Genomic DNA, 56,808 nt, shown 5'->3' on the forward strand with positions numbered 1-56,808 from the left:
ATCATGCCCCCAGCCCGGGCGTTGTACAGGGGGTAACCGCGACGCCCCCTCGACGGCGACGCCCCCGGGACCGGGTCGGAATGACCGCCCCCCACCCGGCGTTACACATCTCCCGGACATCGTGAACGGCCCCCCGGCCGGTGAGCAGCCCAGAGCCTCCCGCGATGTTCGCACCATCTCCCCCTTCACGCGGCAACACGCGCCCCGCGCTGACTGCCGCGTGCACCCCCGAAACGGAAGGCGGAACACCACCATGCGTACCACCATGCTGCGTAAGACCGCCCTGACCTTCGCCGCTGCCGCCGCCACCGCCGGTGGCATCGCCGGCCCCGCCATCGCCGCCAACGCCGCCCCCGCCGCGGTGCAGGCCGACCGCAAGCCCAGCGACGAGCGCCAGCTCGACGTCCGCTACGAGGCCCAGCCGAACTTCTACTTCTGCGGCCCGGCCGCCGCCCGTAACGCCCTGTCCGTGCAGGGCAAGAACATCGACGTGTACGACATGGCCGAGCGGATGGGCACCACCGAGGCCGGTACCGACTCCATCAACGACATCACGCCGGTGCTGAACAAGGAGACCGGCAAGGACGTCTACAAGTCGGTGGAGATCCGTGACGCCAAGGCCGCCGAGAAGCAGACCGACAAGCTGCGCGAGGACATCAAGCGCACCGTCGACGACGGCCGTGCCGTGGTCGCCAACATCGCCGGCACCGCCACCGACACCGACGGCGTCGCCCACAGCTTCGAAGGCGGCCACTACGTCAGCGTCACCGGCTACGACGACGAGGGCAAGACGGTGACCATCGCCGACTCCGCCAACCCCGCCCAGGCCTCGTACCAGATGGACATCAAGACCCTGGCCAACTGGATCGCCACCCGCGGTTACTCCGCAGCCTCCTGACGATCCGCCAGCTGAACACGCAAAGGGCCGACCCCCGGGCGGGGTCGGCCCTTTGGTCTGCCACAGACCGGTCGCCGCGGGTGTGCGATTCTCGCGGGATGAGCGACGTGATCTTCCGTGCGGCGATCCGGGCCGACCTGCCCGCCGTACTCGACCTGCTCGCCGACGACATGTTGGGGCGCACCAGGGACGTCGGCGAGGTCGACGCCACCTACGAGAAGGCGTTCGCGGACATCACCGCCGACCCGCGCAACCACCTCGTCGTCGCCGAGGCAGGCGGCGAGGTGGTCGGCTGCATGCAGCTCACCTACATCCCCGGGCTCGGTCGGCACGGTGCCGAACGGCAACTGATCGAGTCGGTACGGGTCCGCTCGGACCGGCGCGGTCAGGGCTTCGGCCGACTCATGATGACCTGGGCGATCGATCAGGCACGGCAGCGCGGCTGCGGCCTGGTGCAGCTCACCACCGACAAGAGCCGCCACGACGCCCACCGCTTCTATCTGGGCCTCGGCTTCGTCGCCAGCCACGAAGGCATGAAGCTCAGCCTCTGACGCCTGTCGGCTGGTCGGCCAGCCGAGGGCGCCCGACCTCGCAGTCGAGCCGCACCCCGCAAGGTCACGCTCGATCTGGGATCGAGTGGCCTCGCCGCGAACGGAAGCCACTCGATCGAGGATCGAGCGTGACCGTGCAGAGCATGCCCCGCCCGGCAGCAAGCACCGTGCAGGCGCGGACCAACGCGGCGGCGTGCGGGCCCGAAGCAACGCGGCGGGGTGGGTCAGCGGGGGCGGTCGCGGTCGCGGGAGGGCTGGACCCGCTTGGGTTCGCCGGGCATCTTCGGGTGGTCCGGTGGGTAGGGCAGGTCGCCCTCGCCGGCTGCGGCGTCCCGCTCGGCCCACTCCAGCAGCGGGGTGATGTCCCACCCGGCGTCGTCGATGCCGGCGTGCGGGTCACCCTGCTCGGCCAGCCGCTGCGGGACGGTACGCAGGTCGAAGTCGTCCGGGTCGACGTCGGGCAACTCGTCCCAGGTGACCGGGGTGGAGACGGTCGCCCGGGCGTTGGCCCGCAGCGAGTACGCGCAGGCGATGGTGCGGTCCCGGGCCATCTGGTTGTAGTCGACGAAGACCCTCTCGCCGCGTTCCTCCTTCCACCAGGCGGTGGTGACCAGGTCGGGGCGGCGGCGGGCCAACTCCCGGGCCAGCGCGATGGTGGCCCGGCGCACCTCGACGAAGCTCCAGCGTGGCTGGATGCGCAGGTAGACGTGCACGCCTCGGCCGCCGGAGGTCTTCGGCCAGCCGGGGACGCCCAGCTCGTCGAGGATGGCGCGCAGCTCGGCGGCGGCGGTGGCCGCGTGGGCGAAGTCGGTGCCGGGCTGCGGGTCGAGGTCGACGCGCAGCTCGTCGGGGCGGTCGGGCTCGTCAGCGCGCACCGGCCACGGGTGGAACACGACGGTGCCCATCTGCGCCGCCCAGGCCACGTGGGCCAGGTCCACCGGGCAGAGCTCCGCGGCGGTGCGTCCGCTGGGGAAGGTGATCTCGGTGGTGCGCACCCAGGGTGGTACGCCCCGGGTCGGCACCCGTTTCTGGAAGAACATCTCCCCCTCGATGCCGTCGGGGAAGCGTTGCAGGGTGGTCGGCCGTTCGCGCAGGGCGCGCATGATGCCGTCGCCGACGCCGAGGTAGTAGCCGAAGACGTCGGCCTTGGTGAAGCCGCGCTTCGGGAAGATCACCCGGTCCGGGCTGGACAGCCGTACGGTGTGCCCCGCGACCTCGATCTCCTCGGCCGCCGCCTTCGTGCCTGCCATTTCGCGACCATATGCGATGGGTCCGACGTTCGACGTACCGTTGACGGGTGAGTCTTCCCGACAGCGAACTGCCCCGCACCGAGGACGAGTGGCGGGTCCGGCTCAGCCCCGAGGAGTTCCGGGTGCTGCGCGAGCACGGCACGGAGCCGGCGTGGACCGGCGAGTACGTCGACACCAAGACCCCCGGCATGTACCGCTGCCGCGCCTGCGGCGCGGAGTTGTACCCGAGTGACACCAAGTTCGACTCGCACTGCGGGTGGCCGAGCTTCGACGACGCCATCCCGGGTGCGATCAAGGAGATCGAGGACAACTCCCTCGGCATGCGGCGCACCGAGATCCGCTGCGCCCGCTGCGACAGCCACCTGGGGCACGTCTTCCGCGGTGAGGGCTTCACCCCGAAGGACACCCGGCACTGCGTGAACTCGCTCTCCATCCGCCTGGACCCCAGCACCCCCTGACCCGCACCGGTCAGGCCAATGCCAGGCCAGCGGTCAGCAACAACGGAGAAAACGCCGGTCAGGCCACCGCCGGGTGCGCGGCCAGCATCGCGACCTGGGCGGTACGGGACTGCTCGATGCGTCGGGCGAGGTCGCGTACCCGCTCGTCGGTGCCGGCCGCCAGGTGCGCGCGGGCCAGGTCGGCGGCGCCCTTCTGGTGGGCACCGAGCACCTCGACCAGCACCCGGTCGACCTCGCCGGCCGGGGCGTCGCGCAGCCGGGCCAACTGGTCCGGGCCGGTGCCGTGGCCGGCGTGCTCGTCGGCGCGGGCGGTGCGCCCGGCCTGCGCCAGCCAGCCGCGCACGGTGGCCAGTTCGTCGGCCTCAGTCACCTCGATGGCGGCGATCAGGGTCCGCAGTTCGGGGTCGGCGAGCCGGTCGTGGACCAGCCGGGCGATCTGCAGGGTCTGCTCGGTGTGCCCGGCCATCATCGACAGGAACAGCAGGTCGATCCCGGTCATCCCGGTGGCTGCCGGCGTACCGGATCCGGCGGGTCGCGGTGCATCGAGGGCGGGTGACGCCGCCAGGCCGCCGGTCGCCGTTGCGGAGGCGGTCGCGGCCGGCGCGCCGCCAGCGCCGTGCTGCCCGCCGCCGCACCCGGCGGCGAGCAGCACGGCGGTGAGGGCCAGCACCGCCCGGAGGCGGGCCGGCGGGAGGTGCGGCCGGGACCAACCGCACCTCCCGCTGCTCAGACCAGGCTCCACAGCGCTGGTACGTTCGGCGGCTCCCAACCGGCGATCGCGGTGTGCGCCTGCCGGCAGCGGTACGTCCGACCGCCGTAGGTGACCTGGTCGCCGACGGCGTACGCGCGGCCCGCGGTCCAGGTGCCGCCGGCCGGCGGGTTGCTGGTCGGGGCGATGGTCGGGGTGGGCGACGGTGCCGGCGGGGTGGTCGGGCTCGGGCTCGGCGGCGGGTTGCCGCCACCGCCGATCTGCAGGTCGACGCAGGAGTAGAAGGCGTTGCCGGTGTCGGCGATGTTCCAGACGGCCAGCAGCTTCTGGCGGCCGGAGTAGCCGGACAGGTTGACGCTGTGCGAGACGGTGGGGCCGGGCTGGCGTCCGCCGCCGCTGAACACGGCGACCCGGGTGTTGCCGATGAAGTACTCCCAGTCGCGGGTGGCGTGCATCGCGGTGTTGACCCAGGTGAAGGTGACCGTGGTGCCGACCGAGGTGGCGGGCCAGCCCCGGTTGTCGTCGTTGAGGACGGCGAAGTGGGAGATGTTGGCGTGGCAGTTGCGCAGCCCCTTGGGGCCTTCCACGCTCTGCGGTTCCCAGCGGATCTGCCCGCAGTCGGGCACCCGGTTCTGGGCGCAGAGCGCCTGCCGGCTGGGCGGTGACGAGACGTAGCCGTGGGCCTGGGCGGGGGCGGCGACGGCCAGGGTGGCGACCATGGCACCCGTCGCGACCAGCGGGAGAGTGATTCTTCGACGCATGGCGGCGGCTCCTTCGCGGCATGTTGCCTGGTGAGGTGCCACCAACATAATTTAAACAATGTTAACAGTAAAGACCACTATCAATAAAAGTAGCGGCGATCAGAGCAGCAGCAGGCCGCCCTGGTCGTCCACCCGGTCGGCGGACTCGTCGTCGAACCACACACCACCGGTGGCCAGGTAACGGAAACGGTGCTGCCCCGGCCCCAGCCGTACGGTCACCGTCCGGGTGCCGTCGCGGCGGGCCACCAGCACGTGTTCACCGGGCCGCCATCCGTTGAAGGACCCGACCACGCTGACCGTCCCCGGTGGGGTGTCTCGGGGAAGGCAGAAGGTGACCCGAGTCTGGCTGCCGAAGAGCCGGTTCCGCTTGATCATCATTCCTCCCGGTTCGCGTACCCCACCGAAAGGCGGCGGCCGGGCCGCCGCCGGCCAGGTCACCCGGTACAACGGCCGACCCGCGGCGAGCGACACGCCGCCCCGTCCGGGCGATGGACGCCGATTTCGACCGATCCGGCCGGCCGCGTGCCCCACGCTGGGGGACAACAACCGGCTATCGAGGGAGATGCGTCGTGGCGACGTGCGAGGTCTGCGGAAACGACTACTGGCTGACCTTCGAGGTACGCACCGTCAGCGGCGACGTGCACACCTTCGACAGCTTCGAGTGCGCCGCACACAAGTTGGCCCCGATCTGCGAACACTGCCAGGTGAAGATCATCGGCCACGGCGTGGAGGTCTCCGGCCGCTTCTTCTGCTGCGGCCACTGCGCCCGCGCAGTGGAGGCCGAACACGGCGCCCAGATCCGCGACACCGTAGGCGCCCGCCCCGCCTGACCCACCCCACCCACCCCACCCCACCCCAACTTCTTCAAGTTGATCAAGAGGTTTGCGTCGGCCTGCACCCGAATCCAGACCAAAAGCTCTTGATCAACCCGTTCCGCTCCCGGCCCGGGGTGCGATGGGTGGGTGGGTGGCGACGATCTAGCCTGGGGTGATGTCGGGTACGCAGTTGCGGGTTGCCGGGTTCGGCGAGCTGGACGTCCGCACGTTTCATGACCTGGTGCGGCTGCGCGTCGACGTGTTCGTGGTCGAGCAGGAGTGCGCGTACCCGGAACTCGACGGTCGCGACGTCGAACCCGGCACCCGACACCTCTGGTTGGCACGCGACGGCGCCGTGGTGGCGTACCTGCGAATCCTTGCCGACCCCGACGGCGTGGCCAGGATCGGTCGGGTGGTGGTGGCGCCGTCGGCGCGCGGCGCCGGGCATGCCGGACGGCTGGTGGTCGCGGCGCTGGCCGAGATCGGCGACCGACCGTGCGTGCTGGAGGCGCAGTCGCATCTGGTCGACTTCTACTCCCGGCACGGGTTCACGGTCAGCGGCCCGGAGTACGTCGAGGACGGCATCCCGCACACCCCCATGCGCCGCGATCCCTGATCCGGCCGCAGCGATTGACGGATGGCGATGTTTTGTGCCATTCTTCCGCACGGAGCCAATAACCGCAGTGCCACGCGGACCGGCGCGGGAGAGGCAACTCCCGGGCGTTCGGGCGAAGTCGCGATCCGACGATCCCCCTGGGGGCTCCATCCATGTCCAAAATGCTCAGACCCTCTAGGCTGGCCGGCCTGCTCGCCACCGCGGCGGCCGCCACGCTGCTCGTCTCCACTGCCCTGGTCAACTCCGCCTCGGCGCACGGCTCGGTGGTCAACCCCGGAGCCCGCGCCTACAGCTGCTGGGAGCGCTGGGGTGGCGACTTCCAGAACCCTCGGATGGCCACCGAGGACCCGATGTGCTGGCAGGCCTGGCAGGCCAACCCGAACGCCATGTGGAACTGGAACGGCCAGTTCCGTGAGGGCGTTGGCGGCAACCACCAGGCGGCCATCCCGGACGGCCAGCTCTGCTCGGGCGGCCGCGCCGAGGGTGGGCGGTACAACGCCCTGGACACCATCGGCGCCTGGCGGACCACCCAGGTCTCCAACAGCTTCCGGCTGAAGTTCTTCGACCAGGCCAGTCACGGGGCCGACTACATCCGGGTGTACGCGACCCGGCAGGGATTCGACGCGCTGACCAAGCCGCTGGCCTGGTCGGACCTGGAGCTCGTCGGGCAGATCGGCAACACGCCGGCCTCCCAGTGGCAGCGTGAGGTCGACGGCGTCTCCATCGAGATCCCGGTGAACGCGCCGGGTCGCAGCGGCCGGCACATCATCTACACCATCTGGCAGGCCAGCCACTTCGACCAGTCGTACTACCACTGCAGCGACGTGCAGTTCGGTGGCAGCACCAACCCGCCGCCCACCACGCCGCCGCCGACCACTCCCCCGCCCACGACCCCGCCGCCCACCACTCCCCCGCCGTCCACTCCGCCGCCCAGCAACCCGCCGCCGGCGGGTGCCTGCTCGGCGACGTACCAGGTGACCAACAGCTGGTCCGGTGGCTTCCAGGGTGAGGTGAAGGTGACCGCAGGCAACGCGGCCATCCGCGGCTGGCGAGTGACCTGGACGTACGCCAACGGTCAGCAGGTCAGCCAGGCGTGGAACGCCACGCTCAGCTCCAGCGGATCCACGGTGACCGCCACCAACGTCAGCTACAACGGCAGCCTCGGCTCCGGAGCCAGCACCACGTTCGGCTTCCTGGCGTCCGGCTCCGGTGCCAGCGCACCCACGCTGACCTGTACGGCCACCACCTGATCCCGAGCGGGGTCGCGCCCTTCTCCCTCGGGCGCGACCCCGCCCGGCTGGCCGACGGGCCGTCGGCACCGGTGAGTTAACAGGGGGCCCTTGCTATGCACGAGGCGTTAACAAGGTGCCCTTCCTTTCAGGCCAGGGCGGTGACGATGTCGGCGATCGAGCGGCGGCGGCCGGTGTAGAACGGCACCTCCTCGCGGACGTGCAGCCGGGCCCGCGAGGCGCGCAGGTCCCGCATCAGATCCACGATCCGGTGCAGCTCGTCGGCCTCGAAGGCGAGCATCCACTCGTAGTCGCCGAGCGCGAACGAGGCCACCGTGTTGGCGCGTACGTCCGGGTAACCCCGGGCCATCTGGCCGTGCTCGGCGAGCAGTTCCCGCCGCTCCGCGTCGGGCAGCAGGTACCAGTCGTACGAGCGGACGAACGGGTAGACGCACAGGTAGGCGCGGGCCTCCTCGCCGGCGAGGAAGGCCGGGATGTGGCTCTTGTTGAACTCGGCCGGCCGGTGCAGCGCCATCTGCGACCAGACCGGGGTCATCGCCCGCCCCAGCGTGGTGCGCCGGAACCGCAGGTAGGCGTCCTGGAGGGCGTCGCTGGACGAGGAGTGCCACCAGATCATCAGGTCGGCGTCGGCGCGCAGCCCGGCCACGTCGTACGTGCCCCGGACCACCACGTCCTTGCCGGCCAACTCCTCGATCAGCGACTCGACCTCGCCGGTGACGTTGTCGCGCAGCGACGGCAGCGGGGCGCTGACCCGGAACACCGACCACATGGTGTAGCGGATGGTGGAGTTGAGTTCCTTCAGCCGGGCCGCGTTGCTCTGCTCGGTCATCTCGCCGATCCTCCCAATGCTGTGATGATCTCCTCGGCCGCCGTCTCGCCGGAGCGGACGCAGACCGGGATGCCCACGCCGTCGTAGCCGGCACCGGCCAACGTCAGCGTCGGATGCGCCGCCCGCAGGACGGTCCGCGCGGCGGTGATCCGATCGAGGTGGCCGGGGGTGTACTGCGGCAACGCCCCACCCCAGCGCTGCACGTGCCCGGCGACCGGGGCGGGCAGCGGCGTGCCGAGCACCGCCGACAACTCCCGGTGCACGGTGGCGGCCAGGTCCTCGTCGGGGCGCTGGAGCTGGGCCTCGTCGCCGTAGCGGCCCACCGAGGCGCGCACCAGGGCCACCCCGTCCGACCGACGCAGGTGCCCCCACTTGGTGGTGAAGAACGTGGACGCCTTGATCAGCAACCCTTCGGTGCTGGGCACCAGGAATCCGGACAGCTGCGGCAGCGCCGGCTCGGGCAGGGCCAGGGTGACGAGCGCGACGCTGGCGTAGTCCAGCCCGCCGATCTCCGCCGCCACCGCGTCGGCCACGTCGGTGAGCAGCCGGGCCGCCGGCCGGGCCGGCACCGCCAGCACCACCGCGTCGACGTCGACGTGCTCCGGGTCGCGGGTCGGGCCGACGGTGAGCCGCCAGCCGGTGCCGGTCGGGGTGAGCTCGCGGACCGCGGCGTTGGTGCGGATGGTCGCCCCGCTGGCCGTGGCGGCGGCCTCGACCAGGGTGCTCAGCCCGCCGTCGAGGGTGCCGAAGATCGGTTGGCCGGTGAAGCGGGGGGCGGCGGCCTGCGCGGCCCGGACCGCGTCGAGCAGCGTGTGCCGGGTTCGGGCGGCGCGGGCCAGGGCGGGCATGGTGGTGGCCAGGGACAGGTCGTCGGCCCGGCCCGCGTACACGCCGCCGAGCATCGGGTCGACCAGTCGGTCGACCACCTCGTCGCCGAACCGGGCGCGGACCAGCGCGCCGACGGAGACGTCGTCGCCGGCACCGAGCATCGGCGCGCCGCCGTCGTGGTCGGCCTCCGGGGTCGGCCGCGCCACCGTCGCCACCTTCTCCAGATCCCCGGGTACGCCCATCAGCGTGCCGCCGGGAATCGGCCGCAACTGGCCGTCGACGGCCAGTGCCGCCTGCCCGACGGTGGGGTGCACGATCCGTTCGGTCAGCCCGAGGCGGCGGATCAGGGTCACCGCCGCCGAGTCGCCGCCGGCCGGATCCCGCATCAGGAACGACTCGGCACCGAACTCCACCGGCCCGCCGAGCAGCTCACCGGTACGCAGCTTGCCGCCGAGCGCGCCGGACTGCTCGTACACGATGATCTCGGTGTCTTCGGGGGCGCGGTCGCGCAACCGGACCGCGGCGGCCAGGCCGGCGATGCCGCCGCCGACGACCGCCACCCGCCACCGCGACGCCATGGCGGTCAGGCCCCCTCGGTGGGGCGGGCGGACAGTTCGTGCACCAGGGCGACCACCCGGGTGAGCACCTCCGGGTCGGTCTCCGGCAGCACCCCGTGGCCCAGGTTGAACACGTGTCCGGGGGCGGCGCGGCCCTGGTCGAGGATGCGACGCACCTCGGCCTCGATGACCGGCCACGGGGCGAACAGCAGGCACGGGTCCAGGTTGCCCTGCACCGCCTTGTCGGGCCCGATCCGGTGGGTCGCGACGTCCAGCGGGGTACGCCAGTCCACGCCGACCACGTCGGCGCCGGCCTCGCCCATCGCGCCGAGCAGCTCGGCGGTGCCCACCCCGAAGTGGATCCGGGGGATCCCCGCGTCGGCCAGCCCGGACAGCACCGCCGTGGAGTGCGGCAGCACGAACCGGCGGTAGTCGGCCTCGGAGAGCGCGCCCGCCCAGGAGTCGAAGAGCTGCACCGCGCTGACGCCGGCGGCGATCTGCACCCGCAGGAACGCCAGGGTCACCTCAGCGAGCCGGCCGGCCAGGGCGTGCCACAGGTCGGGGTCGCCGTACATCAGGGCCTTGGTCTTGACGTGGTTGCGCGACGGCCCACCCTCGACCAGGTAGCTGGCCAGGGTGAACGGCGCACCGGCGAAGCCGATCAGCGGGGTGTCGCCCAGCTCCTTGACCAGCATCCGGACCGCCTCGTCGACGTACGGGACGTCGTCGCGGTCGATCAGCCGGATCCGCTGCACGTCGGCGGCGGTACGCACCGGCTCGGCCACCACCGGCCCGGTGCCGGGCACGATGTCCAGGTCGACCCCGGCGGCGGCGACCGGCACCACGATGTCGCTGAACAGGATGGCCGCGTCCACCTTGTGCCGGCGTACCGGCTGAAGGGTGATCTCGGTGACCAGGTCGGGGCGGCGGCAGGACTCCAGCATCGCCACGTTGGCCCGGATCTCGCGGTACTCCGGCAGCGACCGGCCGGCCTGGCGCATGAACCAGACCGGGGTGTGCGGGACGGGCCGGCGACGACACGCCCGCACGAAGGGCGAGTCGGCGGGCCCGCCGGGGCGGGAGGCGTCGTCTCGGGCAGCGGTGCCCGTGGTGTCGGTGGTCATCGCGGCAATCGTGCCACGCGCCCCACCCCGCTCCCGCCCCCACCGCCCACTTTGTGACGTGGTAGCCCTTCGACGAAGGAAAGGGCTTCGGACTCTTGTCAACACCGCCGTCGTGCGGTTCAGCGGCAGCAGGCAGATGATCACCAGCTGGTGATCCTCGGCGTGCCGTCACGGCGAGGCGGCGGGTGGCGGCTTAGGCTGCGGACATGGCCCCCCCGATCGCGCTTCCGGACACCTTCGCCCGCGCGGTCGCCGGGCTCCGGTCGGCGACGCCCCGGCCGGAGATCTGCCTGGAGGAGATCGGCGCCCCGCAACGACTCGCGCCGTACGCCTTCGCGCTCTCCGCGTCGGTGCTGCGCGACGGCGACGAGGTGACCACCGGGCGGTTGATCCTGTTGCACGACCCGGTCGGGCACGAGGCCTGGCAGGGCACCCTGCGGCTGGTCACCTACGTCACCGCCGAGCTGGAGAGCGACCTGGCCGCCGACCCGCTGCTGCCGGGGGTCGCCTGGACCTGGCTCACCGATGCCCTCGACGCCCAGGAGGCGGATTACCGGGCCATCGGCGGGACGGTCACCCAGACGATGTCGAACCGGTTCGGGGATCTGGCCGGCCCGCCGGCGACCGCCGACATCGAGATCCGCGCCTCGTGGACGCCGACCGACGGCGACCTCACCTCGCACCTGTACGCCTGGTGCACCCTGCTCGCCTCCACCGCCGGCCTGCCGCCGCCCGGCGTCACCGCCCTGCCCGACCGTCGAGCCGCCGCCACCGGCTGAGCCTGCTGGGCCGATTGGATCGGCTGGGTCGGCTGGGTCGACACGCGGCGGGGGCGGGTGCGCGCGGTGTGTTCCGCTTCCGCACTAGGGTTGTCAGGTGACCGACGAACCACCCCTGCGCCGTCGGACCGCCGCAAGCCGTACGGGAAACGACATCGAGACCCCGCCGTCGGCGCGGCCGGAGCCGTCGGACGCGGGGACCGAATCCACCGGCGGCGAGTCCGTGCCGCTGACCGCCCCCCGCGAGGGCACCCCTGAGCCGGTGACCGTGCCGGAACAACTTGCCGAGGTGGTGGCCCGCTTCGCGGCCGGCAGCGGCCCGGTGGCCCTGGACGCCGAGCGCGCCTCGGGCTACCGCTACAGCCAGCGGGCGTACCTCGTGCAGTTGCGGCGCAGCGGCGCCGGTACCGCGCTGATCGACCCCCTGCCCCTGCCCGACCTCAGTGCGCTCGACGCCGTGATCGCGGACACCGAGTGGGTGTTGCACGCGGCCAACCAGGATCTGCCCTGCCTCGCCGAGTTGGGACTGCGTCCGCGACGGCTGTTCGACACCGAGTTGGCCGCCCGGCTCGCCGGATTCGAGCGGGTGGGGCTGGCCGCGCTCACCGAGCAGCTGCTCGGCTACAGCCTGGAGAAGCACCACTCGGCGGCGGACTGGTCCAGTCGGCCGCTGCCGGAGTCCTGGCTGACGTACGCGGCGTTGGACGTGGAGCTGCTGACCGACCTGCGCGACGCCCTCGACGCGGAGCTGAGCCGGCAGGGCAAGTCGCAGTGGGCGGCGGAGGAGTTCGCCGCCCTGGTGCAGGCCGGCACCCGCCCACCTCGGGTACGCGCCGAGCCGTGGCGCCGTACCTCCGGCATCCACCGGGTCCGTGGTGCGCGGGCGCAGGCCCGGGTGCGGTCCCTGTGGTACGCCCGCGACCAGATCGCCGCCCGCCGGGACTCCGCGCCGGGCCGGGTGCTGCCCGACTCGGCCATCGTGGCGGCGGCGGAACTGGACCCGAAGGACGAGAAGACGCTGCTCACCCTGCCCGGTTTCGGCGGCCGGTCGGTACGCCGGCTGGCCCGGACCTGGCTGGCGGCGCTGGACGACGCCCGGCAGCTGCCGGACGAGGAGCTGCCGGTGACGCCGACGGTGGAGGGCCCACCCCCGCCGCACCGCTGGGCCGAACGGGATCCGGCCGCGGCCGCCCGACTGGCCCGCTCCCGCGAGGTGGTGCTGCGGCTGGCCGGCGAGTACAACCTGCCACCGGAGAACCTGATCTCCCCCGACACGGTCCGCCGGCTCGCCTGGCAACCCCCCGAAGAGATCACCGAACCCACCGTCGCCGACGCCCTACGCGCCCTCCACGCCCGCGAATGGCAGATCACCCTCCTCCTCCCCGCCCTGACCCAAGCCCTCCTTCCCACCTGACAGCCCCTATCGCCCCCGTTGATCAAGAAGTTTGCGTCAGCGACACGCCGTACGGCAGACGCAAACTTCTTGATCAACAGGGCGAAGGGGTGGCGTGGGGGAAGGCTGGGGTGTGGGCTGGGCCACAGGGTGGGGTGGGGCGGGGATTGTTACTGGCGGGTAGCATTCGGGGAAATGCCAGTGCCGGCTAGGAGGCTCCAGTGCCCCGTGAAGTTCGGGATGTCGTCTTCGTCGACGGCGTCCGTACCCCGTTCGGCAAGGCGGGTGGCATGTACGCCAACACCCGCGCCGACGACCTGGTGATCCGATGCATTCGCGAACTGCTACGCCGTAACCCGCAGCTGCCGCCGGAGCGGGTCGAGGAGGTGGCCATCGCCGCCACCACCCAGATCGGTGACCAGGGACTGACCATCGGCCGTACCGCCGCCCTGCTGTCGGGCCTGCCCAAGAGCGTCCCCGGCTTCGCCATCGACCGGATGTGCGCCGGGGCGATGACCGCCGTGACCACCGTCGCCAGCGCCATCGCCGTCGGCGCGTACGACGTGGCGATCGCCGGTGGTGTCGAGCACATGGGTCGCCACCCGATGGGCGAGGGCGTCGACCCCAACCCGCGCATCGTCGCCGAGAAGCTGGTCGACCCGTCCGCGCTGGTCATGGGCGCCACCGCCGAGAATCTGCACGACCGGCTGCCGCACATCACCAAGCAGCGCACCGACGCGTTCGCGCTCGCCTCCCAGCAGAAGACCGCCAAGGCGTACGCCAACGGCAAGCTCCAGGACGACCTGGTGCCGGTGGCCATCCGCGACGAGGAGGGCGGCTGGGGCCTGGCCACGGCCGACGAGGCCCCCCGCGACACCTCGCTGGAGAAGCTGGGCAGCCTCAAGACCCCGTTCCGCCCGCACGGCAAGGTGACCGCGGGCAACGCCGCCGGTCTGAACGACGGCGCCACCGCCAGCCTGCTGGTCGCCGAGGACGTCGCCCGCGAGCTGGGCCTGCCGGTCGCCATGCGCCTGGTGTCGTACGGCTTCGTCGGCGTCGAGCCCGAGGTGATGGGCGTCGGCCCGATCCCGTCGACGGAGAAGGCCCTGCGCATCGCCGGGCTGACCATCGACGACATCGGCCTGTTCGAGCTGAACGAGGCCTTCGCCGTACAGGTGCTCGCCTTCCTCGACCACTTCGGCATCGCCGACGACGACCCGCGGGTCAACCAGTGGGGCGGCGCGATCGCCATCGGTCACCCCCTCGCTTCCTCGGGCGTACGGCTGATGACCCAGCTCGCCCGGCAGTTCGCCGAGCACCCCGAGGTCCGCTACGGCCTCACCGCCATGTGCATCGGCATCGGCATGGGCGGCACCGTGATCTGGGAGAACCCGCACTGGGAGGGTGAAGACAAGTGAGCGCGAGGAGTGAGCTTGCGAGCCCCGCAGTCGCGAACGAAGGAGGCACTGTGAGCCTCACCGCACCGAACGAGGTGGTCACCCGGGCCCTGCTGCGCCAGGTGAACGTACCGGGGCTGGACCGCCCGGCCGCCCTGATCACCCTCGACAACGGATTCGACCACACCAAGCCGAACACCTTCGGCCCCGGCGGACTGGCCAGCCTGGACGAGGCGATCAGCGCCGCCCTGGCCGCCGAGCCGGCGTTCATCGCGGTCACCGGCAAGCCGTACATCTTCTGCGTCGGCGCGGACATCACCAGCCTGCCGCTGCTGGCCGACCGGGAGCAGGCGCTGGCCATCGGCCAGCTGGGCCACCGGGTCTTCGCCCGGCTCAAGGACAGCCAGATCCCGACCTTCGCCTTCGTCAACGGCGCGGCGATGGGTGGCGGCCTGGAGCTGGCCCTGCACTGCCACTACCGGACCCTGTCCGCCGGTGCCGCCGCCCTGGCGCTGCCGGAGGTCTCCCTGGGTCTGATCCCGGGCTGGGGCGGCACCCAGCTGCTGCCGAACCTGATCGGCATCCCGGCGGCCACCCAGGTGATCATCCAGAACCCGCTGATGCAGAACAAGATGCTCAAGCCCAAGCAGGCCGCTGAGCTGGGCATCGCCGACGTGCTGCTGGAGCCGGCCGACTTCCTGGAGCGGTCCCTGGAGTGGGCCGCCGGCGTGGTCCGGGGCGAGGTCACGGTGACCCGGCCCGAGGTCGACAAGGACATGTGGGCCGGGGTGCTCTACTTCGCCCGGCAGACCCTCGACCAGCGGCTGCACGGCGCGGTCCCGTCCGCGTACAAGGCGCTGGATCTGCTGGAGACGGCGAAGGACGCCGACTTCGCCACCGGCACCGCCGCCGAGGACGAGGCCCTGGCCGACCTGATCTTCTCCGAGGAGTTGCGCAGCGGTCTGTACGCCTTCGACCTGGTGCAGCGGCGGGCCAAGCGGCCGGCCGGGGCACCGGACAAGGGCCTGGCCCGCCCGGTGACCAAGGTTGGCATCGTCGGCGCCGGCCTGATGGCCAGCCAGCTGGCCTTGCTGTTCGCCCGTCGCCTCCAGGTGCCGGTCGTCATGACCGACCTGGACCAGGCGCGGGTCGACAAGGGTGTGGGCTACGTGCACACCCAGATCGAGAAGCAGGTCAGCAAGGGCCGGATGGACAAGGGTACGGCCGCCAAGCTGTACGGCCTGGTCAGCGGCTCGGTGGACAAGTCGGCTTTTGCTGACTGTGACTTCGTCATCGAGGCGGTCTTCGAGGACCTGAACGTCAAGAAGCAGGTCTGGGCCGAGCTGGAGAAGATCGTCAAGCCGGAGGCGGTGCTGGCGACGAACACCTCGTCGCTGTCCATTACGGCGATGGCGGCGGAGCTGGAGCACCCGGAGCGGGTGGTCGGCTTCCACTTCTTCAACCCGGTGGCCGTACTGCCGCTGCTGGAGATCGTCCGCGGCGAGCGCACCGACGACGCCACGCTGGCCACCGCCTTCGCGGTCGGCAAGCAGCTGAAGAAGTCGTCGGTGCTGGTCGCCGACGCCCCGGCGTTCGTGGTGAACCGGCTGCTCACCCGCTTCCTCGGGGCGATCTTCGCCGCCGTGGACGCGGGCACCCCGCTGGAGGTGGCGAACCGCGCGGTGGACCCGCTGGGCCTGCCGATGCGTCCGCTGGCCCTGCTCCAGCTGGTCGGCCCGGCCGTGGCGTACCACGTGGGCGGCACCCTGCACGCCGCCTTCCCGGACCGCTTCGGCATCAGCGAGAACCTCAAGCGGATCGCCGACTCCGGCCAGCCGATCGTCGTCGACGACGAGATCAACGCCGAGGTGGCGAAGCTGCTGGTGGTCGGCGACCAGCCGCTCACCGAGGAGCAGGTGCGACAGAACGCGCTGGACGCGCTGGCACAGGAGATCCGACTGATGCTCGACGAGGGTGTCGTGGCGCAGGCGCAGGACATCGACCTGTGCATGATCCTCGGCGCCGGTTGGCCGTTCCACCTGGGCGGCGTCACGCCGTACCTGGACCGGACCGGCACCAGCGAGCGGGTGACCGGTCAGCGGTTCCTGCCGCGCGGAGTGGCCAGCCTGGCCGGCTGAGCCCACACCTGACAGCACCGATCGCGGTGGCCGCCCGGCCGGGCGGCCACCGCGACGTCGTCTGCGGCTGGAGTGTCCGGCGACCTCGCCGCCGCACGAGGGCTTGATGCCTCGCCGTTTCGCCGTAATGGCGGTGACCGACCCGGCTGGATACCGCCATTACGCCGTAACGGAGTCGATCATCGGCGCCGATCAGCGGGGCAGGTAGCCGGGCTTGAGGCCGGCTCGGGCCTGCTGGATGCGGGTGTGGGCGAGGTCCTCGGCTGCCGCGCCGGGCAGGATGCCCTGCCTGCGGGCCAGGTCGAGGACCTCGGTGGTGGTGTCGAAGATCCTCTCGACCTGGCCGGGCACCTCCTCCAGGGGAATCCGCCGGTACTCGGCACATCCGGTGGTGACGCCACCGGCGCTGGCGACGAAGTCGGGCACCCAGAGGATCCCGCGCTCGGCGAGCTGCTCCTCCACGTCGGGGGTGGCGAGTTGGTTGTTGGCGGCGCCGCAGATCACGGCGGCGCGGATCGTCGGGATCGAGTCGCTGGTAAGGGTGGCGCCGAGCGCGCACGGGGCGTAGATGTCGACAGGCGCGTCGATGACCCGCTCGGCGAGGAGCACCGCGGGCAGTTCCCGTCGGACGCGTTCGCGGGCGGGCGCGGAGATGTCGGCGGCGGTGACCGTGGCCCCGGCCTCGACCAGCAGCCGGACGAGTTCGTAGCCGACCTTGCCGAGCCCTTCGACCCCGACGGTACGGCCGGCCAGGTCGGCGGTCCCCCACCGGGCGGCAGCGGCGGCACGCAGGGCGTGGAAGGCACCGTACGCGGTCATCGGGCCGCTGTCGCCGTACCCGCCGGCGCTTGTGGTGCGGCCGAGGACGTGGTCGGTGCCCCGGCCGATCACATCGAGGTCGGCGGCGCTGATCCCCACGTCGCCGGCGGTAACGTAACGTCCACCGAGGCTCTGCACGAAACGTCCGTAGGTCTCCAGCAACGCCTCGGACTTGATCGTGTCGGGGTCGCCGATGATGACCGCCTTCGCACCGCCGCAGGGCAGGCCGGCGACCGCGTTCTTGTACGTCATCCCCCGCGACAGCCGCAGCACGTCGGTCAACGCCTCGGCCTCCGTGGCGTACGGATGGAACCGGGTGCCCCCGACGGCCGGGCCGAGGGTGCTGTCGTGGATGGCGATGATGGCCCGCAGGCCGGTCTCCGGGTCCTGGCAGAAGGTCACCTGCTCGTGCGGGAAGTCGGGGAAACGGCCGAGCACCGGGGCGGACGGCTGGGGTGCGGACATGGGCTTGCCTTTCAGCGGTTCAGGGGGTGGTGAGGTCGGTGTCGACCTGGATGAGCCGGGGTTCGCCGGCAGCGAGGGCGTCGGTGACCGCCTCGACGAGTGCCGTACGGCTGGAGACCGTCACGCCGGTGACGCCGTACCCGGCGGCCAGCGCGGTGAAGTCGATGTCGGGGATGTCCAGACCCGGTGTTTCCCCGGCCCCCAGCACCTGGGCGAACCAGCGCAGCGCACCGTAGGTGCCGTTGCGCAGGATGACGAAGATGACCGGGATGCGGTAGCGGGCGGCGGTCCACAGTGCGGTGATGCCGTAGTTGGCCGACCCGTCACCGACCAGGGCGACGACCTGCCGGTCGGGGTCGGCCAGCTGCACCCCGACGGCCGCGGGCAGCCCGAAGCCGAGACCGCCGGAGGCGGGGAAGTAGTAGCTGCCGGGTTCGCGCAGGTCCGCCTGCGCCCAGAAGGCACCGGTGGTCGAGGTGGACTCGGTGACCCAGACGGTGTCGGCCCCAGCGGTGTCCCGCAGCACGGCGAACACCTCCTCCGGATGCAACCGGCCCGCCGATGCGGGTCGCGGCGTCGGAATGGGCGGCAACGGTACGAGGGCAGCCCGCCGCCCGGGGGTGACGGCGGCGGCCAGCCGGGCGAGGGTGTCGGCGAGATCGCAGACGATCGCGTCACCCATCGGCGCGCGGGCTGCTTCGCCCGGGTCCACGGTCAGGTGCACCAGTCGGGTGCCCTCGGGCAGATACCGGCCGGGGTCGTACTGGTGGTAGCGGAACACCGGCGCGCCGACGACCAGGACGAGGTCGTGTCCGGCCAGCAGGTCGCTGATCGCCTTGACCCCGGCCGGCAGCACGCCACGGAAGGCGGGGTGGCGGGTGGGGAACGGGCAACGCGATGCCGAGGGGGCGATCCAGGCCGGGGCGGCCAGGGCGTCGGCGAGCGCCACGGCATGATCGTTCGCGGCGGTCGCGTCGACGTCGGGGCCGAGGATCAGCACCGGCCGTTCGGCCCGGTCCAGCATCGCGGCGAGGTCGGCGAGCTGCGGGGTGGTCAGCGCCGCGGCGGTCACGGTGGTACGGGACAGCAGGTGCCGTGCCTCGACGGAGGACTGCGCCTGCCAGTCGTCGTACGGCACCGACACGTACACCGGTCCCTGGGGTGCCAGGGTGGCGGTGTGGATCGCCTGGCTGATGGTCCGGGGCACGTCCTCGGCGGAGGCCGGCTCGCTGCTCCACTTGACCAGCGGCCGGGGCAGCGCGGCGGCGTCCACGTTGGCGAGCATCACCTCCTGGCCGACGGTCGAGCGGACCTGCTGCCCGGCGGTGACCACCAGTGGGCTGTGCGAGTAGACCGAGTTGGTCAGCTGGCCCATCGCGTTGCCGGTGCCGGCGGCCGCGTGCAGGTTGACCAGCGCCGGGCCTCGGCGGGCCTGGGCGTACCCGTCGGCCATGGCCAGCACCACGCCCTCGTGCAGGCCGAGGAGGTACCGGAAGTCGTCCGGCAGGCCGGCCAGGAACGGCAGCTCGTTGGAGCCGGGGTTGCCGAAGATGGTGGTCAGGCCGTGCGCCCGCAGCAGCTCGAAGGTCACGTCCCGCACGCTCGCCACCGCACAACTCCTCTCCCTCGACCGCGACCAGTAGACCTGGATCTTCCGTCATGCAGAAGGGTCTGGGAGAAGGGTTCCTCTGTGCGGAATACTGCGCTGGTCGGTGGCGAGTAGTGGGAGGCAGGCCATGGAGTCGGTGGGCAACGCGCTACGAGCCCTGCGGTATCTCGGCGCCCAGGAGTCGGTGAGCGTGGCGGACCTCGGCCGGCACCTGCAGGTCGCCCCGTCCACCGCGCACCGGCTGCTGTCCACTCTCAAGGAGTTCGACTTCGCCCGTCAGGACGACTCCCGTCGCTACCGGCTAGGCCCGGCGGCACACGAGGTCGCCACCCGACAGGCCCCCTGGGACGTCGTCGCCGCCGTCCGCCCACACATGGAAGACCTGGCCGCGACCACCCGCGAGACGGTCAACCTGATCGGCCTGCAGGGCGCCAGCATCGTCTTCCTCGACGGCGTGGAGAGCACCCAGACCGTCCGGGTCGGGGTCCGCACCGGCGACCGGCTACCCGCGTACACCACCGCCGGCGGCAAGGCGCTGCTCGCCCAGATGCGCCCGAAGGACATCCGGGCGCTGCATCCGCGCATCTTGGCCGCGCTGACCTCCGCCACGATCACCACAACCGACCACCTGATCAAAGAACTCGACGCCGTACGCGCCCGCGGCTACGCCTCCAACCTCGAAGAATGCGTCGATGGGGTGTACGCCGTCGGCGTGGCCGTCGTCCACCCCACCCGGGGCGCCGTGGCCGCACTCACCATCTCCGCCCCCGCACACCGGGTCGACGAGCGGCGCGCCGACCTCCTCGCCCAGCAACTTCTCCAGGCCAACACCCGCCTCACCCAGGGCTGGCGGTGAGCCGGGCCCGTTATGCCGAGTGCTCGGCCACGCTGCGCTCCACGCAGAACTCGTTGCCCTCCGGGTCGGCGAGGACCGCCCAGCCGGTGCCGTCGGGTCGGCGCTGGTCGTCGATCAGTACGGCGCCCAGGCCGAGCAGCCGATCGATCTCCTCGTCGCGGGTCCGGTCGGTCGGCTGGAGATCCAGGTGTACCCGGTTCTTCGCCGTCTTGCCCTCCGGTACCCGCTGGAACAGCATCCCGCCCTCGGCGATCTCCGCCCCGGACAGCAGGGCGCATTCCGGCTCGCCCGGCTTGTTGTCCGGGTCGTGCCGCATGCCGGTCGCCTCGGCCCAGAAGGTCGCCATGGCGAACGGATCGGCACAGTCAAAGTCGATCCAACGCACCCTCGAAGTCATGGGCCCAATCTCTCACCGTGATCAAGCGAATTTCGCCGCCGGATCACCGGGCCGCATCGGGTCACCCGGCCCGCGCCGGGTCACCGGGCGAGGTTCTCCCCGGTCGACGCGGCGTCGGCGGCGGGCAGGTGGACCGTCACCTCCAGGCCACCGCCGGACTGCGCCACCGCGGTCACAGTGCCGCCGTGCGCGTCGCAGACCGCCCGGACGATGGACAGGCCGAGCCCTGACCCGCGCGCCCCGGTCCGCTCCCGACCGCCCCGCCGGAACGGCTCGAACAGTCCCGGTACGTCCGCCTGGTCCACCTCGAACCCGGTGTTGCCGACCACCAGCCAGGATCGCTGCCCGTCGGAGCCGGTGCGTACCCAGAGTCGGCCGTGCAGGTGGTTGTAGCGGACCGCGTTCTCGATCAGGTTGCCGGCCAGCCGGTCCAGCAGACCGGGGTCGCCGACCACAGGCGCCGGTTCCAGCGAGGTCTGCACGTCGAGCTTTATCCGCTCCACCTCACGGCGGACCGCCGACAACGCGTTGAGGGTGCCGGCGGCCAGGTCGCACTCGGTACGCCGACCCAGTCGACGGCCCGTCTGGGCCTCGCTGCGCGCCAGCACCAGCAGCGCGTCGACCAGGCTGTTGGCCCGCTCCGAGGCGTCCCGCACCACGGTGGCCATCCGGCGGTACTCGGCCGTGTCCGCCTCGTCGTCGCTGAGCGTCACATCGATTTCGGTACGCATCACGGCCAGCGGCGTACGCAATTCGTGCGAGGCGTTGGCGACGAACCGTTTCTGCGCCTCGAAGGCAGCGGCGATGCGGTCCAGCATCTCGTCGAAGGTGTCGGCCAACTCGGCCACCTCGTCGTTGGCCCCGGAGTAGCTGATCCGCTGATCCAGCGTGGTTTCACCGAGCCGCCGCGCGGTCGCGGTGACCTGGTGCAGCGGTCGCAGCGCCCGACCCGCCACCGCGTACGCCCCGACCACCCCGACCGTCCCGATGGCCAGCAACGCGGCCAGGCCCTTGGCCAGCAGTTCCCCGGAGGCCGAGTCGACCAGTTGCCGCTGCCAGGCGGCGGCGTCCATGGAACGCCCGTCGGCCAGCAGCACCGTCGTGCCGGGCAGCAGTTCGTCGGTGGGCCGCAGCGCGTCGCGGACCAGCAGCCAGGACAGCAGCACCAGGATCGCGCCCGCGCCCACCAGCAGCACGCCGTTGAGCAGGGTCAGCCGCAGCCGCAGGGTGGGTCGCAGGCGCGGGTGCCGCCGCCCCCGCGGGGTGCCCGTCACGCCGGCACCTCGGCGGTACGGTAGCCGGCCCCCACCACGGTCTCGATCAGCGGCGGATCGCCGAGCTTGCGACGCAGGGTCATCACGGTGACCCGGACAATGGTGGTGAACGGGTCGGTGTTGGCGTCCCAGACCCGCTCCAGCAGTTCCTCGCTGGAGACCACCGCGCCGCGGGCCTTGAGCAGCTCGCAGAGGACGCCGAACTCCTTGTTGGTCAGCTCCACCGGCGCCCCGCCACGGGTGGTGGTCCGGCGGGCCGGGTCGACGACCAGGTCGGCCAGTTCCAGCACCGGCGGTGCCGCCGGGGTGGCCCGCCGGCCCAGCGCCTGCACCCGGGCGACCAGTTCGTCGAAGGCGAACGGCTTGGGCAGGTAGTCGTCCGCGCCGAGCTGCAACCCTTCGACCCGGTCGGCGACGGTGCCGCTGGCGGTGAGCATCAGCACCCGGGTCAGCGCGCCCGAGCTGGCCAGCTCCGCGCAGATCTGGTCACCGTGCATCCCGGGCAGGTCACGGTCGAGCACCACCACGTCGTAGCGGGTGACGAAGGCCATCTCGTGACCGCTGTCGCCGTCGTACGCGACGTCCACCGCCATTCCGCGTTTGCGCAGGCCACGCGCGATCGCGTCGGCGAGGTGGCGTTCGTCCTCGACCACCAGTACCCGCATGTCCAGCCCCTTCCCGGCGACGACAACTCGACAACCTAGCGCCGACGGCCAAGCCCGCCCCAGCGCCCCGCGTCGGTGGTGTCGACATCCTGCCTCTCGACGCGGCTCAGTCGGGCAGCTGCCACAACCCGAAGGAGCCGTTCTGCTGCCGGCAGGCGATCAGGTCGTACCGGCTCTGGCAGCCGCCGGTGACATCGGGGAGCACGTCGATGCGCCGTGGCTGGGACCTGGCCGGGTCGAGCCGGGCCAGCACCGCGCCCGTCTCGGGCACCAGACGGATCCCGAGGAGTCGGGGCACGCGCTCGTAGCTGGCGACCGTGTCCCAGGGGCCGTACTCGGTCACCACCTCTCCGGTCGCCGCGTCGAGCGTGACCAGCCCGTGGCCGTCGAGCTGTGCGATGGCCCGCTCCTGCGTCACCCACAGCAGGTCGACGACCTCGCTGGTGCTCCACCGCACGTTCCCGGTCGCCGGGTCGAGGACGTGGGTGCCGCCCCGGTTGGCCCGGGCGCAGAGCAGCGCGCCGCAGCGGGTCACGAAGTCCGCCAGCGGCACCGTGGCCTGCCAACGCGGCACCAGACCGGCCAGGTCGTAGGCGGTGACGGTACGCGAGTTGCGGACCATCACCAGCAGGTCATCGACCACCGACACCTGCTGGTAGCCGGTGGTGTCGACGGCGGGCAGCCGGTGGCGAAGCCGGCCGGTCGCGGCGTCGAGCACCTCGACGTCACCGGCGTTCGTGGACAGCACCAGGGCGTCGATCACACCATCGCGTTGGTGGAGTTCGATGAGCGACGGCGGCATCGTCCTGGACCACAGCTCGCGACCGGTGGCCAACTCGACCGACCGCAGCGTGGTCGACTCGTCAAGGGCCATCGTCTGCAGCAGCACCCGACCCGAGGCGTCGGGGGTGCCGAACCCGACGGCGCGCCAGCGCTGCTGCCCGGTGGCCGCGTCCAGCAGCATGGTCTCGCCGGGGTGGCCGGTGCTCTGGGACGGGACCAGGGCGAACAGCACACCGTCGGCGACGGACTCCACCCGGAAGAACCGGTGTCCGGGCGGCACCGGCACCCGCCACAGCGCGGCGAGTGGCTGTGGGGTGACGGTGGCCCGGCGAGGTCGCGCGTACGCGGTGAGTTCCTGCGAGCCGTCGGTCACCCTGGGTGCCGGGTTGACGGTGAAGATGTGCTCCTCGGTGAGGAACAGATCGGCCGGCAGGCCGGCCGGCACCGTCGCGTGCACCCGCGCGGCCGGGGGTGCGGCAGCGGTCAGCACCACCAGCACGACCAGCGCCATCAGCGCCACCGGCCAGCGCGAGGTGCCGCGACGGGGCCGTCGGCGCGGCGGCTGCGGGTCGCTCGGCGCGGACAGCTCGCCGAGGTCGATCAACGTCACACTCGTCCCTCTCCGCCACGCACCTCGCTGGTCGCCGGAGCTTAACGCCGCAGGCAAGCGAGCCGCTCCAGCCGAGTTGCGGTCAGTCACGCAGCTGCCACAGCCCGAAATTGCCGTCCCGGCGGCGGCACACGATCAGGCCGTCCCGGTGACGGCAGTTGCCGACCGCACCGGGTAGCAGGTCGATGCGGCGTGGCTGTCCCACTGCCGGATCGAGCCGGGCCAGCACCGCGCCCACGTCGGGGATGGACCGTGTCCCGAGCGGATGCGAGGCGGCACCGAAGTCTTGCACCAGGTCCCAGCTGTCGTCGGCGGTCGGAGGCCGTCCTGTTCCCGCCTCGACGGTCGCGACCGAGAGGGGGCGCTGCCGGTGGTCGACCACCAGGGCACGCCGGTCCCCGGCATGCAGAACGTCGAAGCCCTCGCCGACGGTCCACCGGAGGGCTCCGGTCGCCGGGTCGAGCAGATGCACACCGGATCCGGCACTCGGCGCACAGATCATGGCTCCACACCTGTAGATCCGCTCGACCGACTGCACGTCGGTCCGCCATCGCCGGGCCAGACCGTCGAGCTGGTACGCGGCCACTGCGCTGGGGCTGCGAACCACCACGAGGTCACCGATGACCGAGGCGTACCGCTGGTCGCCCGGATCGTCCGGGTCGGCGGGGAGACGGCCTCGCCGCGTGCCGGTCCGCGCGTCCAGCACCTCAACATCGCCGCCCACCGTGGTGAGCACCACGACATCGATCTCCGCTGGGTCCCGGTGATAGGAGGGCCAGAACGCCTTCGACGACACCGACCACAGCTCACGGCCACTTGCCACGTCGACCGCGGTGACCCGGTCCAGCTCCTGCCTCTCGTAGGTCTGCAGCAGAATCAGGTGCGGGGTGATGAACACCGCGATCCCGTTCTGCCGCCAGCGGAGCTGTCCGGTACGGCTGTCCAGCAGCCTGGTCTCCGCGCCGGCATCCGTGCTGTTGAAGGAGAACACCAGCGCGGAGTCGTCCACCCGTTCGACCACCATCGGCTGAGCGGACCCGACGGGTGTCCGCCACACTGCGGTGAGCTGCTGCGGTGCACCGGTGGCCCGCTCCGGCTGCCGATAGGCGAGCAGTTCCTGGCTTCCGTCGGCGACACCGGTCACCGGTTTCACGGCGACGATCTGGCCGCCGCCGGTGAGGAACACCTGGGCGGACAGCGACGACGGCAGGATCGCCTGCATCCGGGGAGCCGGTGGTGCCGCACCGGTCAGCACCACCAGCACGACCAGCGCCACCGGCACCAGGAACGAGCGGGAAGGAGGGGGCCGACGACGACGGGGTAGCGGTTGGTCGCTCGGCTCGGTCCGCTCACCGAGGTCGATCACCGTCACGCTCGCCTCCCCCGCGACACATCCGGTACGCACCCTATGGGTGCCAAAAGCCCCAAGAGCCCGCCTGTACGATGGCCCGTCGTGGCCGTGCCGGTGGTAAATCCCTCGCTGAATCCCGTCTCCCCGACCGTCGAGACGCAATCAACAGGGCGACCTCGGCGCCGGCCGGCCCGTGCCGATGTGCTGGCCATCGGAGCCTACGTGCTGCTCGGTGTCGTCGTCTGCCTCAACTACTGGGTGGACGTCAACAACCGGGTCTCCTCGCACCTGCCCACCGACCACAGTTGGTTCGAGTGGCTGTTCTCGCACGGCGCGTACTCGGTGCGCAACCTGGAGAACCCGCTGTTCAGCACGCAGCAGAACGCCCCCGACGGGGTGAACATGATGGCCAACACCTCGCTGCTCGGGGTGACCCTGCCGTTGGCCCCGTTGACCTGGCTGCTCGGCCCCCAGGTGGTGTACGCGCTCTACCTGGGCGGTGCGCTGGCCGCCACGGCCGGCACCGCGTACTGGATGCTGTCGCGACACCTGGTGCGCTCGCGGGCGGCGGCCTTCATCGGCGGCGGGTTCCTCGGCTTCGCCCCCGGCATCGTGCACCACGCCAACGGCCAGCCCAACTTCGTCTCCAACTTCCTGCTCCCGCTGATCGTGGTGCGGGTGTTCCGGCTGACCGAGCCGGGTCGGTGGCGGCGCAACGGGCTGGTGCTGGGACTGCTGGTGGCGTACCAGATCTTCATCAACGAGGAGATGCTGCTGCTCACCGCGCTGGCCTGCCTGGTCGTCGTGATCGCGTACGCGATCATGCGGCCTCGGGCGGCGCGGCAGCGGGCCGGCACCTTCGCCGCCGGGCTGGGTGTCGGTGGCGGGCTGGCCCTGCTGCTGACCGCGTATCCGATCTGGTTCCAGTTCAACGGCCCGCAGTCCTACCGGGGCTTGCAGGGCGGGGTGTTCCACAGCTGGGGCGAGGACATCGTCGCCTTCGTCACCTTCCCCCGCGACACCATCGCCGGCACCGAGGCGGTGGAGAAGACCATCGGGATGACCGAGCAGAACACCTGGTTCGGTTGGCCGCTGGTGCTGCTGTCCGTGGTGGCGCTGGCGTTGCTGGTCCGCCGCTGCATGGTGGCCCGCATCCTGGCGGTGCTTGTGGTGTTCTTCTCCGTGGCGGCGCTCGGCCCGGAGATCCGGTTCAACGGGGAACTGACCGGCATCGGCGGACCGTGGTCGTACATCCCGGAGGACCTGCCGCTGGTCGAGATGATGATGCCGACCCGGCTGACCCTGGTGACCACGGCCGCGCTCGGTGTCCTGCTCGCACTGGCCTGGGACGCGGTGGCCGGACGCGGCCGACCGCCGGTACCGGCCCCACGCGCCCCGCAGCCCACGGAGGGCTCGGCGGGCGTCTCGGAGCCGGCGAGCGGTTCGGAGCCGGCGGGCCGGGGGCGGCGACCGCGCTGGCAGCAGGCCGTCGGGTACGCGGCGATCACGCTGGCCGTACTGCCGCTGATCCCCACCCCGCTGCCGGCCGAGCAAGTCGATCCGCCACCGACCTTCATCACCTCCGGCGCCTGGCGGCCGTACGTGCCGGACGGCCGGACCCTGGTGCCGGTGCCCATCCCCAGCAATGTGCACGGGCTGTCCACACTGCGCTGGAGCGCGCTGACCCAGCACCAGTTCCCGATCCCGGCCGGCTACTTCATCGGCCCCAACCTCGACGGCGAGGGTGTCTTCGGCGCACCGAACCGGCACACCAGCACGCTGATCTACCGCAGCATGGACACCGGGGAACTGCCCGAGCTGACCGACGAGGACCGCCGACGGGCGGTCGAGGATCTGCGCTTCTGGCGGGCCTCGGTGGTGGTCCTCGGCGCCCACCCCAGGGAGGCCGTGCTGCGGGACCTGATGACCGCCCTGCTCGGCGAGCCGCAGCGCGTCGACGACGTCTGGCTCTGGGACGTCCGCGACCGGGTGTAGGGGTCAGCCGACCAGCGGGCGGACGTCCCAGACGAGCGCGCCGTCGATCGGGCGGGGCGGCCCGAGCAACGCCTCGACGGTACGACGTACCGGGTCGCCGTGGCGCAGTTCGCCCTGCACCACCACCGCCGCCCGCCAGTGCCGCAGGTCCGCCACCGCCTGCCGGCGGTCCGCATCGGTGATCGACGGCAGCTCACCGGTGTCGGCCACCCGGCGCAGCAGCGCCGAGGTGGGCCGGTCGGGGGCACCCCAACGGGCCGTCGGATCGTCCGCGGCCTTCGGGCCGATGAAGAAGCCACCCGGGGCGGTGAACGCCAGCCCGGTCCGCGCCGACCAGAGCATCGCCGGGCTGCGGCCGTGGTTGGTGACCGGCGGCACCGCCACCAGGGTCCGCCCGGCCGGCACGTACGCCCGCCAGGTGCCGTCGGCGACGAACCCCGGCACCGGCCAGATTGGCACGGTCCGGATCGGAGTGGGCGTCAACGGCAGCACGGCGGCGGCGAGCGCACCGACCCAGAGCAGCCGCACCGCCGACCGGGTGGACGCCCACTGCCGGGCGACCCGGTCCGCGGCCAGCGCCACCAGCATCCCGAGCACCGGTACGCAGACCAGCGCGAACCGGGCCGGCACCACGTGGTCGAGCAACGGCAACCCGGAGATCAGCCGGTACGGCCCGGCCAGCTCGGTGACTTCCGCGTCGAGGCGTACCGGGGTGCCGAGGGAGAGCAGGGCGAAGACCACCCCGCATCCGGCCAGCGCCCGCACCAGTGGCCGACGCCAGAGCCAGGCGGTGGCGAGCACGGCCAGCACCAGCAGTACCGGCCCGAAGAAGGAGTTCTCCTCGGTCGGGTTGGGCGCCAGCAGGGCACTCGACCGGCCGTCCCCGAGGAAGGTCTGCCGGGCCAGGGCCGGAAAGGACGCCGCGTCGAGCTGGTAGGCGTGCGCGTGGAACGGCATCCCCCGGTAGTGGCCGGGACCGAAGAACTGGAACCACAGCGGGTACGCCAGCAGCGCTGCCGCCACCACCGCGCCGATCCCGATGCGGGCGGCGAGCCCGGGGGCGAGTCGGCGGGCCGCCGCCCGGTCGGCGAGCGCGTACCCGAGCGCGAACACCCCGGCGGCCAGCGCCACGAAGAGCAGCAGTTCCTCACCGAGGAAGACCTGGTAGGTGACGGCCAGCCCGAGCAGTAGCCCGTACCGCCACACCCGACCGGCCGGTTCGCCACGGAACACCAGCGCCAGGATCACCGGCACCAGGAACTGGGCGGCCATGTGCAGGTGCGCCCCGGCCTGGGCGACCATTCCGGGGGCGAATCCGCAGATCAGCCCACCGATCGCGGCGGCCGCCCGGGAGCGGACCAGCCGCCGGCGCAGCAGCACGTACCAGGCGGTGGCGGTGCCGGCGAGGCATCCGACCACCGCCACCACGAACGCCGTCTGCGAGCCGAACAGCAGGGTGACCGGGGTCAGCGGCACACCCAGCCCGAGCACGGAGGTGTTGGCCATCAGGTTCACCCCGCCGGGAGCGTTGAGCGCGTCGCTCCACAGCGGACTCTCGATCCCCGTCACGGCCCGGGCGGCGCGGGCCAGCATCCACTCGAAGAGGATCTGGTCTCCGGCCTGGTGGAACAGCCGGTCCGGGCGGCCCCACTGGCGGCTGGTCAGCCACGCCGCCAACGCCAGGTATCCGACCACCACCGCAACATCCGGGGTACGGGGAACCCGCAACCGGCGGCGGGTGGTGGCCTGGACGGGGCGTTCGGCTGTGCCGACCGGCATCAGGCCGTCCGGTCGGTCAACGCCCGTACGTCCCACACCCAGACGTCCAGTTCCTGGCGAGCCGGACCGACGAGTTGCTCGACAGTCTGCCGCAGCGGCTCCGAGTGCGGCTGGCTCACCGGCAACACCAGGACCGCGGCCCGCCAGTGCCGCAACTCGTCGAGGGAGCGGCGCCGCTGGCGGTCGTTCAGTTCAGGCGTACGCCCGGTCGTCGCGACCTCCTCCAGCAGCCGGCCGATGCCGCTGGGCCGGCCGCCGAACCGGCCCGGGTCGCCGGTGTTGCCGTTGCGCGGGGCGAGGAAGTACCCGCCCGGCATCTTGAAGTCGAGGTTGGTGGCGGCGGCCCAGCGCATGCCGTGGGTGTTGCCCATGTTCGGCACCGGGATCGGCACCAGCGTCTGATCCGGTCCGACGTAGGCGCGCCACCGGTCGGAGGTGATGAATTCCGGCACGGGTGGCCGGGTGGTCATCGGCAGCGGCATGGGCGCGATCGGCAGCAGGGCGAGGACCAGCCCACCGGCAGTGAGCGTACGCAGGGTGCGCGGGTCCAACGGCAGGGACCGACTGCGTTCGATGGCCAGGGCCAGCAGGATCGCCACCACCACGCTGGTGATCATGCCGAACCGGGTGGGTACGACGGCGTCCAGCAGCGGCAGTCGGACCAGCCACTCCCACGGTCCGACCATCAGTTCCCGGTCCCACCAGGTGATGCGCTCGCCGAGAGAGAGTACGGCGTAGAACCCGGCGGTGGCCGCCAACGCCCGGACCAGCACCTCCCGCCGCAGCCACAGCACGATGCCGACGGCGATCAGCGCCAGGCTCCAGCCGAAGAAGGCGTTCTCCTCGGAGTAGTTCGGCGCGAGGTTGACGTTGGCCCGCTGGTTGCCGCCGATGGTCGGCGATCCGGGGGCGAGGTAGGCGGCGATGTCGTTGCCGTAGTCCCGCACCGCGTCGCTGAGCCCGTGGTACGCCATCGGCCCGGCGAACTGGATGTACAGCGGGTACGCCAGCAGCGCACCGGCGATCACCGTGCAGGTGGCCACCGCCTTGCCCAGCGGCCGCCAGGCCGCCGACCAGAGCGCGGGACGCTGGACGACCACCGCGATCAGGAAGATCCCGCAGCCCATCGCGGTGAACAGCAGGATCTCCTCGTTGATGAACGCCTGCGCGGTGACCAGCAGCGCCAGCAGCGCCCCGTCCCGGTACGGCCGGGTCGACCGGGTGATCACCATGACCCGCCAGACGATGAACGGCAGCAGGAACTGGCTGATGATGTTCGGATGCCAGCTGGCGTGGGAGAGCATCGCCGGTGAGAAGCCGCAGAACCAGCCGCCCACCACGGCCGCCAGCCGGTTGCTCACCACGTGCCGGGAGAGCACGTGGTACCAGGCCGAGGCGGTGCCGGCGAGGGCGAGGGTGACCAGCACCACGAACGTGACCGCCGGCCCGAACAGCAGCGTCACCGGCACCATCGGGATGCCCAGCGCGAGGATGGCCGTGTTGGCCATCAGGTTGACCCCGTCCGGATAGTTGAACTGCTCCGTGAAGAACGGGAACTCCCCGTGCAGCACCACCCGCACCGAGTGGGCGAGGAAGAACTGCACCTGCGCCGGATCACTGCTGTAGAGCGACGCGACCCGGCCGGCCGGGTCAGCCCAGATCTGACTGGTCACCCAGACCGCGACGAGCAGGAACCCGCCGAAGACGGCGAGATCCACCCGACGGGGGGTCCAACGGAACCGCCGCTTCAGGGTGGCGTCCGCCTGATCCGACCCGCCGCCGACCGCCTCACTGTCCACAGTAGAGTCAGACACAACGGAGCCTTGCCCATCTTCACGCTCAGTGATGGGTTCGGCTGGCAGGTCTGGGGTGACGTCGGTTTTCGGCGGAATTGCGGCGCGGGTCTCGGCAGGCGTCACAGTCGGCGGAGTCTACCCGAGTAGGGAAATAGCGCCCAAGTTGACGGGCCGTCCCCTGTGGTCGGTGTGTGCCGATGCGACGCAGCGTGAGGCGGCGAAGAGCGAGGGCGTGACATCTCGTACTATTGCCCTCCGAAACGACGACCGACGCGATCGGGGGCGTAACAGGTGGGTCCAGTCCGCTGGCGCGGCTTGACGGCCACCAGCCTGTCGGCACTGCTGGTCGCCGTCGCCGCCTGCGGCCCGGTGGCCGAGCGCCGCCCGCAGGACCTGCGGGTCGGCTACGACAGCCTGGACGGTTCGCTGACCGTCTGGCCCCCACGCGGCTCCCTGGCCGAGGATCCGGCCGCGACGGCCGCAGCAACCCGGGCGGTACGAGACTGGCGCTCCCCGATCGACGATCGGGTACACGTACCCTCGTCCGGCATCCTCTACTCCGGCCAGGTCGGCGGCACGCCGCTGGCCCTGGTCGCCGCCTCAGTGCCCGGCCAGGCCGCCTCCTGGCTGCTGCAACTGACAGGTGACGGCGACGGATACCGGGTCACCCACGCTACCGAGTACACCGACCCCGGCTACCTGGTCTACTCCGACGTGCTGCCGGTGCAGGCGGCCGACGGCCGGCGCTACTTCACCTCCGAACGGGTCCGCCGTGTGGTTGGGCCGAACGGCCGGATCCTGTCCGCCACCGACGGTCTCACCGACCCGGTCGACGTGCCGGAATGCCACGCCGTGACGGTGACCGCCACCCTGCGCTCCACCACGTCACTGCCCCGGGGCCGCACCGCCGACCGGCTGCTCGACCTCGGCACCGGCATCGCGGCACCGCGGTACCCCCTGGTCCGCGACGAGAGCGGCTCGGGCCGGCGGGCGCTGACCGGCCTCGACACCTGCCAATTGGCCGACAAGGACGGCCCGTTCGGAAGTGTCACCCGGCGCGTGGGAGACCGGGACACCCCCGACTCGGTACCGGCCTCCTGGCCCATGGCCAAGGTGGCCGTCCGTACCCTCGGCGAGCTGACCCTCGACGGAGGCGAACCGGCCGAGTTGGAGCAACTGACCTGGGAGACCGCCGACGGCACGATGAGCGCCGTGGTCTACCGACCGGCCGACGACACCCCGCTGGTCTACTCACCCGCCGACCGCACCAGCCCGTTGCAGGTCTACGAACTGCCGGTGCCCGGGCAGCCACTGGTCGTGCTCAGCTGGCGGTCCACCAAGGACACCACCCTGTCGGTCCCACCCGGCACGACCCGCCTGGTCGACCGCCCCGGCCTGGTCGTGGCACCGCTGCCCGAGCGCCGCCAGACCTTCAGCCTCGCCGCCGACGACAAGACCCACTACCGCACCGCCGGCCCCGCCCGCCGCTGACCCGCCGCTGACCCGCCGCTCCGGCTGGCCGAGCGACCGGCGCCGGTCAATCCCCGCAGGAAGTCACTGCCAGTGACTGACCTTGGCCACCATTCCGTTACTGAACGTCACGGCGGATAGCCGGCCTCCCGGCATCCCTTCCCCCGCCTTTGCTCTGCTTCAACCCACGCAATAGGCGCTGAGCTGTGTGAACAAAGATCGGGATGAACATCCGTCGCCGCGCGTCAGACACGCAGCGTAAACCGTTGCGTGGGTTGAAGCAGAGCAAAGGGGCCGAGCAGGGGTATGGGCGACCGGCCAGGCGACACGCGCTGTTATCGGTCCGGCTTCGCCTGCACCGTGCGCTGGTGACCAGGCAGGCGCGGAGAACGGGGTGCCGAGATCCGACCCTGGGCCTTGGTCCTGGAGAACAAGCGTGGAGAACGAGCGTGAAGATCCCGCGTGGAGATTTACGGGTGGGACCGACCCCAGGGAGATCATCGGGGCCGGTCCCACCCGAGCGACGAGTCGATCGGGTGGGTAGCGCGGTCGATCGGCGGGTGGGTCAGTTGTGGGTGGCGGTGTTGTCGGTGGGCACCGGGAGGGGCTCCACGGTCTGGGTGTCCAGGCGGGAGATCCAACCGGTGACGTCGCGGGCGACGTCCTGGGCGGTCAGGCCGAGGTCGGCGAGGATCTGGGTACGCGAGCCGTGCGGGTGCCAGTCGGCCGGCACGCCCAGGTCGCGCAGCGGTACCTGCACGTCGGCGTCGCGCATGGCCTGGGCGAGGGCGTCACCGACGCCGCCGATGCGTACGCCGTCCTCGACGGTGACGACCAGCCGGTGCCCGGCGGCCAGGTCGACAAGCTCGGCCGGGACGGGGCGGACCCAGCGCGGGTCGACCACGGTGACGCCGTAGCCCTGCTCGGCGACCCGGGCGGCGACCTCCATGCCCAGCTGCCCGAAGGAGCCGACGGCGACCAGCAGCACGTCCGCCCGCTCCGACTCGGTCAACACGTCGACGGTGCCGACCCGCCGCACGGCGGGCAGGTCGGCGGCGACCGCGCCGGTGGGGTAACGCACCACGGTCGGCCCGTCGTCGACGGCGACCGCCTCGCGCAACTCCTCGCGCAGGGTGGCGGCGTCGCGGGGGGCGGCGATGCGCAGGCCGGGCACCACGCCGAAGACCGACATGTCCCAGATGCCGTAGTGGCTCGGCCCGTCAGGACCGGTGATGCCGGCCCGGTCCAGCACGAAGGTGACCGGCAGCTTGTGCATCGCCACGTCCAGCAGGACCTGGTCGAATGCCCGGTTGAGGAAGGTCGCGTAGACCGCCACCACCGGGTGCAGCCCACCGAGCGCCAGGCCGGCCGCGGAGGTGGCCGCGTGCTGCTCGGCGATGCCCACGTCGTAGGTGCGCTCCGGGTACTTGCGGGCCAGCTTCGCGATGCCGGTGGGCTCGGCCATCGCGGCGGTGATGCCCACCACGTCGGGCCGCTCGTCGGCGATCTTGACCAGCTCGTCGGCGAAGACGTTCGTCCACTTCACCGTCGGCGCGGCGGTGGCCTTGCCGGTGGCGATGTCGAAGGCGCCGGGGCCGTGGAAGCAGTCCGCCTCGTCCTCCTCGGCGGGGCGGTAGCCGTAGCCCTTGCGGGTCACCGCGTGCACGATCACCGGGCCGCCGAAGTTCTTCGCGGCGCGCAGCGCCGTCTCGACCGCGGCCACGTCGTGCCCGTCGACCGGGCCGACGTACTTGATGCCGAGGTCCTCGAACATCGCCTGCGGGGCGACCGCATCCTTGATGCCCCGCTTGACCGCGTGCAGCACCTCGTACATCGGCTTGCCGACCAGCGGGGTCGAGCCGAGCGCGTCCTTGACCGCGTCGAGGACCTTCTCGTAGCCGGGGTTCAGCCGCAGGGTCGACAGGTGGTCGGCGAGGCCGCCGATGGTCGGCGCGTACGAGCGGCCGTTGTCGTTGACCACGATGACCAGGGGGTTGCCGGCGGCGGCGATGTTGTTCAGCGCCTCCCAGCACATGCCGCCGGTCAGCGCCCCGTCGCCGACCACGGCCACCACGCTGCGGGCCTCACCGCGCAGCGCGTACGCCTTGGCCAGCCCGTCGGCGTACGACAGGGCGGTGGAGGCGTGCGAGTTCTCGATGATGTCGTGCTCGCTCTCGGCCCGGCTGGGGTAGCCGGAGAGCCCGCCGCGCTGGCGCAGCTGGTCGAAGCCGTCCTGCCGACCAGTAATGATCTTGTGGACGTACGCCTGGTGGCCGGTGTCGAACAGCAGCCGGTCACGGGGAGAGTCGAAGACCCGGTGCAGGGCCAGGGTGAGTTCCACCACGCCCAGGTTGGGGCCGATGTGCCCGCCGGTGCGCGACACCTTGGCGACCAGGAAGTCACGGATCTCGGCGGCGAGGTTGTCCAGCTCGGTGCCCGACATCCGCCGGACGTCCTGCGGACCGTGCACCCTGGCCAGCAGCCGGCCCTGGTTGGCCGTGTCCTCTTCAGCACTCATGACCGCAGAGTCTATCGGCCTTCGCCCACCTCGCAGCCCGGTCACCGGTGCGGGGAGGCTGAGCACGAGGTCAGCGCCACACCCGGGAACAGGCGGTGTTCACGCCGGCAGCAGCAGCCCGACCAGCTCCACGTGCTGGGTCAGCGGAAACAGGTCGTACCCACGCAAGGCGGCCAGCCGCCACCCGAGATCGGTGAAGACCCGCAGGTCGCGGGCGAAGGCGGCCGGGTCGCAGGCCACGTACGCCACCGCCCGGGGCCTGGCGGCGACCACGTCGCGCACCACCCGCGCTCCGGCACCCGAACGCGGCGGGTCGAGCACCACCACGTCCACCGACCCGGTGATCCGTCGGCGGGCCAACGCCGTCTCCACCCGGGCCGCCACCACCTCCACCTGGGCCAGGTCGCGCAGGTTCTCCCGGGCGGCGGCCACACCGTCGCCGGCCGCCTCGACCAGGGTGACCCGGCCGCTCTCGCCGACCCGCTCGGCCAGCGCCGCGGCGAACAGCCCGGCCCCGCCGTAGAGGTCCCAGGCCCGCTCCCCCGGCTCCGGCCCGGTCAGTTCCAGCACCGCGGCGACCAGGGTGTCCGCAGCCGCGGGATGGACCTGCCAGAACGACGAAGCGGGCAGGTGCCACTCCCGGCCCGCGGCCAACTCCCGGACCCGCTCCGGGCCGCTGACCCGCCGGGTACGCCCCGTCGTCCGCCCCGTCGTCGAGGCCGTCACCGTCACGTCGCCGCCGGTGGAGGCGACCACCTCCACCGCGTCGTCGTCGGGCCACCGGGTGCCGCTGGAGGTGAGCACCGGCTGGTCCTGGATGGCCGGGTGGGCGATCAGGCACCGGTCGACCGGCACCACCTCGTGCGAGCGGTGCTTGAGCAGACCCGCCCGGCCCGCCGCGTCGACGGCGTAGCGGACCCGGGACCGCCAGCCGAGCGGACCGCCGGGCAGCGCCTCGACCCGCACGTCCAACGCGTCGCACCCGGCCTCGTCGAGGCCGCCGAGGCGGATCAGTTGCTCCCGCACCACGTCGGTCTTCCAGCGCAGCTGGGCGGGCACCGAGACGTGTTGCAGGTCGCAGCCACCACAGCGCCCCGGCCGGGCGTACGGGCAGGGTGGCTCGACCCGGTCCGCCGAGGGCTCCAGCACCCGTACCGCGTCGGCCCGGACGAAGCCGCGATGCACCTCGGTGACCTCGGCCACCACCCGCTCGCCGGGCAGCGCATGCCGGACGAAGACCACCTGCCCGTCCACCCGGGCCACGCAGTGCCCGCCGGGGGCGACAGCCGCCACGGTCAACTCGACCTGCTCGGCCTCGGTCAGTCCACCGCGACCATCGGCCGCCTCGGACTGCTGCACCGGGAGGGTCACCTCGTTCACCGCGTCTCTCCGTTCGACGACTGCTGGCCCGGCCCGGACGGCGCGGGGTCCACCGGTACGGGGTCCATCGGCGTGGGGTCCACCGGCGCGACGCTCGGCGGGAGGGTGCTGCGGGGCACCGCCCGGGGACCCCGCACCGGCCCCCGCCCCAGGGTGGCGTCCATCCGGTCGAGGTCCTTGCCGGCGGTCGAGGCGAGCTGCCACGGCACGCTGGTGACCATCACCCCCGGCTCGAACAGCAGCCGGCCCTTGAGCCGCAGTGCGCTCTGGTTGTGCAGCAGGTTCTCCCACCAGCGCCCGACGACGTACTCGGGGATGAAGACCGTGACCACGTCGCGCGGCGAGTCCCGGCGGACCCCGGCCACGTAGTTCAGGATCGGTCGGGTGATCTCCCGGTACGGCGAGTCGATCACCGTCAACGGGATCGGCACGTCCCGACGTTCCCACTCGGTCTGCAACTGCCGGGTGTCGACGTCGTCCACGTTGACGGTCACCGCGGTCAGCGTGTCCGGCCGGGTGGCCTGGGCGTACGCCACGGCCCGCAGGGTCGGCTGGTGCAGCTTGCTGACCAGCACGATGGCGTGGTTGCGGGCCGGCAGCACCGGTCGTCCGTCGTCCGGTGCCAGCTCGACGGCGACCCGGTCGTAGTGCCGGCGGATGGCCAGCATCAGCAGGTAGATCACGCCCATCGCGACGATGGCGATCCAGGCGCCCAGCAGGAACTTGGTGATCAGCACGATGACCAGCACCGCACCGGTCATCGCCATGCCGAAGGTGTTGATCGCCCGGGATCGGAGCATCCGCCGACGCACCTGCGGATCCCGCTCGGTACGCAGGCGCCGGTTCCAGTGCCGGATCATGCCGGCCTGGGAGAGGGTGAACGAGACGAAGACCCCCACGATGTAGAGCTGGATCAGCTTGGTCACCTCGGCCTGGAACCCGACGATCAGCACGATCGCGAAGGCGGCCAGGAAGAGGATGCCGTTGGAGAAGGCCAGTCGGTCGCCTCGGGTGTGCAGTTGGCGGGGCAGGTAGCGGTCCTGGGCGAGGATCGAGCCGAGGACCGGGAAGCCGGTGAAGGCCGTGTTGGCGGCCACGAACAGGATCGTGGCGGTCACCCCGACGACCAGGAACAGCAGCACCGAGCCGGAGCCGAAGATCGTCTCGCCGAGCTGGGCGGTGACCGTCTTCTGCACGTACCCCTCGGGGCCGGCGACGATCTGCTGGCCCGGGTCCTCGACGAACTGCAGCCCGGTGAGCCGGGCCAGCCAGATGATGCCGACCAGCATGGTCACCGAGACCAGGCCGAGCATCAGCAGCGTGGTGGCGGCGTTGCGGCTCTTGGGCGCCTTGAACGCCGGTACGCCGTTGGAGATCGCCTCCACTCCGGTGAGCGCGGCGCAGCCGGAGGAGAAGCTGCGCAGCAGCAGGAACGCCATGGCCCAGCCGGTGGTGTCGTGCCATTCGGCGGCGATGACCAGGTCGGCGCTGGGCGCCCGCAGGTCCTCACCGAGCACCACGATGCGGACCAGCCCGGTCAGGATCATGCCGACGATCACGATCATGAACCCGTAGGTGGGGATGGCGAAGGCGCTGCCCGCCTCCTTGAGCCCGCGCAGGTTGACCGCGGTCAGCAGGATCACGGCGCTGACCGCGATGAGCACCTTGTGGGTGGCGACGAACGGGATGACCGAGCCGAGGTTGGCCACCCCGGAGGAGACCGACACGGCGACGGTCAGCACGTAGTCGACAAGCAGCGCGCTGGCCACCCCGACCCCGGCGCGGGGGCCCAGGTTGACGGTGGCCACCTCGTAGTCGCCACCGCCGGAGGGGTAGGCGTGCACGTTCTGCCGGTAGCTGGCCACCACGGTCAGCATCACCACGACCACCCCGAGGGCCACCCACGGCGAGAAGACGAAGGCCGAGGCCCCCGCGATGGAGAGCATCAGCAGGATCTCGTCCGGCGCGTACGCGACGCTGGACAGCGCGTCCGAGGCGAATACGGGCAGGGCGATGCGCTTCGGCAGGAGGGTGTGCTTGAGCCGGTCGGACCGGAACGGTCGACCGACGAGCAGCCGCTTCAGCAGGGTTCGGGCCACGGTCGCCAAGCGTACGGCTGACGCCGCCACTCCCGTCGTCCTGGACCGGGCTGAGGTCGGTGCGGGTGTCGAACGTGAGCGGAGTACCGTCGGTCCCCGCCTGGCGTCAGGACGTGACAGGCTCGCGGTGACGGGCGCACCTTGGGAGGGCGGCGTGCATATCGTGATCATGGGCTGTGGCCGGGTCGGCTCGACCCTGGCGCACAACCTGGAGTCCCGAGGTCACTCGGTGGCGGTGATCGACCAGGACGCCGACGCGTTCCGCCGGCTGGGCCCCGAGTTCGCCGGCACCACCGTCACCGGGGCGGGATTCGACGGCGACGTGCTCCGTCAGGCCGGCATCGAGCGGGCCGACGCCTTCGCCGCCGTCTCCAGCGGCGACAACTCCAACATCATCTCGGCGCGGTTGGCGCGGGAGACGTTCGGGGTGTCCCGGGTGGCGGCGCGCATCTACGACCAGCGGCGGGCGCAGGTCTACGAGCGCCTCGGCATCCCCACCGTGGCGACGGTGCGCTGGACCGCCGACCGGATGCTGCGACACCTGCTGCCGGAGGGCAACGTGGAGATCTTCCGCGACCCGACCAGCACCGTGTCGATCATCGAGGTGCCCGTGCACCGGGAGTGGATCGGGCATCGGGTGCAGCGGCTGGAACAGGCCACCGGGGCCCGGGTGGCCTACCTGCTGCGCTTCGGCATCGGCACCCTGCCCACCGCCTCCAGCGTGGTGCAGGAGGGTGACCAGATCTTCATGCTGGTGACCGACGACATGGTGGCGACGGTCACCGAGATCGCGGCGGCACCGGACGGGGGGCAGTGATCATGCGGATCGCCATCGCCGGCGCGGGCAACGTGGGCCGTTCCATCGCCCAGGAACTGATCGAGAACGGCCACCAGGTGATGCTGATCGAGCGGCAGCCCCGGATGCTGCGGCCCGAACGGGTGCCGGACGCCCGCTGGGTGCTCGCCGACGCCTGCGAGCTGACCAGCCTGGAGGAGGCCGACCTGGCCAGCTGCGACGTGGTGGTCGCGGCCACCGGGGACGACAAGGCCAACCTGGTGGTCTCGCTGCTGGCCAAGACGGAGTTCGCGGTGCCCCGGGTGGTCGCCCGGATCAACCGGGCCGAGAACGAGTGGCTGTTCACCGAGCAGTGGGGCGTGGACGTCGCGGTCAGCAAGCCGCGCGTGATGGCCGCCCTGGTCGAGGAGGCGGTGACCGTCGGCGACCTGGTACGGCTGATGACGTTCCGACAGGGCGAGGCGAACCTGGTCGAGATCACGTTGCCGCCCACCGCGCCGTACGTCGGTCAGCCGTTGCGGGCGGTGCCGCTGCCCCGCGACGCCGCGCTGGTGGCGATCCTGCGTGGCAAGCGGGTGCTGGTGCCCAGCCCGGACGATCCGATCGAGGCCGGCGACGAGCTGATCTTCGTCTGCACCACCGAGGTGGAGGACGCGGTCCGCGCGGTGGTGCTCGGCCCGGACAGCGTCGAGCGGACCCGCGAGTCACGCTAAGCGGCGCGGCTGCGCCGGTCAGCTGCCGGGCAGCGGCGTCGGCTCGTTGTTGCGGGTGACCCGACGCACCGTCCAGACCGTGATCAACAGCAGCATGACGTACGGCGGGTAACCCAACGCCAGGCGGGCCACGCCGAGCGCGGTGTCCTGCTCGGCGAGGTAGAGGGCGGCCTGCACACCTACCTTGGCCAGCCAGACCACTCCCCAGAGCACGGTCAGCCCGGTGAAGGTCCGCACCAGCTTCGGGTCGTCCCGCCAGGCGGAGCTGCCCTTGGCCACCAGCACCGACCAGAGCCAGCCGACCAGCGGCTGACGGATCGCCGCGGAGGCCAGCAGGGCCAGCCCGTACCCGATGCCGTAGAGGATGCCGGGGAGGTAGAAGTCGCGGGCCTCGCCGGTGCGCCAGGCGATGGCGGCACCGATGCCGATGCCGAACAGCCCGTTGACGGCGTGCCGCACCGGCTTGCGCTGGGCCAGCCGCAGCCCACCGATGAGCACCGCCACGCCGACCGAGGCGATCACCGCGGGGCGCAGCGCGCCGACGATGTTGACGACCACGAAGACCACGACCGGGATGCTGGACTCGACCAGCCCCCGCCAACCGCCGAGCTGGTCGGCCATCTGCTCGGCGACGGTGGGCAGCCGCTCCTCGTCGCCGGGGCCGGTGTCCGGTTGGGTGGCCGGTTGCTGTCCGGTGGTCATCGCCCGCCTTTCCGAGGCAGTCGGTGCTGTCGTGCCGGGATGTCCGGCCAGTCTCTCATCCGCCGGGCCGCAGGCGTCACGTCGACGGTTCCAACTCGTAGTACGGGTTGTAGATCACCTTACGGTCGTCCCGCAGCGCGACCCGCCCCCGCGCGGTCAGGTGTCGTCCCGGCTCGATCCCGGTGATGTGTCGCCGGCCGAGCCAAACCAGGGTGACGACGTCACTGCCGTCGTAGAGATCCGCCTCCAGCGCCGGCTGGTTGGTCCGGGGCGTGTAGACGACGGTACGCAACCGTCCGGCGACGGAGACCACCTGACCGCGCATGCACTGGGTCACCGGCACCCCGCCGCAGCGGGCGCTCTCCTGCTGCAACTGCTGGGCCTCGATCTCGGCCTCGCTGGCGGTGAACCGGCGCAGCATCCGCCGCAGCGAACCCTGACCCTCGTCGGTGGTCATGACCTCCGCGTCACCCTCTCCACACCGGCCGACCCGTGCCGGCACCCGGCCGCCCCGGCGGGACCGGGACGACTCACGCCAGCGTACGCCGACGCGAGGCCGTCCCGATGCCGACGAGGTACGCCCGGACGGTGCGCAACGGCAGACGCCCCTCAGCTCGCGCCGGGTGCCGCGTCCGCGGCGGCGGCCTGCTCGCCCGCCTCACGCGGCAGCCGCAGCGGCAGCGGCTCGCGTACCGGCTTGGCCTCCATCCCGCGATCCACGACCAGCCCTTCCATGCACCGGGCCAACGCTCCGGCCGCCGCCGGATTGGTCGCCGCCTCGCCCTGGTAGACCGCGCGGACCATCCAGCGCGGCCCGTCGATGCCGACGAACCGCAGGTCGGTCAGACCGTCCTCGGTACGGACCCGGGCCCGCAGCTCGGTGCCGTACTCGCCGGTCACCTCCTGCGCGGCGGCGCCGTCGTTGAACAGCGACTGGCGGATCTCCTCGCGCACCTCGTCCCAGATCCCCTCGCTGCGCGGGGCGGCGAAGACACCGAGCTGCAGGGCGCTCTGCCCGTGCACCAGGACGACCTGCTGGATCACGCCCTGCGGGTCGGCCTGCACCCGCACCTCGACGTCGGGCACCGCCGGAATCTGGATACTGCCCAGGTCGAGCCGCTGCACCCCGGCGGGTGCCTCGCTGACGTCGTACGGGCCGCGCGCGGGCTCGGCCGGAGCCGCCTCGACGGTGTCCGGGGCCTCGACAGCCCGCTCGTCACTGGCGTGCCGTCCCGTGGCTCGCTTCCGGGAGAAGATCACTGGGTCCATCCTCCGCTGTTCACACTCACCGTGCCATCGTTTCCGTCCGCGCCGTCGGTCGCCCGCGGCGGCACCAGACCGGCGTGTCCGCCGGTGGAGCCGTGCCCACCGCTACCGCGTCCGGACGCGGGCAGCTCGGCCACCGGCTGGAAGGCCGCCCGTTCCACCCGTTGCACAACGAGTTGTGCGATCCGGTCGCCTCGGGAGATCTTCACTGGCACAGCCCGATCATGGTTGATCAGGTTGACCAGGATCTCACCCCGGTAGCCGGCGTCGACCGTACCGGGCGCGTTGAGCACCGTCACGCCGAGTCTGGCCGCGAGCCCCGATCGGGGGTGGACCAGGCCCACGTACCCCTCGGGCAGCGCGATCGCCACGCCGGTCGGCACCAGCGCCCAGCCGCCGGGTGGCAGCTCGACGTCGGCGGCCGCCACCAGGTCGGCACCGGCGTCACCGGGATGGGCGTACGCGGGCAGCGGCAGCTCGGGGTCGAGCTGCCGGACCAGCACGGGTACCACGTCGGTCACGGTTCCCTCTTTCGTCATCTGCGCCGGGGTGACCCTGCCATCCTGCCCGGTACCCCGGCGGTCGCGCGCCGTACCCTGGTATGAGTGAGCGTGTCACCCTCCCACACCGCACCATCCGTCCCGGCGTACGCCGAGCGGCTCCGGCTGCCCTGGTGGCTGTGGCTGGCCGGACTGGCCACCGCCGCCCTGCTCGCGGTGGAGTTGTGGATGGGCGCGACCGGCGTACGGGCCTGGTTGCCGTTCGTCGTGCTGCTGCCGGCCGCTGCCGCCGGTCTGGCCTGGCTGGGTCGGATCCGGATCGCGGTGGCCGACAGCGAGTTCCGGGTCGACGACGCCCGGCTGCCGGTGCGGTTCGTCGCCGACGTCGTCGCCCTGGACGCCGAGGGGCGTCGTGAGGTGCTCGGTGTCGGAGCCGATCCGCTGGCCTTCGTCGTGCAACGGCCCTGGATCTCCGGCGCCGTCCAGGTGGTCCTCGACGATCCGGACGACCCCACCCCGTTCTGGGTGGTCAGTACCCGCCACCCGGTGGAGCTGGCCGAGGCCCTGCTGGCCGCCCGCGACGCGACCCGCTGACACCCCGGCCGGCCCGGTCAGCGACCGGGCACCTGTCAGGGGTCGAGCGGTGTCGTGGGGGCGGGTCAGGGGCCGGGTAGTGCGGGCGGGGGGCCGGGCACGGTCGGTGGGGAGCCGGGCAGACTGCGCCGCTGTCGGCGCAGGTCCGAGCGGAGCTGGTCGGCCAGGGTACGGGTGGCCCGCCGGTTCAGGTAGCTCGCCACCGCGGCGCCGGTGAGGAAGGGCCCCAGCGTGGTCAGGTTCCGGCCGAAGCGCTTGAGCAGCGTGTCCCGCAGCTCGCGGCGGGCGGCCGTGCCGAGCACCGCACCGATGCCCACCCCGGGCACCATCGGATTGACCCCGCGTTGGTTGGCCCAGGCCTGCATCAGCGCCACGGCGCGTTGGGCACCACTGGCCGGCAGCGGCGCGCCGTAGATCTCGTGTAGTTCCCCGGTCAGCTTCAGCTCGATGGCCACCACGGCGACCGTCTCGGCGGCGAGCAGGACCGGCGCGGACAGCAGGGTCGGCGTGACCGTCCACTGGACGGCCGAGGCGCCCCCGCCGGCCGCACCGATGCCCGCGGTCGCCCGGGCAGCGTTGCGTACCAGCCGATCGGCCAGCGCCTCGTTGTCCAGGTCGGGAAAGTGCCGGCGCAGGGTGGCCAGGTCACGGATCGGCACGTGCGGGGCGATCTCGGCCACCGTGTCGGTCATCCAGCGCAGCGCCGTCTTCGGCTTGAACAGGCCGCCCACGCCACGGGCCCGGGCCTGCCGGACCAGTCGCCCCAGCAGCTGACGCCGCTTGGCGGGCTCGATCTCGTCGGCGGTCAGGGCGGCGACCGTCGTACCCAGTTCGTCGGCACCGCCGTCGTCGATGCCCGCGCTCCACTCGCTCATGCCGGCGCTCCGTCGCGCGCCACCCGGTGACGCCACCGCCGCACGCCGATGGTTCGTTCGTTCACTGCCCCGACCTCCCCGGCTGGACGACCGCCGGCACGGCGGCCACCCCATTACGAGTGAAGCAGGTCGATCGGCGCGGCGCTCGCCGAGCCGGGCAGCGGCGGCTCCCCAGGGAAGCCGCCGCTGTGCGGTGGTGTCGTACGTTCGGTCAGACGCACTCTCGACAGATCAGCTCGCCGTTGCGCTCGACCGCCAGTTGGCTGCGGTGGTGCACGAGGAAGCAGCGAGCACAGCGGAACTCGTCCTGCTGCATCGGCAGCACCTTGACCGTCAGCTCCTCGTCGGCCAGGTCAGCACCAGGCAACTCGAAGCTCTCAGCCACTTCGGCCTCGTCGACGTCCACGGCGCCCGACTGCGAGTCGACACGCCGGGCCTTCAGCTCTTCCAGGCTGTCCTCGCCGAGGTCGACCTCGTCGCGGCGCGGGGCGTCGTAGTCGGTGGCCATCGGTTTCACTCTCCCATTTCGATGTTGTCGCTTCCGGTTGTAACGCCGGACGACGCTGTTTCGGTTCCGCTGGCCGGCCACCGCTAGTGTCGGCCACCCGACCCGACGACCGCTCGGGCCAGTCCGCCAAGAGAATCTCCCGGCGAGCGCGGAACCCTACCCCCCCTTTGGGCGAGGCATGTATACCGCCCTCGTGGCTGAGATGTACGCCCCTGCGCGGGAACTTGTTCCCAATGTGACTCAGGCGACACGAAGATAGGGGTAGTACTACCCGCTTCTCGGATGGCGCGCCGGCATGTCGGACTGTTTCCACGCGACGGTCGGACAACGGTTAACCTCAGCGGCGTACCAGACGGCCGCCGGCCCGACCGTCGTCGGTCGCCGCCACCCAACACTGCCCGGGAGCCCCCTGATGAGCTTTGCGCGAGTGCGAGCACTCGTCATCGTCGGCACGCTGGCGGTGGTCGCCCTGGTCTTCGTCGTGATCGCCGTCGTCCGGGACACCCAGAGTAACGCCGGTACCGCCGAAGGGTGCCCCGAGGACTGGCCCCGCGCCGATGTGACCCTTCGCGACCACAAGGACGTCAAGATCCGCGTGTACAACGGCACCGACCGCCCCGGTCTGGCCGCCAGCGTCGGCGACGACTTCCGTAACCGCGACTTCCAGGTGGAGAAGGAAGCAAACGAGAAGAAGCAGATCGACGACGTGGCGGTGCTGCGCTACGGCCCGAAGGGCGTCGGGTCGGCCCACCTGCTGCGGGCGTACTTCCTGGGCAACGCCGCACTGGAGTACGACGTCGAGCGTCCGGACGACGTCGTCGACGTCGTCCTCGGCAACAGCTTCCAGCAGTTGGCCACCACCACCGAGGTCAACCAGTCCATCGGTGACCTCGGCGCGCCGGTCGCACCGCCGGGTTCCTGCCCGATGCCGGTCGACAACTGACTCCGGCCACCCGGCCACTCGAATCCCGTGACGTGGACAGCGCGCTCGACCGGACGGACGGATCTCACCGGCCGCCCGGTCGAATCGCTGCTCAACCGGCCGGCCGGCACCGGCGGGTCGACGCGAGACGACCGGCTCGACGATGACCGCCGAACGGCGTCAGGGTCCGCCGTCGGCGTCCAGGTCGACCAGGCGATCGTGCAGCGGGGCGAAGATCGCCGGCGGTGCGGCGATGACCATGTCCGGGCCGGGTGCGCGCCCGCCGAGGCCACCGACCCGCAGACCGGCCTCGGCGGCGACCAGCGCTCCGGCCGCCTGGTCCCAGGCCGCCAGCCCCTTCTCGTAGTAGGCGTCGGCTCGGCCCTCGGCGACCAGGCAGAGGTCGATGGCGGCGGCACCGAGCCGACGGATGTCCCGCACGTGCGGGATCAGCTCGGCCACCACCCGGGCCTGGTGTGCTCGGCGGGCCGGGTCGTAGCCGAATCCCGTGATCACCAGCGTCTGTCCGAGGTCGGTCTCGGTGGAGCAGCGCAGCCGTCGGCCGTCCCGCCAGGCGCCGCCGCCGAGCGTGGCGGTCCACTCCTCGCCGGTGTGGATGTTGCGCACCACACCCGCCACGACCTCGCCGTCGACCTCCGCGGCGATGGAGACCGCGGAGTGCGCCAGCCCGTACAGGTAGTTGACCGTGCCGTCGATGGGATCCACGATCCAGCGCACCCGGGTCGAGGCGTCGCTGCCCGGTCCCGCCGCGCCGTACTCCTCGCCCAACATGGCGTCGTCCGGCCGCAGCCGCCGCAGCGCGTCGCTGATCTGGCGCTCGACGGCCCGGTCGGCGGCGGTCACCACGTCGGTGACGGTGCTCTTGGTCGCCGTGACCGAGACACCCTCGGCCCGCATCCGGTACGCCGTGGCGGCGGCGTCCCGGGCCACGTCGACCGCGATTTCCAACAGTTCCGGTGCCGACGAGCGATCCATCATCCGTCCCCTTCCCGCACGGCCGGGTATCCGGGTCGCACGCGGGTATCATCCTTACAAAGTCCACAAGCACACCGAATCGGCGGCCCCGGTCGCCGATCAGCCGTGCGGCGCAGGATGATCGCCGCAGACGGCGTTACAATTCACCCCTGCCCACGCGCCACGGACGACCGAACGACCGGTCGGCCGGGGACACGGGGGTTCCTCAACCACATCGCCCGGCACGGTGCACCACTCTGCGCCGGACGATCCGGCCGTGCTCGCTCTTCGCCTCCGGAAGGTCATTCGTGACAGAACCCCGCCAGACCGGCGCCGACGTTCGCTCGCTCACCGACACCCTGATCGCCCACGCGCAGAGCGCCGGCGGCCAGCTCACGTCGGCCCAGCTCGCGCGCACCGTCGAGTCCGCCGAGGTGACTCCGGCCCAGGCCAAGAAGATCCTGCGGGCGCTCTCCGAGGCTGGAGTGACCGTGGTGGTCGACGGCTCGGCCAGCACCCGCCGTCGGGTCGCCGCCGCTCGCTCCGCGACCCCGGCCTCCCGCGCCACCACCGCCAAGACCACCAAGAAGGCGGCACCGCCTGCCCCGAAGCAGGCGCCCGCGGCCGAGGAGGCCACCGCGCCGGCGCCCCGTAAGGCGACCTCGCGCAAGACCACCGGCACCACGGCCGAGGTGGCCGCCAAGGCCGCCGTACCGGCCAAGAAGTCCACCCGGGCCACCAAGGCGACGGTGGCCGCCGCGAGCGCGGCGAAGCCCACCAAGGCGGCCGGCAAGGCCAAGGGCGAGGGCGCCGAGGGCGACGTCGACCCCGAGGAACTCGCCGCCGAGATCGAGGACGTGGTGGTCGAGGAGCCGGCCGAGCTGGCCCAGGCTGCCGAGGCCGACGCGGCGAGCTCCGCCAGCGACAACGACTTCGAGTGGGACGACGAGGAGTCCGAGGCCCTCAAGCAGGCCCGCCGGGACGCCGAGCTGACCGCCTCGGCCGACTCGGTCCGGGCGTACCTCAAGCAGATCGGCAAGGTTCCGCTGCTCAACGCGGAGCAGGAGGTGGAGCTGGCCAAGCGGATCGAGGCCGGCCTCTACGCCGCCGAGCGTCTGCGGGCCGCCGAGGAGGGCGAGGAGAAGCTCGCCCGCGACATGCAGCGTGACCTGCTCTGGATCTCCCGCGACGGCGAGCGGGCGAAGAACCACCTGCTGGAGGCGAACCTCCGGCTGGTCGTCTCGCTCGCGAAGCGCTACACGGGTCGTGGCATGGCCTTCCTCGACCTCATCCAGGAAGGCAACCTCGGCCTCATCCGCGCCGTCGAGAAGTTCGACTACACCAAGGGCTACAAGTTCTCCACCTACGCCACCTGGTGGATCCGCCAGGCCATCACCCGCGCCATGGCCGACCAGGCCCGCACCATCCGCATCCCGGTGCACATGGTCGAGGTGATCAACAAGCTGGGTCGGATCCAGCGCGAGCTGCTCCAGGACCTGGGCCGCGAGCCCACCCCGGAGGAGCTGGCCAAGGAGATGGACATCACACCGGAGAAGGTGCTGGAGATCCAGCAGTACGCCCGGGAGCCCATCTCGCTCGACCAGACCATCGGCGACGAGGGCGACAGCCAGCTCGGTGACTTCATCGAGGATTCCGAAGCTGTGGTGGCGGTCGACGCGGTTTCCTTCTCGCTGCTGCAGGATCAGCTCCAGCAGGTGCTCCAGACGTTGTCCGAGCGTGAGGCGGGTGTGGTACGCCTGCGGTTCGGCCTGACCGACGGGCAACCGCGCACCCTGGACGAGATCGGGCAGGTCTACGGCGTGACCCGGGAGCGCATCCGACAGATCGAATCCAAGACCATGTCCAAGCTGCGCCACCCGTCCCGTTCCCAGGTACTCCGCGACTACCTCGACTGATCAGCAATCGTCAACCGATCGTGTCGTTTTGATCACCTGGCGTCAACGCCGGATGGTGATCAGGCGGTTGCACGAATGTGATCGTTGACGTGGCACCCTGGGTGCACGGCACACTGTCGGTGCCAGGTGTGACCTCGGTCCCCCGGGGGCACACAGGGAAGGCGAGGCCCGACATGGGTGTTGCACGATAGGTGACCAAGACCGAAGAGAGTGTTCATCGGTGACGACCAGAGGAGGAAGGCGATGACCCCGACCCTCACGCCGCCGCCCGAGACGGTGAGCCCCCCGGCCGCCGATGAACGGTGCGACCGCTGCAATGCCGCTGGCAAGCTTCGGATCACCCTCGCGGGTGGCAGTGAGTTGGTGTTCTGTGGACACCACGCCAACAAGTACGCCGAGGATCTCGTGAAGATCACCGTGCGGTACGCGACGGACCCGGAGTTCTCCTGGCGTGGTGCCGACCTGATCTCCAACTGAGATCCATAACCCGACATAAGCGGCCGGAGGCATCCAAAGGATGCCTCCGGCCGCTTTATACCCACCCTCGCACTTGTTGATCAAGAGGTTTGCGTCGCGCTCACCCCGGTGTCGCGACGCAAACCTCTTGATCACCGGGGCGAAAGCAACGGGAGGAAGCGGCGGGCCAGACCTGGGTTAGAGGGTTTGGACGGTGGCTATGCGTTCTTCCAGTTGTTCGATGGTGGCTTGGGCGCTGGGGGGGCCGCCGCAGAGGCGGCGGAGTTCGGCGTGGATCTTGCCGTGGGGTTGACCGGTGCGGTGGTGGCGGGCGGCGACCAGGGCGTTGAGTTGTCGGCGCAGCGCCACCCGGCGCTGGGCGGCGCTCATCGGGGCCGGTGGGGCCGCCACCGGGGCCGACGCCTCGGACTGCCGTTCGGCGGCGCGGCGGCGTTGGGCGGCCAACTGCTCGGCCTGCCGCTTGGACAGCAGCGCGGCGACCTGGTCCGCGGTCAGCAGGCCCGGCAACCCCAGGTATTCCTCCTCCTCCGGGGTGCCCGCCTGGGCGGCCGTACCGAACGAGGCGCCGTCGAAGATCACCTGGTCCAGTTCGGCGGTGGCCGACAGGGCGGCGAAGCGCTTCTCCAACTCGCCGCTGGCCTGCTCGTCCCGCTGGGCCCGCTCCAGCAGGTCGTCGTCGAAGCCCTCCCGGTCCTTCGGCTTGCCGAGCACGTGGTCCCGCTCGGTCTCCATCTCGCTGGCCAGCCCGAGCAGGTGCGGCACGCTGGGCAGGAAGACCGACGCGGTCTCCCCCGGCCGGCGGGCCCGGACGAACCGCCCGATGGCCTGGGCGAAGTACAGCGGGGTGCTGGCGCTGGTGGCGTAGACCCCGACGGCCAGCCGGGGGATGTCCACCCCCTCGGAGACCATCCGCACCGCGACCAGCCAGCGCTGCTCAGAGGCCGCGAACGTCGCGATCCGGGCCGAGGCGCCCACGTCGTCGGAGAGCACCACGGCGGCCTTCTCCCCGGTCACCTGCTCGATGAGCTTGGCGTACGACCGGGCGGCCTGCTGGTCGGTGGCGATGACCAGGCCACCGGCGTCCGGCATGCCGGCCTCCCGGAGCACGCTCAGCCGGGCGTCGGCGGCGCGCAGCACCTGCGGCATCCAGTCACCGGCCGGGTCCAGGGCGGTACGCCACGCCTGGGCGACGAGATCCTGCGTCATCGGCTCCCCCAGCCGCGCCGCCAACTCCTCACCGGCGTTGGTGCGCCACCGGGTCTCCCCCGAGTACGCCAGGAACAGCACGGGTCGCACCACGCCCTCGCGGAGCGCGTCGGAGTAGCCGTAGACCGAGTCGGCCCGGGAGCGCAGCAGACCGTCCTCGCCGCGTTCGTAGCTGACGAAGGGGATCGGGTTGTCGTCCGAGCGGAACGGGGTACCGGTCAGCATCAGCCGGCGTACCGCGGGCTCGAAGGCGGCCTTCACCCCGTCGCCCCAGGTACGGGAATCGCCCGCGTGGTGGATCTCGTCCAGGATGACGAGCGTTCGCCGGGTCATGGTGCGCCGCCGGTGCACGTGGGGGGCCATCCCGACCTGCGCGTAGGTGACCACCGCGCCGTGGAAGTCGGCCGAGGAGTGCAGATCGGCGTTACGGAACGCGGCGTCGAGCTGGATGCCGACCCGGGCCGCGGACTCCGCCCACTGGATCTTCAGATGCTCGGTCGGGGCGACCACCGTGACCGCCTCGACGGTGCCGTCGGCCAGCAGTTCGGCGGCGATCCGCAGGGCGAAGGTGGTCTTACCCGCGCCAGGCGTGGCGACCGCGGTGAAATCCTCGCTGCGTCGGCGCAGGTACTCCACCAATGCCTTGCGCTGCCAGGCGCGCAGGGGCGGGAACGACTCGAGCGCCGGCGTCCGGGCTGCCACGCGTTAGCTCCTCTCCGATGCGCACGATGGCCCGACCGCAGGCCTACGAACCGGGCCGAGGGGCACGTCAGCCGCCCCATGAAAACGCCTCCGCGCACCGATGGCCGCGAAGGCCGACTCAGCATAACCAGCAGCGGCCCCGAGCCCCACTCGACGCCACACCGGCGCTGGGTGCCGTGCACCACTGCAACCGGCAGACCCTAGTCGGGTGGGCCGGGAATGCCGCCGGTGCGGGGTGGTGGCCGCAGCGCCGCCACCGGCGCCGACCAGCGGCGCCGCAAGGCCACCAGGCGTACGCCGAAGACCAGCAGCACCGCCGCGACGAGCGGGATCGGCCCGGCGTATCCCAGGCCGTCGAGGAGAACCACCACGATCGAACCGGCGAGCGCCGCCACGGCGTAGATCTCCCGCCGCAGTACGACCGGGATCTCGCCGGTCAGCAGGTCGCGACAGAGTCCGCCGCCGATCGCGGTGATCATGCCGATCAGGCAGGCGCCCACCGGCGGCACCTGGGCGTCGAGGGCCTTGAGGGTACCGGCGACGGTGAACAGGCCGAGCCCGGCCGCGTCCAGCACCAGCACGGTGGTACGGAGCCGGGCGAACTGCGGGTGCAGCCAGAAGATCGCCCCGGCGGTCACTGCGGCGGTGGTCGCGTACCGCCAGTCGGCGAAGGCCAGCGGCGGAACCTCGTCGATCACCAGATCACGGACGATCCCGCCACCGAGGGCGGCGACGAAGCCGACGAAGACGACACCGAACAGGTCGAGCCGTTTGGCCACCGCAGCGGAAGCACCCGAGGCGGCAAAGACCGCGACCCCGGCCAGGTCGGCCAGGAGAAGGGCGGTGGAGGTGGTCACCGCCGCAGGTTACGCGGCCGACGCGGGCTCACTCGGTGTACGAGTCGTAGATCTCCTTGCACTTCGGGCAGACCGGCGAGCCCGGTTTGGGGGTTTTCGTCACCGGAAACTTCTCCCCACACAGCGCCACGACGAACGTGCCCATGACGGCGCTCTCGGCGATCTTTTCCTTCCGGACGTAGTGGAACATCTCCGGACCAGTGTCGGCGTCCTTCAGTTCCGGACGCTCGAGAACCTGTGCACTCACGTCTACACCTCCAACCCACAAGTCTGGCAGGTCACCTGACCCCGGTCCACCTGAGGTACGCGGCGTGCCGGCAGTACGGTGGGCGACTGTGACCAACTTTCATCTTCGCTACGGCACCGAGGTGGCCGAGGCGCTGCGCCAACACCGTCCAGTGGTCGCGCTGGAAAGCACAATCGTCTCGCACGGCCTGCCCCGACCGGACAATCTGACGGTGGCCCGCCAGATCGAACAGGCCGTCCGGGACGCGGGGGCGGTGCCGGCCACCATCGGCATGGTCGCCGGTGAGCTGGTGGTGGGCCTCGACGACGCCGAGTTGACCCGGTTGGCCACCGCCGACGGCGTGACCAAGCTTTCCGTACGCGATCTCGCCGTGGCTGCGGCGACCGGCGCGGACGGCGCCACCACGGTGGCCGCGACCAGTGCGCTCGCCGCCGCCGCGGGGATCAGGGTGTTCGCCACGGGTGGCCTCGGCGGGGTGCACCGTGAGGCGGCACAGACCTTCGACGAGTCGGCCGACCTGGTCGCGCTGGCCTCGACGCCGATCGCCGTGGTGTGTGCCGGGGTCAAGTCGATCCTCGACGTGGGCGCGACGCTGGAACGCCTGGAAACCCTCGGGGTGACCGTCGTCGGCTACCGCACTCGCCGGTTCCCGGGCTTCTTCATCACCGACAGCGGCTTCGACCTGGACTGGTCCGCCGACTCCCCGGAGTTGATCGCCGACATCCTGGCCGCTCGGGAGCAGCACGGGGTCCAGCACGGCGGTCTGGTCGTCGCGCACCCGCTGCCCACCGACGAGCAGCTGGATCCGCAGCTGCACGACCGTACGCTCGCCGAAGGGCTGGCCCGGCTGGAGCGCGACGGGATCAGCGGCAAGGCCGTGACGCCGTACCTGCTGGCGCACTTCCACTCGGCCACGCAGGGCGCGAGCCTGGCGGTCAACGTCCGGATCATCCTGCGCAACGCCGACCTCGCCGCCCGGATCGCGGTCGCCGCCGCCCGCCGCGCGGACCTCGCGGCGTGACCGCGAACAGCGCGCCGGCCCTGCGAGCCGCGCAGCCACGAACCCTGGCGGAGCCGTGAGCGAGCGGACCGCCGGGCGGGACACCGGTGCCGTCGGCACACCGGACGCGGCCAGCCGTACCGGTCGGGTCATCGTTGTCGGTGACGTGATCACGGACGTGGTGGCGGTGCTGACCGGCCCGCTCGCGACCGGCTCGGACACGGCGGCGGCGATCCAGTTCACCGGGGGCGGCCAGGCCGCCAACACGGCCTCCTGGCTCGCCGCGCAGGGTGTGCCGGTGACGCTTGTCGCCGCGGTCGGCGACGACACCGCGGGACGGGACCGGGTGGCGGAGCTGACCACCGCGGGGGTCGACTGCGTGGTGGCCCGGGTACCCGGCTGTGCCACCGGAACGGTGATCGTGCTGGCCGTGGGCGACGAACGCACCATGGTGACCGAACGCGGGGCGAACGTCCGGTTGACGCCCGAGCACGTCGACATGGCGCTGGCCGCCGCCGAGGACGCGACCCATCTGCATCTGTCCGGCTATGCCCTGCTGGACGCCGGCTCCCGGCCGGCCGGGCTGCACGCGCTGAAGGTCGCCCGCCAGCGCGGCATGACGACAAGCGTCGACGCGGCCTCGGCCGCACCGCTGCGAGCGGTCGGTGCGGCAGCCTTCCTGTCCTGGATACGCGAGGTCGACCTGCTGCTGGTGAACACCGACGAGGCGGCGGTGCTGGCCGGTGGCCTCGACCCGGTGGCCCAGGCACGCGCGCTTGTCGCCTCGGCCCGGCGGGTGGTGGTCAAGCAGGGCGCGGCCGGCGCGACCTGGGTGGACCGGAAGCCGACAATCGTCACCATCCCCGCCCGCCGGGTGGCGGTGGTCGACGTGACCGGAGCCGGTGACGCCTTCGCCGCCGGACTGCTGACCGGATGGCTGGCCGGCGCCGCGCCGCACGCCGCCCTGGAGCGGGCCACCCGCCTCGGCGCGGCGGCGGTGTCCCAGGTCGGTGCCCGCCCGTCCGGCTGACCGGGTAACGCGGACCACGACGACAGCACGGCCTCGCGCGGGGTTGACCGGGATTCCTCCGGCCCCCGCGCGAGCTGCGCCGGCGGTCAGGGCTCGGCGTCGATGACCTTGTGCGGGCGTTCCTCGGCGGTGAGACTCCTCGCCGGGGCCTCCGTCGGCTGGCCGCGGCGGAAGCGGTTGGCGAACCGGTGCTCGTCCTTCGGGGGACGGTCGTTGGCCAGCAGCACCGCCAGCCAGGGGACGATCAGCATGCCCAGCGCCACCAGGGGTAGCCAGAGCCAGAGCAGGGGCGCCTTGGCGCCGACCAGGATCGCGCCGACGACCACGCAGGCCGCCCGGACGCACATCATCATGACGTACCGCCGCTGCCGGGTGGTCAGTTGGTCGTCCTGGCTTCGCGAGGCGTCGGTGATGAGGATCGGTCGGTACGCCTGACGCTTCACCGTGTACCTCCTCGGGGATCCCCACCCATCCTGTCACCACCGCGGCCCGGGCGGCGAGGTTCGTCGGCCCAAGGTTCGTGTTACGTGCGTGGTACGCTCTCGCTGTGGGCAGCCGGTTCAGCTTCACCGACGAGGCGTTGGCCAACCTGCGGGTCTACGACGTCACACCCGGGGAAGTCTGGGCGGGGCTGCACAGCAGCCGACGCGTCATCCGCCACCTCGGTGACGACGTGATGGTGGTGTACGCCACCACCGCCCAGGGGCGGCGGATCGCGGTGCTGCTGGCCGAGGCCGACGGGGCCGACAACGACTGGGACGTCCTGTCCGCCCGCGAGTTGAGTGACGTCGAGGCCAAGCGCTACGACGAGGCGGTACGAAAATCTCCGGAGAGCAGGAGGCGGTGACGATGGACCGTCACGACGCGACCAAGCAGTTCCACAGCGGCGGTGAGCGGCTCGCCGAGTTGATCGACGAGAGCCGAGCCGTGGAGCTTCCCGTCCCCGACACCGACACCCCGATGGTCAGCCGCTCGGTGCGGCTGCCGCTGGAGACCTACGAACGGGTCCGGGCAGCGGCCGACGCCCGAGGCATCGGTGTGACCACCCTGATGCGGCAGTGGATCGAGGCCGGTCTCGCCGACCTGGACGACTCGGCCACCGTCTCGCTGGCCGACGTCCGGCGGGCCATCGCCTCGCTGGCCCAGCCCAGCGCCGCCTGACGATCGACCCGGCCCGGCCGAGGGCGGAAACCCGGCCAGCGGTCAGGCGCCGGTGGCTTTCGCCTTCGCCGCCGCCTTCATCTGCTGCTTGTACTCCCGGACCAGGCGCAGTGACTCGGCGTCGGTGACGTCGGCGACGGAGCGGTGCGCATCCGGGTCGCCGTAGTCGCCCGCCGCCTCCTGCCAGCCGGGCGGCTGCACCCCGAACCGCTTGCCGAGCAGGGCGAGGAAGATCTGCGCCTTCTGCCGACCGAACCCGGGCAGGGCGGCGATGCGGGCGAGCAACTCACGGCCGTCCGCCGCATCGGCCCAGAGCCGGGCCGCATCGCCGTCGTAGTGCGCGACCAGTGCCCGGCACACCTCCTGCACCCGGGCCGCCATCGCCTTCGGGAACCGGTGCAGGGCCGGCGGCTGGGCGAAGAGCGCCACCAGGGCCTCCGGGTCGTACCCGGCGATCTCGCGGGCGTCCAGGTCGTGACCGAGTCGCTGAGTCAGCACGTACGGAGAAGAGAACGCCTTCTCCATCGACACCTGCTGATCAAGAACCATGCCGACGAGCAGGGCCAACGGGTCAGAAACCAGCAGCTGGTTCGCTTGCGGGTCAATGGGCAGTGCGAGCGTCATGGCAGCCATGTTCCCCTACCGGCCCGGGCAACCGACGTCGGACGACCGAGGCGTGTCGAATCCCATCAGCAGGCCGACCTCGGTCCCATGCCAGCAGAGGGAGAATCAGACATGGGCCATGCCGACCTGATCGACCACGAGGAGTTGCGGACTCCTCGGCTCTCACTGCGCCGCCCGACCCCCGCCGACATCGACACCATCCATCGCCTCCACCGCGACCCCCGGGCGTACGCTCACAATCCGGCCGACGCCCTCGACACCCGGGCCGAAGCCGAGGAGCGCTACCTGCGTTGGAACGAGCACTGGGAGCGACACGGTTTCGGCTACTGGACCGTCCACCTCCACCTGCGGGACCACCAGCCGCTCGGCTTCTGCGGCATCAAGCTGATGACGCTGCACTGTCGTACCGTGTCGAACCTCTTCTACCGTCTCGACCCGCCGGTCTGGGGCAACGGGTTCGCCACGGAGGCCGCCACCGCCGTGGTCGACTGGGCAGCCGGACACCTGACCGCGCATCCGGTCATCGCCCGAGTTCGACCCGACAACACCGCGTCGTCGACAGTGGCCGTACGCGCCGGTCTACGGCGGGCGCCGCAGCTGGACACGGAAGGGGAGGACGGCCTCGACTGGATCTTCACGGCCAACTGGCCGGAAGATCCGGACAGTCAATGACCTGCCTCACCCGAACCGGTGCAGCACCCTACCGAATTCCGAACTGAGGTTAGCCTGTGCTAACTTCGGCGCGTCGGTCGCCCGACCAGTACCGGGCTGCCGGATCAACCGGAGAAGGGGTTCACCGTGCCTGCCACCCGCCGCATCGCGCGTGCGTTGCTCGCCGCCAGTCTGCTCACCGTCGGCCTGGCTGCCTGCGGATCGGGCGAGGAGGACAAGGCAACCGGCTCCGATCAGTCCGCCGACAAGCAGATCACCGTTTACAGCGGGCGCAACGAGCAGCTGATCAAGCCGCTGCTGGACAAGTTCACCGAGCAGACCGGCATCGCCGTCAACGCCCGCTACGCGAACACCGCACAGCTCGCGGCCCAACTGGTCGAGGAGGGCGACAAGTCCCCGGCCGACGTGTTCCTCGCCCAGGACGCCGGAGCTCTCGGCACCGTTGCCAAGCAGGGCATGTTCAGCACCCTTCCGGAGGCCACCACGGCGAAGGTGCCGGCCACCTACCGCGCCGGCAACGGCCAGTGGGTCGGCGTGAGCGCCCGCGCCCGGGTGCTGGCCTACAACCCGGACCTGGTACCGGCCGACCAGCTGCCCGCCTCGGTGTTCGACCTCACCGGGCCGGCCTGGAAGGGCAAGGTCGGCGTCGCACCGACCAACGCGTCGTTCCAGGCGTTCATCACGGCCATCCGGGTGCAGCACGACGACGCCAAGGCCGAGGAGTTCCTGCGCGGGCTCAAGGCCAACGACCCGCAGATCCGCGACGGCAACGGCAAGATCCTGGAGGACGTGATCAGCGGCGCGATCCCGGCCGGCCTGATCAACCACTACTACCTGGGCGAGGTC

General features: G+C 71.7%; 56 protein-coding genes (1 of these 56 running past the window's edge). 25 read left to right on the forward strand and 31 right to left on the reverse strand.

Annotated features, from left to right (window positions below):
- Positions 1–253 precede the first annotated feature (253 nt).
- Together JMF97_RS00515 and JMF97_RS00520 are read left to right on the forward strand one after the other, a co-directional pair.
- The gene (locus JMF97_RS00515; RefSeq protein ID WP_203219736.1) at positions 254–898 is read left to right on the forward strand and encodes a C39 family peptidase; all 645 of its coding nucleotides are present in this window, start codon (positions 254–256) and stop codon (positions 896–898) included.
- A gap of 98 nt (positions 899–996) precedes the next feature.
- Complete coding sequence (locus tag JMF97_RS00520) at positions 997–1,449, forward strand: GNAT family N-acetyltransferase (RefSeq protein ID WP_203219737.1); 453 nt, start codon at positions 997–999, stop codon at positions 1,447–1,449.
- A 224-nt stretch (positions 1,450–1,673) separates the two neighbouring features.
- Here JMF97_RS00520 and ligD read toward each other — a convergent pair whose 3' ends face one another.
- The gene (gene ligD / locus JMF97_RS00525) at positions 1,674–2,699 is read right to left on the reverse strand and encodes a non-homologous end-joining DNA ligase (RefSeq protein WP_203219738.1); all 1,026 of its coding nucleotides are present in this window, start codon (positions 2,697–2,699) and stop codon (positions 1,674–1,676) included.
- A gap of 47 nt (positions 2,700–2,746) precedes the next feature.
- Here ligD and msrB point away from each other — a divergent pair, with 47 nt between their 5' ends.
- Positions 2,747–3,157, forward strand: coding sequence for a peptide-methionine (R)-S-oxide reductase MsrB (gene msrB / locus JMF97_RS00530; protein ID WP_013732337.1), 411 nt, complete (start codon positions 2,747–2,749; stop codon positions 3,155–3,157).
- Between the two features lie 58 nt (positions 3,158–3,215).
- Here the strand turns inward: msrB and JMF97_RS00535 are convergent, their stop codons facing one another.
- The 3 genes from JMF97_RS00535 to JMF97_RS00545 form a co-directional block, all read right to left on the reverse strand.
- A complete protein-coding gene (locus JMF97_RS00535; protein WP_203219739.1) occupies positions 3,216–3,827 on the reverse strand; it encodes a DUF305 domain-containing protein in 612 nt (203 codons plus the stop codon).
- A 56-nt stretch (positions 3,828–3,883) separates the two neighbouring features.
- On the reverse strand, positions 3,884–4,627 hold the full coding sequence (locus JMF97_RS00540; protein WP_203219740.1) for a lytic polysaccharide monooxygenase: 744 nt from the start codon (positions 4,625–4,627) through the stop codon (positions 3,884–3,886).
- A 99-nt stretch (positions 4,628–4,726) separates the two neighbouring features.
- Entirely contained in the window at positions 4,727–5,002 is a 276-nt protein-coding gene (locus JMF97_RS00545; RefSeq protein ID WP_203219741.1) for an isoamylase early set domain-containing protein, read from the reverse strand.
- 194 nt (positions 5,003–5,196) lie between these two features.
- Between JMF97_RS00545 and JMF97_RS00550 the strand changes: the two genes are divergently transcribed.
- The 3 genes from JMF97_RS00550 (at position 5,197) to JMF97_RS00560 (ending at position 7,308) form a co-directional block, all read left to right on the forward strand.
- Positions 5,197–5,457 (forward strand): metallothionein, encoded by a 261-nt coding sequence (locus JMF97_RS00550; RefSeq protein WP_203219742.1) that lies wholly within the window; start codon positions 5,197–5,199, stop codon positions 5,455–5,457.
- 160 nt (positions 5,458–5,617) lie between these two features.
- Complete coding sequence (locus JMF97_RS00555; protein WP_203219743.1) at positions 5,618–6,058, forward strand: GNAT family N-acetyltransferase; 441 nt, start codon at positions 5,618–5,620, stop codon at positions 6,056–6,058.
- A gap of 161 nt (positions 6,059–6,219) precedes the next feature.
- Positions 6,220–7,308: a lytic polysaccharide monooxygenase auxiliary activity family 9 protein gene (locus JMF97_RS00560; RefSeq protein WP_203219744.1), complete on the forward strand. Its 1,089-nt coding sequence runs from the start codon at positions 6,220–6,222 to the stop codon at positions 7,306–7,308.
- Positions 7,309–7,435: 127 nt separating this feature from the next.
- Here JMF97_RS00560 and hemQ read toward each other — a convergent pair whose 3' ends face one another.
- Genes hemQ through hemE form a run of 3 tightly spaced genes read right to left on the reverse strand, consistent with a single transcriptional unit; the run spans position 7,436 to position 10,646 of the window.
- Positions 7,436–8,137 (reverse strand): hydrogen peroxide-dependent heme synthase, encoded by a 702-nt coding sequence (gene hemQ, locus JMF97_RS00565; protein ID WP_013732330.1) that lies wholly within the window; start codon positions 8,135–8,137, stop codon positions 7,436–7,438.
- Positions 8,134–9,543 (reverse strand): protoporphyrinogen oxidase, encoded by a 1,410-nt coding sequence (gene hemG / locus JMF97_RS00570; RefSeq protein ID WP_203219745.1) that lies wholly within the window; start codon positions 9,541–9,543, stop codon positions 8,134–8,136. The genes hemQ and hemG overlap by 4 nt, the downstream gene beginning before the upstream one ends.
- Positions 9,544–9,548: 5 nt before the next feature.
- A complete protein-coding gene (gene hemE / locus JMF97_RS00575) occupies positions 9,549–10,646 on the reverse strand; it encodes a uroporphyrinogen decarboxylase (RefSeq protein ID WP_203219746.1) in 1,098 nt (365 codons plus the stop codon).
- Positions 10,647–10,852: 206 nt separating this feature from the next.
- Here hemE and JMF97_RS00580 point away from each other — a divergent pair, with 206 nt between their 5' ends.
- From JMF97_RS00580 to JMF97_RS00595, 4 genes are all read left to right on the forward strand, one after another.
- Positions 10,853–11,425 (forward strand): DUF3000 domain-containing protein, encoded by a 573-nt coding sequence (locus JMF97_RS00580; protein WP_203219747.1) that lies wholly within the window; start codon positions 10,853–10,855, stop codon positions 11,423–11,425.
- Between the two features lie 97 nt (positions 11,426–11,522).
- Entirely contained in the window at positions 11,523–12,839 is a 1,317-nt protein-coding gene (locus JMF97_RS00585) for a ribonuclease D (protein WP_203219748.1), read from the forward strand.
- A 200-nt stretch (positions 12,840–13,039) separates the two neighbouring features.
- Complete coding sequence (locus JMF97_RS00590; RefSeq protein ID WP_203219749.1) at positions 13,040–14,236, forward strand: thiolase family protein; 1,197 nt, start codon at positions 13,040–13,042, stop codon at positions 14,234–14,236.
- 50 nt (positions 14,237–14,286) lie between these two features.
- Positions 14,287–16,353 carry a 3-hydroxyacyl-CoA dehydrogenase NAD-binding domain-containing protein gene (locus tag JMF97_RS00595; protein ID WP_203219750.1) on the forward strand — a complete coding sequence of 689 codons (2,067 nt, stop codon included), beginning with the start codon at positions 14,287–14,289 and terminating at the stop codon, positions 16,351–16,353.
- 192 nt (positions 16,354–16,545) lie between these two features.
- Here JMF97_RS00595 and JMF97_RS00600 read toward each other — a convergent pair whose 3' ends face one another.
- Positions 16,546–17,637: a Glu/Leu/Phe/Val family dehydrogenase gene (locus JMF97_RS00600; protein ID WP_203219751.1), complete on the reverse strand. Its 1,092-nt coding sequence runs from the start codon at positions 17,635–17,637 to the stop codon at positions 16,546–16,548.
- A 19-nt stretch (positions 17,638–17,656) separates the two neighbouring features.
- A complete protein-coding gene (mdlC, locus tag JMF97_RS00605) occupies positions 17,657–19,246 on the reverse strand; it encodes a benzoylformate decarboxylase (protein ID WP_307816712.1) in 1,590 nt (529 codons plus the stop codon).
- Positions 19,247–19,373: 127 nt separating this feature from the next.
- On the opposite strand from mdlC, the gene JMF97_RS00610 reads away from it, so the two are divergent.
- Positions 19,374–20,102, forward strand: a complete 729-nt coding sequence (locus JMF97_RS00610) for an IclR family transcriptional regulator (protein WP_203219752.1) — start codon at positions 19,374–19,376, stop codon at positions 20,100–20,102.
- A 10-nt stretch (positions 20,103–20,112) separates the two neighbouring features.
- Here JMF97_RS00610 and JMF97_RS00615 read toward each other — a convergent pair whose 3' ends face one another.
- From JMF97_RS00615 to JMF97_RS00635, 5 genes are all read right to left on the reverse strand, one after another.
- Positions 20,113–20,499: a VOC family protein gene (locus JMF97_RS00615; RefSeq protein ID WP_203219753.1), complete on the reverse strand. Its 387-nt coding sequence runs from the start codon at positions 20,497–20,499 to the stop codon at positions 20,113–20,115.
- 80 nt (positions 20,500–20,579) lie between these two features.
- A complete protein-coding gene (locus tag JMF97_RS00620) occupies positions 20,580–21,773 on the reverse strand; it encodes a sensor histidine kinase (RefSeq protein WP_203219754.1) in 1,194 nt (397 codons plus the stop codon).
- On the reverse strand, positions 21,770–22,438 hold the full coding sequence (locus JMF97_RS00625; protein ID WP_203219755.1) for a response regulator transcription factor: 669 nt from the start codon (positions 22,436–22,438) through the stop codon (positions 21,770–21,772). Before JMF97_RS00625 ends, JMF97_RS00620 begins: the two co-directional genes overlap by 4 nt.
- A gap of 106 nt (positions 22,439–22,544) precedes the next feature.
- Complete coding sequence (locus JMF97_RS00630) at positions 22,545–23,831, reverse strand: outer membrane protein assembly factor BamB family protein (RefSeq protein ID WP_203219756.1); 1,287 nt, start codon at positions 23,829–23,831, stop codon at positions 22,545–22,547.
- A gap of 82 nt (positions 23,832–23,913) precedes the next feature.
- Complete coding sequence (locus JMF97_RS00635; protein WP_203219757.1) at positions 23,914–25,203, reverse strand: outer membrane protein assembly factor BamB family protein; 1,290 nt, start codon at positions 25,201–25,203, stop codon at positions 23,914–23,916.
- A gap of 81 nt (positions 25,204–25,284) precedes the next feature.
- On the opposite strand from JMF97_RS00635, the gene JMF97_RS00640 reads away from it, so the two are divergent.
- A complete protein-coding gene (locus JMF97_RS00640; protein ID WP_412101298.1) occupies positions 25,285–27,177 on the forward strand; it encodes a DUF6311 domain-containing protein in 1,893 nt (630 codons plus the stop codon).
- Between the two features lie 3 nt (positions 27,178–27,180).
- Here the strand turns inward: JMF97_RS00640 and JMF97_RS00645 are convergent, their stop codons facing one another.
- Both JMF97_RS00645 and JMF97_RS00650 read right to left on the reverse strand, forming a co-directional pair.
- Complete coding sequence (locus JMF97_RS00645) at positions 27,181–28,956, reverse strand: hypothetical protein (protein WP_238358476.1); 1,776 nt, start codon at positions 28,954–28,956, stop codon at positions 27,181–27,183.
- The gene (locus tag JMF97_RS00650; protein ID WP_238358564.1) at positions 28,956–30,707 is read right to left on the reverse strand and encodes a DUF6311 domain-containing protein; all 1,752 of its coding nucleotides are present in this window, start codon (positions 30,705–30,707) and stop codon (positions 28,956–28,958) included. The genes JMF97_RS00645 and JMF97_RS00650 overlap by 1 nt, the downstream gene beginning before the upstream one ends.
- A 360-nt stretch (positions 30,708–31,067) precedes the next feature.
- On the opposite strand from JMF97_RS00650, the gene JMF97_RS00655 reads away from it, so the two are divergent.
- Positions 31,068–32,243: a hypothetical protein gene (locus tag JMF97_RS00655; protein WP_238358477.1), complete on the forward strand. Its 1,176-nt coding sequence runs from the start codon at positions 31,068–31,070 to the stop codon at positions 32,241–32,243.
- 544 nt (positions 32,244–32,787) lie between these two features.
- Here JMF97_RS00655 and dxs read toward each other — a convergent pair.
- From dxs to JMF97_RS00670, 3 genes are all read right to left on the reverse strand, one after another.
- A complete protein-coding gene (gene dxs / locus JMF97_RS00660) occupies positions 32,788–34,740 on the reverse strand; it encodes a 1-deoxy-D-xylulose-5-phosphate synthase (protein ID WP_203219762.1) in 1,953 nt (650 codons plus the stop codon).
- Between the two features lie 99 nt (positions 34,741–34,839).
- Positions 34,840–36,120 carry a class I SAM-dependent RNA methyltransferase gene (locus JMF97_RS00665; protein WP_438803735.1) on the reverse strand — a complete coding sequence of 427 codons (1,281 nt, stop codon included), beginning with the start codon at positions 36,118–36,120 and terminating at the stop codon, positions 34,840–34,842.
- On the reverse strand, positions 36,117–38,219 hold the full coding sequence (locus JMF97_RS00670) for an APC family permease (protein WP_307816713.1): 2,103 nt from the start codon (positions 38,217–38,219) through the stop codon (positions 36,117–36,119). The genes JMF97_RS00665 and JMF97_RS00670 overlap by 4 nt, the downstream gene beginning before the upstream one ends.
- A 154-nt stretch (positions 38,220–38,373) precedes the next feature.
- Here JMF97_RS00670 and JMF97_RS00675 point away from each other — a divergent pair, with 154 nt between their 5' ends.
- A complete protein-coding gene (locus JMF97_RS00675) occupies positions 38,374–39,036 on the forward strand; it encodes a potassium channel family protein (protein WP_102657154.1) in 663 nt (220 codons plus the stop codon).
- 2 nt (positions 39,037–39,038) lie between these two features.
- Positions 39,039–39,728, forward strand: coding sequence for a potassium channel family protein (locus tag JMF97_RS00680; protein WP_203219764.1), 690 nt, complete (start codon positions 39,039–39,041; stop codon positions 39,726–39,728).
- Positions 39,729–39,746: 18 nt separating this feature from the next.
- On the opposite strand, the gene JMF97_RS00685 is transcribed toward JMF97_RS00680, so the two are convergent.
- From JMF97_RS00685 to dut, 4 genes are all read right to left on the reverse strand, one after another.
- Positions 39,747–40,430, reverse strand: a complete 684-nt coding sequence (locus JMF97_RS00685; RefSeq protein ID WP_013732305.1) for a DUF3159 domain-containing protein — start codon at positions 40,428–40,430, stop codon at positions 39,747–39,749.
- Between the two features lie 76 nt (positions 40,431–40,506).
- The gene (locus tag JMF97_RS00690; RefSeq protein WP_102657226.1) at positions 40,507–40,887 is read right to left on the reverse strand and encodes an OB-fold nucleic acid binding domain-containing protein; all 381 of its coding nucleotides are present in this window, start codon (positions 40,885–40,887) and stop codon (positions 40,507–40,509) included.
- A gap of 152 nt (positions 40,888–41,039) precedes the next feature.
- Positions 41,040–41,690, reverse strand: coding sequence for a DUF3710 domain-containing protein (locus JMF97_RS00695; RefSeq protein ID WP_203219765.1), 651 nt, complete (start codon positions 41,688–41,690; stop codon positions 41,040–41,042).
- Positions 41,687–42,217, reverse strand: coding sequence for a dUTP diphosphatase (gene dut / locus JMF97_RS00700; RefSeq protein ID WP_013732302.1), 531 nt, complete (start codon positions 42,215–42,217; stop codon positions 41,687–41,689). The genes JMF97_RS00695 and dut overlap by 4 nt, the downstream gene beginning before the upstream one ends.
- A 90-nt stretch (positions 42,218–42,307) precedes the next feature.
- Between dut and JMF97_RS00705 the strand changes: the two genes are divergently transcribed.
- A complete protein-coding gene (locus JMF97_RS00705) occupies positions 42,308–42,790 on the forward strand; it encodes a DUF3093 domain-containing protein (protein WP_203220269.1) in 483 nt (160 codons plus the stop codon).
- Between the two features lie 65 nt (positions 42,791–42,855).
- Here the strand turns inward: JMF97_RS00705 and JMF97_RS00710 are convergent, their stop codons facing one another.
- Together JMF97_RS00710 and JMF97_RS00715 are read right to left on the reverse strand one after the other, a co-directional pair.
- Positions 42,856–43,665: a hypothetical protein gene (locus JMF97_RS00710; protein ID WP_203219766.1), complete on the reverse strand. Its 810-nt coding sequence runs from the start codon at positions 43,663–43,665 to the stop codon at positions 42,856–42,858.
- A 211-nt stretch (positions 43,666–43,876) separates the two neighbouring features.
- Positions 43,877–44,173 (reverse strand): DUF4193 domain-containing protein, encoded by a 297-nt coding sequence (locus tag JMF97_RS00715; RefSeq protein WP_007075406.1) that lies wholly within the window; start codon positions 44,171–44,173, stop codon positions 43,877–43,879.
- Between the two features lie 427 nt (positions 44,174–44,600).
- Between JMF97_RS00715 and JMF97_RS00720 the strand changes: the two genes are divergently transcribed.
- Positions 44,601–45,116, forward strand: a complete 516-nt coding sequence (locus JMF97_RS00720; RefSeq protein ID WP_203220270.1) for a LytR C-terminal domain-containing protein — start codon at positions 44,601–44,603, stop codon at positions 45,114–45,116.
- A gap of 159 nt (positions 45,117–45,275) precedes the next feature.
- On the opposite strand, the gene JMF97_RS00725 is transcribed toward JMF97_RS00720, so the two are convergent.
- Positions 45,276–46,094: an inositol monophosphatase family protein gene (locus JMF97_RS00725; RefSeq protein WP_203219767.1), complete on the reverse strand. Its 819-nt coding sequence runs from the start codon at positions 46,092–46,094 to the stop codon at positions 45,276–45,278.
- A gap of 284 nt (positions 46,095–46,378) precedes the next feature.
- Between JMF97_RS00725 and JMF97_RS00730 the strand changes: the two genes are divergently transcribed.
- Both JMF97_RS00730 and JMF97_RS00735 read left to right on the forward strand, forming a co-directional pair.
- On the forward strand, positions 46,379–47,986 hold the full coding sequence (locus JMF97_RS00730) for an RNA polymerase sigma factor (protein ID WP_013732297.1): 1,608 nt from the start codon (positions 46,379–46,381) through the stop codon (positions 47,984–47,986).
- A 243-nt stretch (positions 47,987–48,229) separates the two neighbouring features.
- Positions 48,230–48,463: a DUF7455 domain-containing protein gene (locus JMF97_RS00735; protein WP_013732296.1), complete on the forward strand. Its 234-nt coding sequence runs from the start codon at positions 48,230–48,232 to the stop codon at positions 48,461–48,463.
- Between the two features lie 177 nt (positions 48,464–48,640).
- On the opposite strand, the gene JMF97_RS00740 is transcribed toward JMF97_RS00735, so the two are convergent.
- The 3 genes from JMF97_RS00740 to JMF97_RS00750 all read right to left on the reverse strand — a co-directional run bounded on the left by JMF97_RS00740 (position 48,641) and on the right by JMF97_RS00750 (position 51,475).
- Positions 48,641–50,371 (reverse strand): DEAD/DEAH box helicase, encoded by a 1,731-nt coding sequence (locus JMF97_RS00740; protein WP_203219768.1) that lies wholly within the window; start codon positions 50,369–50,371, stop codon positions 48,641–48,643.
- 200 nt (positions 50,372–50,571) lie between these two features.
- Positions 50,572–51,228, reverse strand: a complete 657-nt coding sequence (locus JMF97_RS00745) for a trimeric intracellular cation channel family protein (protein WP_203219769.1) — start codon at positions 51,226–51,228, stop codon at positions 50,572–50,574.
- A gap of 28 nt (positions 51,229–51,256) precedes the next feature.
- Positions 51,257–51,475, reverse strand: coding sequence for a DUF3039 domain-containing protein (locus tag JMF97_RS00750; RefSeq protein ID WP_013732293.1), 219 nt, complete (start codon positions 51,473–51,475; stop codon positions 51,257–51,259).
- An 88-nt stretch (positions 51,476–51,563) separates the two neighbouring features.
- Between JMF97_RS00750 and JMF97_RS00755 the strand changes: the two genes are divergently transcribed.
- Both JMF97_RS00755 and JMF97_RS00760 read left to right on the forward strand, forming a co-directional pair.
- Positions 51,564–52,496: a pseudouridine-5'-phosphate glycosidase gene (locus tag JMF97_RS00755; RefSeq protein WP_203219770.1), complete on the forward strand. Its 933-nt coding sequence runs from the start codon at positions 51,564–51,566 to the stop codon at positions 52,494–52,496.
- Positions 52,497–52,626: 130 nt separating this feature from the next.
- The gene (locus JMF97_RS00760; RefSeq protein WP_203220271.1) at positions 52,627–53,505 is read left to right on the forward strand and encodes a carbohydrate kinase family protein; all 879 of its coding nucleotides are present in this window, start codon (positions 52,627–52,629) and stop codon (positions 53,503–53,505) included.
- Positions 53,506–53,591: 86 nt separating this feature from the next.
- On the opposite strand, the gene JMF97_RS00765 is transcribed toward JMF97_RS00760, so the two are convergent.
- Positions 53,592–53,948 (reverse strand): DUF3099 domain-containing protein, encoded by a 357-nt coding sequence (locus tag JMF97_RS00765; protein ID WP_013732290.1) that lies wholly within the window; start codon positions 53,946–53,948, stop codon positions 53,592–53,594.
- A 104-nt stretch (positions 53,949–54,052) separates the two neighbouring features.
- Between JMF97_RS00765 and JMF97_RS00770 the strand changes: the two genes are divergently transcribed.
- Together JMF97_RS00770 and JMF97_RS00775 are read left to right on the forward strand one after the other, a co-directional pair.
- Positions 54,053–54,352, forward strand: a complete 300-nt coding sequence (locus tag JMF97_RS00770; protein ID WP_307816715.1) for a hypothetical protein — start codon at positions 54,053–54,055, stop codon at positions 54,350–54,352.
- Positions 54,353–54,354: 2 nt separating this feature from the next.
- On the forward strand, positions 54,355–54,666 hold the full coding sequence (locus tag JMF97_RS00775; RefSeq protein WP_043723428.1) for a hypothetical protein: 312 nt from the start codon (positions 54,355–54,357) through the stop codon (positions 54,664–54,666).
- Positions 54,667–54,708: 42 nt separating this feature from the next.
- On the opposite strand, the gene JMF97_RS00780 is transcribed toward JMF97_RS00775, so the two are convergent.
- Complete coding sequence (locus tag JMF97_RS00780) at positions 54,709–55,290, reverse strand: HhH-GPD-type base excision DNA repair protein (RefSeq protein ID WP_013732287.1); 582 nt, start codon at positions 55,288–55,290, stop codon at positions 54,709–54,711.
- A gap of 111 nt (positions 55,291–55,401) precedes the next feature.
- On the opposite strand from JMF97_RS00780, the gene JMF97_RS00785 reads away from it, so the two are divergent.
- Positions 55,402–55,962 carry a GNAT family N-acetyltransferase gene (locus tag JMF97_RS00785; RefSeq protein WP_203219772.1) on the forward strand — a complete coding sequence of 187 codons (561 nt, stop codon included), beginning with the start codon at positions 55,402–55,404 and terminating at the stop codon, positions 55,960–55,962.
- Between the two features lie 126 nt (positions 55,963–56,088).
- On the forward strand, positions 56,089–56,808 hold the 5' portion of the coding sequence (locus JMF97_RS00790; RefSeq protein WP_013732285.1) for an iron ABC transporter substrate-binding protein. Its footprint extends 339 nt past the window's final position; 720 of the gene's 1,059 nt are visible here — the first part of the coding sequence; it begins with the start codon at positions 56,089–56,091; the stop codon falls past the right edge of the window.

The organism is Micromonospora fiedleri (assembly GCF_016774385.1).
In the GTDB taxonomy this organism is placed as follows: Bacteria; Actinomycetota; Actinomycetes; order Mycobacteriales; family Micromonosporaceae; genus Micromonospora; species Micromonospora gifhornensis.

Bases quoted from the DNA above. Each gene is read 5' to 3' on its own strand.
- JMF97_RS00685 (WP_013732305.1), bottom strand. From the start codon at position 40,430: ATGACCACCGGACAGCAACCGGCCACCCAACCGGACACCGGCCCCGGC.
- JMF97_RS00555 (WP_203219743.1), top strand. From the start codon at position 5,618: ATGTCGGGTACGCAGTTGCGGGTTGCCGGGTTCGGCGAGCTGGACGTC.
- hemQ (WP_013732330.1), bottom strand. From the start codon at position 8,137: ATGACCGAGCAGAGCAACGCGGCCCGGCTGAAGGAACTCAACTCCACC.
- JMF97_RS00725 (WP_203219767.1), bottom strand. From the start codon at position 46,094: ATGATGGATCGCTCGTCGGCACCGGAACTGTTGGAAATCGCGGTCGAC.
- JMF97_RS00735 (WP_013732296.1), top strand. From the start codon at position 48,230: ATGACCCCGACCCTCACGCCGCCGCCCGAGACGGTGAGCCCCCCGGCC.
- JMF97_RS00680 (WP_203219764.1), top strand. From the start codon at position 39,039: ATGCGGATCGCCATCGCCGGCGCGGGCAACGTGGGCCGTTCCATCGCC.
- ligD (WP_203219738.1), bottom strand. From the start codon at position 2,699: ATGGCAGGCACGAAGGCGGCGGCCGAGGAGATCGAGGTCGCGGGGCAC.
- JMF97_RS00540 (WP_203219740.1), bottom strand. From the start codon at position 4,627: ATGCGTCGAAGAATCACTCTCCCGCTGGTCGCGACGGGTGCCATGGTC.
- dxs (WP_203219762.1), bottom strand. From the start codon at position 34,740: ATGAGTGCTGAAGAGGACACGGCCAACCAGGGCCGGCTGCTGGCCAGG.
- JMF97_RS00690 (WP_102657226.1), bottom strand. From the start codon at position 40,887: ATGACCACCGACGAGGGTCAGGGTTCGCTGCGGCGGATGCTGCGCCGG.
- JMF97_RS00780 (WP_013732287.1), bottom strand. From the start codon at position 55,290: ATGACGCTCGCACTGCCCATTGACCCGCAAGCGAACCAGCTGCTGGTT.
- JMF97_RS00580 (WP_203219747.1), top strand. From the start codon at position 10,853: ATGGCCCCCCCGATCGCGCTTCCGGACACCTTCGCCCGCGCGGTCGCC.
- JMF97_RS00710 (WP_203219766.1), bottom strand. From the start codon at position 43,665: ATGAGCGAGTGGAGCGCGGGCATCGACGACGGCGGTGCCGACGAACTG.
- JMF97_RS00545 (WP_203219741.1), bottom strand. From the start codon at position 5,002: ATGATCAAGCGGAACCGGCTCTTCGGCAGCCAGACTCGGGTCACCTTC.
- JMF97_RS00515 (WP_203219736.1), top strand. From the start codon at position 254: ATGCGTACCACCATGCTGCGTAAGACCGCCCTGACCTTCGCCGCTGCC.
- JMF97_RS00625 (WP_203219755.1), bottom strand. From the start codon at position 22,438: ATGCGGGTACTGGTGGTCGAGGACGAACGCCACCTCGCCGACGCGATC.
- JMF97_RS00560 (WP_203219744.1), top strand. From the start codon at position 6,220: ATGCTCAGACCCTCTAGGCTGGCCGGCCTGCTCGCCACCGCGGCGGCC.
- JMF97_RS00775 (WP_043723428.1), top strand. From the start codon at position 54,355: ATGGACCGTCACGACGCGACCAAGCAGTTCCACAGCGGCGGTGAGCGG.
- hemE (WP_203219746.1), bottom strand. From the start codon at position 10,646: ATGACCACCGACACCACGGGCACCGCTGCCCGAGACGACGCCTCCCGC.
- JMF97_RS00645 (WP_238358476.1), bottom strand. From the start codon at position 28,956: ATGCCGGTCGGCACAGCCGAACGCCCCGTCCAGGCCACCACCCGCCGC.
- JMF97_RS00715 (WP_007075406.1), bottom strand. From the start codon at position 44,173: ATGGCCACCGACTACGACGCCCCGCGCCGCGACGAGGTCGACCTCGGC.
- JMF97_RS00610 (WP_203219752.1), top strand. From the start codon at position 19,374: ATGGAGTCGGTGGGCAACGCGCTACGAGCCCTGCGGTATCTCGGCGCC.
- JMF97_RS00785 (WP_203219772.1), top strand. From the start codon at position 55,402: ATGGGCCATGCCGACCTGATCGACCACGAGGAGTTGCGGACTCCTCGG.
- JMF97_RS00520 (WP_203219737.1), top strand. From the start codon at position 997: ATGAGCGACGTGATCTTCCGTGCGGCGATCCGGGCCGACCTGCCCGCC.
- JMF97_RS00615 (WP_203219753.1), bottom strand. From the start codon at position 20,499: ATGACTTCGAGGGTGCGTTGGATCGACTTTGACTGTGCCGATCCGTTC.
- hemG (WP_203219745.1), bottom strand. From the start codon at position 9,543: ATGGCGTCGCGGTGGCGGGTGGCGGTCGTCGGCGGCGGCATCGCCGGC.
- JMF97_RS00600 (WP_203219751.1), bottom strand. From the start codon at position 17,637: ATGTCCGCACCCCAGCCGTCCGCCCCGGTGCTCGGCCGTTTCCCCGAC.